At 69.0% G+C, this 44,180-nt stretch carries 36 protein-coding genes and 6 pseudogenes; 14 read left to right on the forward strand and 28 right to left on the reverse strand.

Going from position 1 to position 44,180, the window contains the following annotated elements; all coding sequences use genetic code 11:
- The first annotated feature begins 490 nt into the window (after nt 1-490).
- From ABZZ38_RS26660 to ABZZ38_RS26670, 3 genes are all read left to right on the forward strand, one after another.
- A complete protein-coding gene (locus ABZZ38_RS26660) occupies nt 491-1,012 on the forward strand; it encodes a hypothetical protein (protein ID WP_356744437.1) in 522 nt (173 codons plus the stop codon).
- A gap of 87 nt (nt 1,013-1,099) precedes the next feature.
- Nucleotides 1,100-1,567 (forward strand): hypothetical protein, encoded by a 468-nt coding sequence (locus ABZZ38_RS26665; RefSeq protein WP_356744439.1) that lies wholly within the window; start codon nt 1,100-1,102, stop codon nt 1,565-1,567.
- Nucleotides 1,516-4,236, forward strand: a complete 2,721-nt coding sequence (locus ABZZ38_RS26670; RefSeq protein ID WP_356744441.1) for a Helicase associated domain protein — start codon at nt 1,516-1,518, stop codon at nt 4,234-4,236. Before ABZZ38_RS26665 ends, ABZZ38_RS26670 begins: the two co-directional genes overlap by 52 nt.
- Nucleotides 4,237-4,283: 47 nt before the next feature.
- On the opposite strand, the gene ABZZ38_RS26675 is transcribed toward ABZZ38_RS26670, so the two are convergent.
- From ABZZ38_RS26675 to ABZZ38_RS26725, 11 genes are all read right to left on the reverse strand, one after another.
- Nucleotides 4,284-4,862, reverse strand: a complete 579-nt coding sequence (locus ABZZ38_RS26675; RefSeq protein ID WP_356744443.1) for a DUF6262 family protein — start codon at nt 4,860-4,862, stop codon at nt 4,284-4,286.
- Nucleotides 4,859-7,453 carry a site-specific integrase gene (locus ABZZ38_RS26680; protein ID WP_356744445.1) on the reverse strand — a complete coding sequence of 865 codons (2,595 nt, stop codon included), beginning with the start codon at nt 7,451-7,453 and terminating at the stop codon, nt 4,859-4,861. Before ABZZ38_RS26680 ends, ABZZ38_RS26675 begins: the two co-directional genes overlap by 4 nt.
- Nucleotides 7,450-8,592, reverse strand: a complete 1,143-nt coding sequence (locus ABZZ38_RS26685) for a tyrosine-type recombinase/integrase (RefSeq protein ID WP_356744447.1) — start codon at nt 8,590-8,592, stop codon at nt 7,450-7,452. Before ABZZ38_RS26685 ends, ABZZ38_RS26680 begins: the two co-directional genes overlap by 4 nt.
- A 220-nt stretch (nt 8,593-8,812) precedes the next feature.
- Nucleotides 8,813-9,508: a DUF6308 family protein gene (locus ABZZ38_RS26690; protein ID WP_356744449.1), complete on the reverse strand. Its 696-nt coding sequence runs from the start codon at nt 9,506-9,508 to the stop codon at nt 8,813-8,815.
- Nucleotides 9,509-9,616: 108 nt separating this feature from the next.
- The gene (locus ABZZ38_RS26695) at nt 9,617-11,521 is read right to left on the reverse strand and encodes a hypothetical protein (protein ID WP_356744450.1); all 1,905 of its coding nucleotides are present in this window, start codon (nt 11,519-11,521) and stop codon (nt 9,617-9,619) included.
- Between the two features lie 144 nt (nt 11,522-11,665).
- On the reverse strand, nt 11,666-13,159 hold the full coding sequence (locus tag ABZZ38_RS26700; protein WP_356744452.1) for a ThiF family adenylyltransferase: 1,494 nt from the start codon (nt 13,157-13,159) through the stop codon (nt 11,666-11,668).
- The gene (locus ABZZ38_RS26705; RefSeq protein ID WP_194038077.1) at nt 13,156-13,527 is read right to left on the reverse strand and encodes a hypothetical protein; all 372 of its coding nucleotides are present in this window, start codon (nt 13,525-13,527) and stop codon (nt 13,156-13,158) included. The genes ABZZ38_RS26700 and ABZZ38_RS26705 overlap by 4 nt, the downstream gene beginning before the upstream one ends.
- On the reverse strand, nt 13,524-13,787 hold the full coding sequence (locus ABZZ38_RS26710) for a hypothetical protein (protein ID WP_194038078.1): 264 nt from the start codon (nt 13,785-13,787) through the stop codon (nt 13,524-13,526). The genes ABZZ38_RS26705 and ABZZ38_RS26710 overlap by 4 nt, the downstream gene beginning before the upstream one ends.
- A 386-nt stretch (nt 13,788-14,173) precedes the next feature.
- Complete coding sequence (locus tag ABZZ38_RS26715; RefSeq protein ID WP_356744454.1) at nt 14,174-14,692, reverse strand: ImmA/IrrE family metallo-endopeptidase; 519 nt, start codon at nt 14,690-14,692, stop codon at nt 14,174-14,176.
- A complete protein-coding gene (locus ABZZ38_RS26720; RefSeq protein WP_356744456.1) occupies nt 14,679-15,005 on the reverse strand; it encodes a helix-turn-helix transcriptional regulator in 327 nt (108 codons plus the stop codon). Before ABZZ38_RS26720 ends, ABZZ38_RS26715 begins: the two co-directional genes overlap by 14 nt.
- A 415-nt stretch (nt 15,006-15,420) precedes the next feature.
- A complete protein-coding gene (locus tag ABZZ38_RS26725) occupies nt 15,421-18,477 on the reverse strand; it encodes a CHAT domain-containing protein (protein ID WP_356744458.1) in 3,057 nt (1,018 codons plus the stop codon).
- Nucleotides 18,478-18,507: 30 nt separating this feature from the next.
- Here ABZZ38_RS26725 and ABZZ38_RS26730 point away from each other — a divergent pair, with 30 nt between their 5' ends.
- Nucleotides 18,508-18,825, forward strand: coding sequence for a hypothetical protein (locus ABZZ38_RS26730; RefSeq protein WP_356744460.1), 318 nt, complete (start codon nt 18,508-18,510; stop codon nt 18,823-18,825).
- Nucleotides 18,826-18,904: 79 nt separating this feature from the next.
- On the opposite strand, the gene ABZZ38_RS26735 is transcribed toward ABZZ38_RS26730, so the two are convergent.
- Both ABZZ38_RS26735 and ABZZ38_RS26740 read right to left on the reverse strand, forming a co-directional pair.
- On the reverse strand, nt 18,905-19,225 hold the full coding sequence (locus ABZZ38_RS26735) for a hypothetical protein (protein ID WP_356744462.1): 321 nt from the start codon (nt 19,223-19,225) through the stop codon (nt 18,905-18,907).
- Complete coding sequence (locus ABZZ38_RS26740; protein WP_356744464.1) at nt 19,222-20,028, reverse strand: sigma-70 family RNA polymerase sigma factor; 807 nt, start codon at nt 20,026-20,028, stop codon at nt 19,222-19,224. Before ABZZ38_RS26740 ends, ABZZ38_RS26735 begins: the two co-directional genes overlap by 4 nt.
- Nucleotides 20,029-20,450: 422 nt before the next feature.
- On the opposite strand from ABZZ38_RS26740, the gene ABZZ38_RS26745 reads away from it, so the two are divergent.
- The 4 genes from ABZZ38_RS26745 to ABZZ38_RS26760 all read left to right on the forward strand — a co-directional run bounded on the left by ABZZ38_RS26745 (nt 20,451) and on the right by ABZZ38_RS26760 (nt 30,871).
- On the forward strand, nt 20,451-21,485 hold the full coding sequence (locus tag ABZZ38_RS26745; protein WP_356744466.1) for a helicase-related protein: 1,035 nt from the start codon (nt 20,451-20,453) through the stop codon (nt 21,483-21,485).
- A complete protein-coding gene (locus ABZZ38_RS26750) occupies nt 21,475-24,195 on the forward strand; it encodes a TerD family protein (protein ID WP_356744468.1) in 2,721 nt (906 codons plus the stop codon). The genes ABZZ38_RS26745 and ABZZ38_RS26750 overlap by 11 nt, the downstream gene beginning before the upstream one ends.
- 239 nt (nt 24,196-24,434) lie before the next feature.
- Nucleotides 24,435-29,699, forward strand: a complete 5,265-nt coding sequence (locus ABZZ38_RS26755) for an AAA family ATPase (protein ID WP_356744470.1) — start codon at nt 24,435-24,437, stop codon at nt 29,697-29,699.
- The gene (locus ABZZ38_RS26760) at nt 29,696-30,871 is read left to right on the forward strand and encodes a hypothetical protein (protein WP_356744472.1); all 1,176 of its coding nucleotides are present in this window, start codon (nt 29,696-29,698) and stop codon (nt 30,869-30,871) included. The genes ABZZ38_RS26755 and ABZZ38_RS26760 overlap by 4 nt, the downstream gene beginning before the upstream one ends.
- Nucleotides 30,872-30,934: 63 nt before the next feature.
- Here ABZZ38_RS26760 and ABZZ38_RS26765 read toward each other — a convergent pair whose 3' ends face one another.
- From ABZZ38_RS26765 to ABZZ38_RS26785, 5 genes and pseudogenes are all read right to left on the reverse strand, one after another.
- Entirely contained in the window at nt 30,935-31,108 is a 174-nt protein-coding gene (locus tag ABZZ38_RS26765; protein ID WP_356744498.1) for a hypothetical protein, read from the reverse strand.
- 51 nt (nt 31,109-31,159) lie between these two features.
- Nucleotides 31,160-31,522 (reverse strand): annotated as a pseudogene (locus ABZZ38_RS26770) (helicase); the annotation flags it as partial.
- Nucleotides 31,408-32,298, reverse strand: a complete 891-nt coding sequence (locus ABZZ38_RS26775) for a hypothetical protein (RefSeq protein WP_356744500.1) — start codon at nt 32,296-32,298, stop codon at nt 31,408-31,410. The gene ABZZ38_RS26775 and the pseudogene ABZZ38_RS26770, both read right to left, overlap by 115 nt.
- On the reverse strand, nt 32,295-33,797 hold the full coding sequence (locus ABZZ38_RS26780; RefSeq protein WP_356744474.1) for a hypothetical protein: 1,503 nt from the start codon (nt 33,795-33,797) through the stop codon (nt 32,295-32,297). Before ABZZ38_RS26780 ends, ABZZ38_RS26775 begins: the two co-directional genes overlap by 4 nt.
- Complete coding sequence (locus ABZZ38_RS26785) at nt 33,794-34,051, reverse strand: hypothetical protein (RefSeq protein WP_356744476.1); 258 nt, start codon at nt 34,049-34,051, stop codon at nt 33,794-33,796. Before ABZZ38_RS26785 ends, ABZZ38_RS26780 begins: the two co-directional genes overlap by 4 nt.
- A gap of 618 nt (nt 34,052-34,669) precedes the next feature.
- Here ABZZ38_RS26785 and ABZZ38_RS26790 point away from each other — a divergent pair.
- Nucleotides 34,670-34,978, forward strand: coding sequence for a hypothetical protein (locus ABZZ38_RS26790; protein WP_356744478.1), 309 nt, complete (start codon nt 34,670-34,672; stop codon nt 34,976-34,978).
- Nucleotides 34,979-35,170: 192 nt separating this feature from the next.
- Here the strand turns inward: ABZZ38_RS26790 and ABZZ38_RS26795 are convergent, their stop codons facing one another.
- From ABZZ38_RS26795 to ABZZ38_RS26805, 3 genes are read right to left on the reverse strand one after another with little or no spacing between them, the layout of a single operon-like run.
- Nucleotides 35,171-35,485, reverse strand: coding sequence for a hypothetical protein (locus ABZZ38_RS26795; protein ID WP_356744480.1), 315 nt, complete (start codon nt 35,483-35,485; stop codon nt 35,171-35,173).
- On the reverse strand, nt 35,482-36,876 hold the full coding sequence (locus ABZZ38_RS26800) for a hypothetical protein (RefSeq protein ID WP_356744482.1): 1,395 nt from the start codon (nt 36,874-36,876) through the stop codon (nt 35,482-35,484). The genes ABZZ38_RS26795 and ABZZ38_RS26800 overlap by 4 nt, the downstream gene beginning before the upstream one ends.
- A complete protein-coding gene (locus tag ABZZ38_RS26805) occupies nt 36,873-37,193 on the reverse strand; it encodes a hypothetical protein (RefSeq protein WP_356744484.1) in 321 nt (106 codons plus the stop codon). The genes ABZZ38_RS26800 and ABZZ38_RS26805 overlap by 4 nt, the downstream gene beginning before the upstream one ends.
- A gap of 168 nt (nt 37,194-37,361) precedes the next feature.
- Between ABZZ38_RS26805 and ABZZ38_RS26810 the strand changes: the two genes are divergently transcribed.
- The gene (locus tag ABZZ38_RS26810; RefSeq protein WP_356744486.1) at nt 37,362-37,676 is read left to right on the forward strand and encodes a hypothetical protein; all 315 of its coding nucleotides are present in this window, start codon (nt 37,362-37,364) and stop codon (nt 37,674-37,676) included.
- Here ABZZ38_RS26810 and ABZZ38_RS26815 read toward each other — a convergent pair.
- Entirely contained in the window at nt 37,633-37,884 is a 252-nt protein-coding gene (locus tag ABZZ38_RS26815) for a hypothetical protein (RefSeq protein WP_356744488.1), read from the reverse strand. The two genes, ABZZ38_RS26810 and ABZZ38_RS26815, sit on opposite strands and share 44 nt — an antisense overlap.
- Before the next feature lie 45 nt (nt 37,885-37,929).
- Here ABZZ38_RS26815 and ABZZ38_RS26820 point away from each other — a divergent pair, with 45 nt between their 5' ends.
- Nucleotides 37,930-38,286 (forward strand): hypothetical protein, encoded by a 357-nt coding sequence (locus ABZZ38_RS26820; RefSeq protein ID WP_356744490.1) that lies wholly within the window; start codon nt 37,930-37,932, stop codon nt 38,284-38,286.
- A 107-nt stretch (nt 38,287-38,393) separates the two neighbouring features.
- On the opposite strand, the pseudogene ABZZ38_RS26825 reads toward ABZZ38_RS26820, so the two are convergent.
- Nucleotides 38,394-38,607: pseudogene (locus ABZZ38_RS26825) on the reverse strand (cold-shock protein).
- 240 nt (nt 38,608-38,847) lie between these two features.
- On the opposite strand from ABZZ38_RS26825, the gene ABZZ38_RS26830 reads away from it, so the two are divergent.
- Nucleotides 38,848-39,576, forward strand: coding sequence for a DUF2625 domain-containing protein (locus tag ABZZ38_RS26830; protein WP_356744492.1), 729 nt, complete (start codon nt 38,848-38,850; stop codon nt 39,574-39,576).
- Here ABZZ38_RS26830 and ABZZ38_RS26835 read toward each other — a convergent pair.
- Together ABZZ38_RS26835 and ABZZ38_RS26840 are read right to left on the reverse strand one after the other, a co-directional pair.
- Nucleotides 39,526-40,377, reverse strand: a pseudogene (locus tag ABZZ38_RS26835) (IS5 family transposase). The gene ABZZ38_RS26830 and the pseudogene ABZZ38_RS26835 sit on opposite strands and share 51 nt — an antisense overlap.
- 38 nt (nt 40,378-40,415) lie before the next feature.
- Nucleotides 40,416-41,260, reverse strand: a pseudogene (locus tag ABZZ38_RS26840) (IS5 family transposase).
- Between the two features lie 37 nt (nt 41,261-41,297).
- Between ABZZ38_RS26840 and ABZZ38_RS26845 the strand changes: the two are divergent.
- Nucleotides 41,298-41,640 (forward strand): annotated as a pseudogene (locus ABZZ38_RS26845) (ATP-binding protein); the annotation flags it as partial.
- A 14-nt stretch (nt 41,641-41,654) separates the two neighbouring features.
- Here the strand turns inward: ABZZ38_RS26845 and ABZZ38_RS26850 are convergent.
- From ABZZ38_RS26850 to ABZZ38_RS26860, 3 genes are all read right to left on the reverse strand, one after another.
- Entirely contained in the window at nt 41,655-42,311 is a 657-nt protein-coding gene (locus tag ABZZ38_RS26850; RefSeq protein WP_356744494.1) for a class I SAM-dependent methyltransferase, read from the reverse strand.
- A gap of 510 nt (nt 42,312-42,821) precedes the next feature.
- Nucleotides 42,822-42,980 carry a hypothetical protein gene (locus tag ABZZ38_RS26855; protein WP_356744495.1) on the reverse strand — a complete coding sequence of 53 codons (159 nt, stop codon included), beginning with the start codon at nt 42,978-42,980 and terminating at the stop codon, nt 42,822-42,824.
- A 33-nt stretch (nt 42,981-43,013) separates the two neighbouring features.
- Nucleotides 43,014-43,190: a hypothetical protein gene (locus ABZZ38_RS26860; protein WP_356744497.1), complete on the reverse strand. Its 177-nt coding sequence runs from the start codon at nt 43,188-43,190 to the stop codon at nt 43,014-43,016.
- 410 nt (nt 43,191-43,600) lie between these two features.
- Here ABZZ38_RS26860 and ABZZ38_RS26865 point away from each other — a divergent pair.
- A pseudogene (locus ABZZ38_RS26865) lies at nt 43,601-43,939 on the forward strand (glycosyltransferase); the annotation flags it as partial.
- Between the last annotated feature and the right edge of the window lie 241 nt (nt 43,940-44,180).

Consider the following 44,180-nt stretch of genomic DNA (forward strand, 5'->3'; position numbering starts at 1 on the left):
GCTCTTCCGATCTTGGTACCCGCTCCGCGGGTACCACATCGCTGCGCGATGTGCAAGCGAACCACCGCGCTGCGCGCGGTGGTTGCGCTCCTGCTCCGCAGGAGCGCTGGAGGGCCGCTGTGCGGCCCACTCACCCCCCTTGCTTCGCAAGGGGGGTGACGCTTCGTCCGCTGCGCTCCCCGAAGCTGGAGGATTGCGTCCTGCGCCTGGGCCTTCGCTTCGCTCTGGCCCAGGCTGGCGGGTCCGCTGCGCTCCCCCGCCTCAAAGGTCCTTCCGGCTGCGCCTCCGGGACGGTCTGGGCCCGCTGGTGCGGGCCTGGCTGGCTGGAGGGTGGTGTTGGGCTCTGGTTTGCGGGAGCTGTTTCGGAGTGATGCAGAATGTACAGTTGGCAGAAGGTAGGGATACCCCTTCTGGTGTCCTGTGTGGAAGGTAAGGGGTCTGTGTGGGTAATGCGAGGGCTTATCCGGTCTGCCGGAGCGAGGGCGGGGATGTGGCAGCGGTGATCGCCGTGGCCGTGTCTCTGGTCGAGTGCGGGGAGCTGTGGGAGGGGGCGAGTGTCGACCTGGATGCCGAGTTGCTTCGGGTCAAAGACATCGTGAGGGCGCGCGGCGTGTTCCCGCAGGGTTGGTTCTCGGGAGGCGGTGAGCATTTCCGTGGCGTCGACCTTCCAGATGACGCCACGGTGCTGGCTCGTCTGCTGCCGATGATGCTCTCGGTCGTGGAGCCGGTAGAGGGTGCTCTGCTGGAGAAAGCGCCGGAGGTGCTGCGTCAGGCGGGTTGGGGGCAGATCGCGTGGATGGCGCTCAGCTGGCCGGCGGTGCCTGAACTCGACCTCGGCCCTGAGCACTCGCGAACCGGGGTGCAGGCCTGTTTCGGAATCGACGCCAACCACGAGCCGGCCCCGGGCCACACCGTGTACGTTCACGTCCGGCCCGGGGAGGACGAACGGGCGCAGCACCTCGCCCGGCAGATTGGACACGACGTCATAGGCCCCGCCGAACACGGCTGGTGAAGAGCGGCTGATGAAGGACCGGGGTCTGCGCGGTAGGGCGGCCCGTTCGCAGTGTGCTGAGGACGGTCTGGAGAGGGGTTGGTGTCGGTGACGGAGAACACCGGAGTTTCGTACGAGGACTGCTCGGTCTATGTGGATGCCGCGGACAGCTCGACGGTCATCGCCTGGCTGAAGGAGCGTCTCGGCCCCGGTGAGGAGGGCCGCGGCCTGGTGGTGGGGTCGCTGCGGGTGAGCGGCGTCTGCAATGACTACTCCACGGGCAGGAAGGCGCATCCTTTCGAGTTCCTCGAGTGGCCGACCGTGCTGGAGTGCGAAGCGCCCGCGGGAGTGGAGCCCGGTGCGATGGTGGCCGCGGTCACGGCTGTGCTGGAGACGCTGTGGTGTGGGGGGTGGAAGGCTGTGGCGGCGTGTGACTTCGAGGACGAACTGCCGGCCCGTGGGGGCGGGGAGCGCTACCCCTTGCCGTCCGCGTCGGGGGGCCTGCCGTATGCAAGAACGGGCCGATGGCGAAGCCTGCTGGTGCGGAGTGGGAAAAGGAAAAGGAAATCGGTGTGATTCAGCTCCGAGAACACCAAGTGGACCAAAAGTCGGCTTTTAGAAGATGGGTGGGATTCCCTGCAAGATCATTCGTGCCTCCAGAGGGGGCACGTGCCATGGGGGTGTCCGCGACCGGGTCCGGGAAGACGATCACGGCCGCCGCGAGCGCTCTGGAGTGCTTCCCGGGCGGGCGGATCCTCGTCATGGTGCCCACCTTGGATCTGATCGTGCAGAGCGCGCAGTCCTGGCGCCGGGTCGGGCACCGCGCGCCCATGGTCGCGGTCTGCTCGGTGGACAAGGACGAGGTCCTGGAGCAGCTCGGGGTTCGTACGACGACCAACCCGATCCAGCTCGTGTTGTGGGCGGGGTCCGGGCCGGTGGTCGTGTTCGCCACGTACGCATCGCTGGTGGACCGCGAGGACCCCGCCGACGTCACTGGTCGCCGGACTGTCCCTGGGCCGTTGGAATCGGCTCTGGCGGGCGGGGAGCGGCTGTACGGGCAGCGGATGGCTCCGTTTGACCTGGCCATTCTGGACGAGGGGCACATGACGGCCGGAGACATAGGGCGACCGTGGGCGGCGATCCACGACAACAGCCGGATCCCTGTCGACTTCCGGCTCTACCTGACCGCCACCCCGCGGATCCTCGCCGCGCCCCGGCCGCAGCGCGGGCGGGACGGGCGGGAGGTGGTCATCGCGTCGATGGAGGACGACTCCCACACCTACGGCACCCGGATTTTCGATCTTGGGTTGGCGGAGGCGGTGGAGCGGTCGATCCTTGCAGGGTTCGAGATCGACGTGCTGGAGATCCGCGACCCCGACCCGATCCTGGGGCTGTCCGAGGACGCGCTGCGCGGCCGGCGCGTGGCCCTGCTCCAGGCCGCGCTGCTGGAGCACGCGGCGCAGCAGAATCTGCACACCACCATGGTGTTCCACCAGCGGGTGGAGGAGGCGGCAGCGTTCGCCGAGCAGATGCCGGCGACGGCCGCCGAGCTGTACACCGCTGAGGCCTCCGCGGCGGCGCTGGCCGGGGCGGAGGAACTGCCCGCGTCATCGATCGACGCCGAGCTGTACGAGCTGGAGGAGGGCCGCCACGTACCCCCGGACCGGGTATGGGCCGACTGGCTGTGCGGGGACCACCCCATCGCCCATCGGCGTGAGGTGATCCACCGGTTCGCCAACGGCATCGACACCCAGAACCGGCGGGTGCACCGGGCGTTCCTCTCCTCCGTACGCGCCCTCGGGGTCGGGGTCGACATCACCGGGCTACGCGGGGTCGAGGCCGTGTGCATCGTCGGGTCGCGCAGCTCCCAGGTCGACGTCGTCCAAAACATCGGACGTGCCCTGCGCCCCAACCCCGACGGCACGACCAAGACCGCGCGGATCATCATCCCCGTCTTCCTCCAGCCCGGGGAGGACCCCAAGGACATGATCGCCTCCGCCAGCTACCAGCCCCTCGTCGACATCCTCCAAGCCCTGCGCTCACACTCCGAGCGCATGGTCGACCAGCTCGCCTCCCGCGCCCTGACCCGCGGCACCGAACGCCGACGCCTCCACGTCCGCCCCACCCCCTCCCCCGCGACCGCGGCCGGGCCGGAAAACGGGGACATGCCCGAGGAGACCAGCCAGACGCAGCAGGAGGTCGACCGGGTCACCTCGATCGTGGTCAACTTCGCCCACCCCCGCGACGCCGCCGACATCGCCGCCCTCACACGCTGCCGCGTCATCCGCCCCCAGTCCCTCATCTGGCTCGAGGGCTACCAAGCCCTCACCCGCTGGCGTGCCGAGAACGGGATCACCGGCCTGCACGCCGTCCCCTACGACACCGAGGCGGAAGTCGGCGTGACGAAGGGCTATCCCCTGGGCCGGTGGGTCCACCAGCAACGCCGTGCGCACCGCGCAGGCGAACTCGACCCCCACCGCAAAGAACTCCTCGACGACGCCGGGATGGTGTGGGAGCCCGGCGACGAAGCGTGGGAGAACAAACTCGCCGCCCTCCGCTCCTATCGGCGCGCGCACGGGCACCTCGCACCCCGGCAAGACGCGGTGTGGGGCGAGGGCGAGGCGATGGTGCCCATCGGGCAGCACCTGGCCAATCTCAGGCGCAAAGGCGCGAAGAACGGCCTGGGAAAAGACCCGGAACGGGCCGCAGAGCGCGCGGCACAGCTGGCCGCGATCGACCCGGACTGGAACTGCCCCTGGCCGCTCGACTGGCAACGCCACTACAAGGTGCTCGCGGACCTGGTCGACGCCGACGGCGTGCTGCCCCACATCGCACCGGGCGTCGTCTTCGACGGCGACGACATCGGACGTTGGCTCACGCGGCAGAAGAACCCCGGCACCTGGGCGCAGCTCTCCACCGAACAGCAGGAACGACTGACCACACTGGGGGTGCAGCCTCTTGAGGCGCCATCTCCCGCCCCGCCGGCCAAGCGCACGACGAAGGGCCCGAACAAGGCACAGCAGGCATTCCAGCGGGGCCTGGCGGCACTCGCGCAGTGGGTGGAACGAGAAGGCGCCCACCGGCCGGTACCAAGAAGCCACAGTGAGCAGATCGCGGTCGAAGGCGAGCTGGAGCCGGTGGCTGTGAAACTCGGCATCTGGGTCTCCAACACCAAGTCGAGGCGAGACAAGCTCGCCCGGGATCAGCTCGACGCATTGCGGGAGCTGGGCATCGACTGGATCTGACGGTCGTCGACAGGGTCCGTCCCGTTTGGCAGTGATCCGAGGCTGGGTCAGGGGCGCGGGGTTGGGATGGTGAGGTACGGAGCGAGTTGGGCTTCGAGGTCGGCGATGCGTTTGTCCATGAAGCGGTTGTTCTGGCGGGCGCTGGTCAGGCGCTCTTGAATCTGCTGGTTGTCCTGGGTGAGCTGTCGTACGTGCTGCTTCAGCGTGGTGTTCTCGGTGACGATGCGCTGGAGGGAGCCCTCGGGGAGGTCGTGTTCGAGGTCGCGGATCTTGCCGAGGAGTTCTGCGATGTGGGTGCGCTGGGTGCGGATTTCGCGCTGGGCGTGGGTGAGTGCGTCTTCGGCGTTGAGTGCACGTTCCTTCCAGGCGGGCTGGGCGCGGCTGCCGCTGTTGGAGACTGCGGGATGTGGTCTGCTTGCGCGGGTGGCCTGCTCGATCAGGGCTCTGGCCTGCTGGTTTTGATAAAGGAAGGTGCGTGAGACGCGGGCGGTACGGGCGAGGGCGGCAACGGTGACAGGCGTATGGTCGCGTGCTGCGGCCGTCAGGACGGTCTGGAGGCGTTCGAGCATCTCTTGGGTGGCTTGGCGGCGGGCTTGGGCGGCTGCGTCGGTGCGGGACGTGCTCATGGCTGTCCTGTGGCGTCGTCGGGGGCCTGCAGTGCTGCGAGGTCTCGGGCGCGGAAGGCAGTGCTCCAGGTGCGGTGGAAGTAGTCCTGGGGGCGCCGAAGGTCCAGGGTGAGGGCTTCGTCCAGGATGCCGAGGGCGGCCAGGGCCTGCTCGAGTCCTTTGATGGCCTGGGCGGTGGGTTCGAAGACGGCGTGGAGGTAGTCGGCGGTGGCGTCGTCGGGGGCGTTCTCGGCGATGGAGCGCCACTGTTCGGCTTTGCGTCGCCAGTAGAGGAGGTCTGCGCCGGAGAGGACGAAGTTGTCGCAGTTCTCGCAGTCGAGTTTCCAGGGGCAGGCTCCGCCGTCGACGACGGGTTGGTAGGTGCAGAAGCCCCCGTCGGCGGGGGTGCTGCGGCGGGAGAGATCCAGGGCCAGGGCGAGGGCTGTCTCGCGGTCAATGGGGGTGGTGTCGCCGGAGAGGAGTTCGCCTGGGCGGGGTGCGCCGGGCCCGGCTACCCAGACGGTGTTCAGGACGTCTTCGAGGTCGCTGTTGGTGATCTTCACGTAGTGCTCGGCCATGCGCTCGGAGAGCTGGCCGAGGTAGCGGCGGATGTGAGTGAGCGTGGCGCCGGCGCGCAGCAGGTTGGTGGCCAGGGTGTGGCGGGCCTGGTGGGCGACGTACGCGCCACCGAGGTCCAGGCCGGCGATCCAGGTCTTGAAGCGCTGGTTGAAGTGGCCGTAGGAGATCGGCTGTCGGCCGTTGGGGTTGCGGATGCGGGAAGGGAACAGGGCCAGGCCGGGGCGTTCAGCGGCTGCTGGGGTGCGGCCGTAGCGCTTTTCGAAGAGCTGGAGTGTTTTGGTGCGGCGGGCATCGAGGCACTGGTAGACGGGCTCGGGGATGCGAATGCCCTCGTTGTAGTTGCCGACCTTGGTCTGGTCGTGCCACAGCATGGCCAGGCCGCGGTAGCGGCCGATGCAGTCCAGGCGCAGTCCGACGACCTCGCTGCAGCGGCGCCCGGTGGCGACGATGGTCTCCCAGATGTCCCGCAGGCCCCGGTCGTTGAGGTCGAGTTCCTCCAGGCGGCGCAGGTTGGTCTCGTCGGTCAGCGCGCGGGCGACGTCGTCGCTGAAGGGGTTGCGGGAGCGCTGCTTGAGGCCGGTACCGCCGAAGGGGATGGCGGTCAGGAAGCCGGTGTCGATGCCGAGGCGTTCGGCGTGGCCGGCGGGGATGGCGCTGTAGAGCAGCTTGCGTGCCCCGTTGAAGACGAATTGGCAGCTCAGATCGGTGACGGTGGGGGATCGTCCGTCGACCAGGACCATCCCCAGGGACGGCAGGCCGTGGCGGGCGCGGTGGCGCTGGTCGGCGACGAACCGCTCGGCGTGTTCACGGCGCAGCACGGTGGGGTCGTGGCCGGCGTCGGGGGCGTCGGCTTGGAGGAAGACGCCCAGCTCGACGGCGGCGCGGCGCATCTGCTCGAAGGGGCCGCGGGTGCGAGGGCACTGCGGGGATCTGAGCCACTCGGCGAGATGATCCCAGAGCAGGTCGCGCAGCCACCGCTGAGGGACGGTGGTGATGTCGAAGTGGCTCTGGGCGTTCTTGAAGCGTCGTCCGAAGTGATCGGTCTCCAGGAAGCCGGCGTCCTTGGTGTCCGAGGGGCTGTAGTAGACGCAGCGCAGACCGTTGACGACTTCCCGGATGATCTTGCGAACCTCGGAGTCCATCTGCTTGCGCGTCAGGTCTTTGAAGTCAGCGTCGTGCAGGTCCATCAGGGACGTGATGCTGCCTCGCCAGCAGTATCTGACGAGATTCCTGATGCCGTTGGTGGTCCACTCGGAGTGCTGTGCGGCCTGGGCATGGGCGTGCAGGCCCCACTGGATCTCGGCCCGCAGCAGCGCGGGCAGGTAGTGGAGGTTGACCAGTCCTGGCTGCGTGACCGGCTCCGCAGTGGCGCACCAGGCGCTGAACGCCTCCTCGTCGCCGTAGGTCACCGGGAGCGGCCGGCCGTCCTTGAGGGGACCGCGTGAGTTTTGCGACCGGGCCGCTCCCGGACGGTTGTCGATCTTGTACCGGTTCAGATGCTGCAGGCACAGCCCCAGTGAGGTACAGGCCAAAAACGGGCAACGGGCCGTGCACAGGCCATAGCCGGGAAGCGGGTGCTGTGTACGGGACCAGGACTCGAACCGGGTGCGGTCCATGCCGGCGGCCTCGCCGTACTGCCACCTGGTCTGGTGCTGCAGGCACAGCCGGGTGGTGGGGCTGATCGCCGGGCGGTCGGGGCAGATCAGGCACCGGCCGTAGTCCACTCCCCGCGCGGCGGGCAGAGCGGTGGCCGCGTCCATGAAGGCGCGCTTGGTCTGTCCCGTCCGCTCGGCCTGCTCCCACTCCAGGTTGTGCGTGTTGCACAGGTTGTGGCTGACCCGGCGGATGCGAAGGCAGCCGTCAACGGCGCACTGCCAGGCGTAGACCGGGTGGTGAGGCGGGATGAAGATCAGCGCGTCGCGGAAGAGCGGGTCGAATGCGGGAGCAGTGATGAGGGCCGTGAGCAGTTCGAGCCGGTCGCGGCCGATGCGGGTGGTGTCGGTGCGGCCGGGCAGCAGCGTCAGCGGGATCACGGCTGTGTCCCCCAGACCTGCTCCAGCGCTGCAGTGAAGAGCGGGTCGTGGACGTCCACGTGGCCGTAGACCTGCTCGACGGTCGCGGCCGAGGCCCAGCCACCGGCGTCCCGCGCGATCACAGCGTTGCCCCGTGCGGCGTCCAGCACCGCGGTGGCGAAGCTGTGCCGGAAAGCGTGCGGGACCACCCGGCCGATCTCCAGACGGGATGCGGACCGGCGCAGCATGCCGCGGGCCGCGGCCGTGCTCCACGGCTGCCCCCGGGTGGGGCCGTGCAGGCTGACCAGGAGCATGCCGTGAGCGGTCTGGGCGGGGTACTGGGTAGTGATGTACTCGAAGTAGGTGTGGATCATCGCCGGACTCACCCGGCGGACCGTACCCCCGCACACGGCGTTGTCCTGCCAGGTCCAGGGCGTCTTGGTCTTGACCCGGGCACGGTTGGCGTTGGTCTCGCGGTGACAGATGTGCACGTGCGGCCCCCTGCACTGACCGCACGCGGCCTGCTCGCGCAGGTGCAGGTCGACCAGACGCAGCCCGCACAGCTCACCGATCCGGAAACCGCCGTCGGCCAGCCACGTGACCACCATCCGGTCCCGCGCGCACGAGACCGCCCCCAGCAGCAGATCCCGGGCGCCTTCCGGCAGCATCTTCGGATGCCGGCGAACCCGCTCCGCCGGAGCCAGAGGGTTCGCGGGCATGCTGTGCAGGACGTGCCCGAGCATCGCACGCCGCCGATCCGCCCGCGTCGGCAAACGGGTCACGCGCAATGCCTCCGCCAGTGCCGGGTTCACGCCGTGGGTGCCCAGGCGGAGGTAGAAGCCCTTCAGGCAGGCCGCCGCGGTCTTCAACGCGCTGTGCCCATAGGGGCGCTTCCCCTCCCGCCACGGCAAACCGAACGGCCCCGGATAATCCGCCCCGAGGGCCGCCATGTAGTGCCGCAGATCCTCAAGCGACACCGAACCTGTGTCCAGGCCCGCGAACCGCAGCCACCGCAGATGATCAACCAGCACATACGCGTACGTACGGTCCGTGCCCGCCCGGCAGGAACGCAGGAACCCGTCCGCCTCCGCCACAAGCGTGCAGTCCGTGTCCACGATCGTGTAGGACACCCGGCCGTCCCCGCGGACGATCTCCTGCACGCGTAAGTCGCCCACCACCAACCGGCCATCCATCATGTGCCGTCCCCTCCGAACCGGGAACCGCCCCGGTGGCAGCACTCCCGGCCCCGAGTCCACACCCCTCCCCCGCCCCGGCGGACCACTCCACGCAAACGTCACACACACCCCAGCGACGGTTGGTAAAGTCCGTCACCCTCACACGCCAGAACGCCCCCTCGGGTCACGTTGACGGCAGACATCCTCAGGGGCAGGCATGGCCGACGGCCCGATGGTTCATCCATACCGCCACATCGCACACCCGCAGCGCACTCACCGTCTCGGGTAGCCCCGCGACCTGGCGCAACTCCAGCAGTTGGCGGTGCACAGCGCCGTCGTCCTCACGCAGCGCGGCATGGAGAGCGAGCCAGAAGGACGGCGGCCGACCGACGGCACAGCGGACGACTCGGTCGTAGACCGGGAGCAAGCGGGGACGCTTGCGGGCCAGAACCTTCCCGGCGATGACCCAGTTGACCCCATACTGCTCGCAGAGCAGACCCCAGGCCTGATCCGCCGGCGAGCCATCGGCCACGACGACCGCGTCGGCATCAACCATGTCGATGTCCCTGGGAATGGCGTGCAACAGACCGGACAGCCGCGCGCCGAGGCGGCCCTCCAGAATGTCCAGCGCAACAGGCGCCGGAACGGTCACCGACAAGGTCTGCACCGCGACCAGATCCTCCGCCGTGATCCTGTCCGCGACCTCCAGCCGGTCTCCCCCACCCGCCAGATGCTCGAACCGGCTCCCGGTGAACGGCATCCCGCCGGGCCGCAGACCGATACCGAAGTAACGCCGCAGGTCACTGATGACGCGCTCGGAACTCAGCAAGACGCGCAACCGCTGCCCCAACGGCGACAACGCTCCACCGGGAACACCGAACGCTGGGAGGGAAGTGGCCATGAGAACTCCGTCCTTCATCGAGATCGTGAGCGGGTGAGCGGCGCCAGAGGGTCCTGCCCGAGAAGCATGCGGCGAGCTGGTCGGTGGGGCGCGCAGGGACACCGGCCATCAGCTGGTGGCGGAGTTCGGATGCGGCTGCGGCAGGGCGTCGACGAGTGGCCTGAGGGCAGAGTCCAGCAGCCCAGCGTGTCGGGCTGGTGCATCGGGCTGTACTCGTATGACGTGCAGGATGTGGTCGCGTACGGCGGCGTTGCGCAAGCTGCCGGACTGCTTGCCGCGCAGGATGTCGAGGAGGCTGGGGCCGGAGACTTCCTGCAAGGCCTCGATCATCTCCAGTTCTTCGATGTCGACGATCTCCACCGGGTCCGTGTCCGGCCTCGTCAGCAGCCCTTTCCTCCGGGCGCGTTCACGGATCACGGTCAGGGTGATGGGGTTGACGGGGAAGCCTTCCGGCAGCACGAGCAGCGGCAGGAAGCGACGGTCGCCGGCAGCAGCAGGTGCGCCGGTGAGGGCGGCCTCGTCGCCGCGCAGCGCGGTGATGGTCGCGTCGATCTGTTCGAGTTCCTCGACGAGTTTGTCAATGTCCTGGATCTGTGATTCGCCGGGTACGGCGGTGCGGGCTTCGCGGCGTAGCTGGGTGGTGGTGACCTCGATGACGATCCAGGTGCCGGGATAGTCGATCGCGGCGTCGGCGATGCGCTGGCCTGGGGCGGTGTAGGCGGCCTTGAGTTCGGCGTCGTCGTAGACCCGGCGTGTGGTGCCTTCGTCGCGGGTGATCGTGTGCAGGACCTCGCTGACGTAGACCTCGCTGCAGTGGCGCAGGGTCTGTTTGGCCCGGGCGGCCATCTTGCGGTGGCCGGTGGGCTTGGTACGCCCCGGCGGCGGGCACTCGATGTCGAAGATCGGCAGCCACCCGAAGGCCCGGCTGATCAGGTGGCGGGGATCGAGGATCAGCAGCCGGTCCTCGGGCAGGCGGATCACGGGCCACTGCTGGAAGGGGTCGAAGGACCATTCGGTGCGCTGTTCTGGGCGTTCACCGTGTACGGCCTCCCGCATGCCGGGCAGGTCGTTGGTGATCAGCATCAGGACCGACTCGACGCGCTGCGCGGGCAGGGTCAGGCCAGCCAGTTCGCCCGGCTCGATGACGAACCGTCCCATCGTGGTGCGCAGCCACAGGTAGCCGGCGACGGCCGCCAGGTCCTCCAGGCGGGCGCCGGTGCAGTCCTGGTAGGTCTGGCTGAGGTCGACGATTCCCGGCTCGCCGTGATGTTCGGCGGGCAGTTGCAGCCAGCGCCGTGCGTAGCGGGCGAGGACGCCGGGGACGGACCAGCTGCGGTGGAAGTGCTGGTTGGCGATGAGCTCGCGGCCCAGTGTGCCGGGCCGGTCCGTGATGACGCTCGGGCCGGGATCGGGATGGTGGCCCAGCACCTGGGTGAGACTAAACAGAGCGCCGACGATGTCGCCGTCGGGTAGGTCGTCCGGCACGGTGTCCGGCGATACCTCCATGGCCCTGCGGGCCAGCAGCATGAGGGCCTGGGGCACGAGCAGTCTGCGGGTCTCGTCCCGGAGCAGGTTCCGGACACGGCTGCGGACCGGCTCATCCAGCCACTCGCCGGCGAAGTGCGTCTCGACGGCCTGCACGGACACGCCCGGCAGCTCCAGGGCGTTGAGCACCTGGGCGCAGAACCGTATGACGCCTTCAAGAGGAAGGCGCTCCAGTTGGCGCACGGCGTAGTCGGCGGGCAGCTCGAACCCGAAGATCTCATCGGGCGTGAGATACGCCGCGCCCAGGTCGATGGGCGCGGGCGGCACGGAGGTGGCGGGCACCAGCAGGCCGCTGGGGTGCTCGTTCCAACTGGGCACGAGAGCCGTCGCGGTGGATCCCTGCAGCACCGGGTGCCCGGCCGAAGGGTTGGTGGCCAGGTAGCCGGTACGCAATGACGCGGGCTCGGCATCCGTGAACATCCTGCTCAGCGTTTCGATCTTCTGGGCGAGGCGCTCTGCGGCGTCCATCGGCACTCCCGTCGTGCGTGTGACCACTTGCCGTGAACTACCGGCTGCCGGTGTCACGTTGTTGCGGATTTCAGTGTTGGTCTCGTGGGCCGGGCGGGCCAAGCGCGAATGCGTGGTCCCCCTGGATGCTTCTGGCCGGGGGTTTCATCGGAATCGGTGCAGGAGGTCATCGATAGCGCGCCGGGCGCGGATCGGCCAGCGGCGTACCGCACGGGCACGAGCAGTACGAGCCTGTTCAGCGGCCGGGTGCTGTCCCGTGACGGCGACGGGAGCGTCGTCACCGAGCGCCCGCAGCATGCCGTCGTATGGGCAGCCCTTCTCGCAGCCGTCCTCGCGGTGGTCGAGGGTGGCGGTGGTCAGGTGGTACAGGTGGGCGCCGGTGTCGGCGATCCCGCCCGGCGCGGTCGTCATGGTGACGAACTGGTTCAGCTGCGCGGCCGCGGCACTGGCCGAGAAGACGAAGACGTTCTCCTTGCGGCGCAGCGGATGGTCGGCGGGCAGGCCGGTGATGTAGGCGGGGTCGTCGAGGGAGCCGTCGCGTTCGGCTTGGACGTGGGCGGGGTCGTACTGGCCCAGGCATTCCATGCAGGCGCGTCCGGGGGCGGCGATGTGGGCGCGCCATTCGGCGCCGCGCAGGCGTCCGCCGCGGGCGTCGACCGCGATGCCGCCGTCGACGACGGGGATGAGGTGGGCGTAGGCGAGGAGGTTGAGGACGGCGCGGGGCCAGGGCCGGTCGACGCAGGAGAAGATCACGTCGCAGTCGGCCGCGGCGGCGAACCCGTCCGGCTCGACCACGCTCAGCTCGTACGGCGACGCACGGAAGCTCGTGGCGGTGGCCGCGCGGCGGGCACTACGGGCGGCGAGGCGGGCCTTGGCCCGGTGCAGGCGCACATCACGGAGGGTGGTGTGCAGCAGCCGGTCGAGGTTGACCTCTTCGACGGTGTCGAAGTCGAGCAGGCTCAGGCGCTGGACGCCGGTGCGGGCCAGGGCTTCGACGACGAGCATGCCGACGCTGCCGCATCCGACGACACCGACGTGCAGGCGGGCCAGGTCGTCCTGGGTTGTCTGTCCCCAGGCGGAGACGGTGCGCAGCTGCCGGTTCGTGGCCGGCGGTGCGGAAAGGAGGCGGTTGTTGAAGGTGACCGTCAGGCGGCCGCCGACCACGCGGACGCTCTCCGCCTCGGTGGGCGCGTAGCGGCGGGATGCCTGCTGCTGCCAGATGCGGGCACCGAATCCGGCATCCGCGCCCGCGAAGGTCAGACCGACCAGCGGGCGGCTGGTCATCACCTGGGTCTGCGCGGCGAAGGACGCCTCAGCCTCGTGATCGATGGTGTTCAGTCGCTGCCATCCCCGGCCTGCCGGGTGGGCGTGGATGAAGCCGAGCCCGCAGCCGTGCTCGGCCGCGAGGGCTGCGGCGCGCAGAAAGTAGGCGCTGGTGAAGTCCACCGTGCCGTGCACGATCCGCTCGCCCTCCCTCGGCAGCACCACCCCGGTGAGCAGCGCGGTGGTGCGGCTGGTGCCGGTACTCGGCCGCCACAGCACGAAGGCGCAGTCCTCCTGCCCGTCCCCACGGCGCAGGTGATCCGTCAGCTGCTGGGCGGTGTCGCTGGTCATCGCGACCGAGAAGCGGGTGATCACGCGGAGGGTCCGTTCTCCAGCTGCGTGAACAGGGTGCGCAGGTGCCGCAGATAGCCGCGGAGCGTACGGTCCTGCGCCCAGTCGGCGGGCGGCCGGCTCCAGTGCTCCCACTCCTGCCCGAGCGGAGAGTTGTGCACCGCGCCGTGCGGATGTCCCAGGCGCGGGCTGATGTGCGGGCCGTGCGGGGCCGACAGCGGCCAGTCCGGCACCAGTTCCAGACCGATGCGTACCGTCGTCCCGGCCTGCGGGCCGACCTCGATGAGGTAGTCGAAGACGGCGAAGTTGCCGGTCTGCTCCACGGTGTAGCCGGCGCGGCGCAGGCCCGCGAGCATTCCCGCGGGCCCCGCCTCCGGCATCACCGCGGTCATGCGGTCGGGGTCGGGCCGGTGGAGACCGACACGAACGTCTCACGCTCGTGCACAGTTATCTCCTCCTCCCCACGGTCGGCGAACGAGTGCTGATGCCGCCCGGTGATCCGAACCAGGTAGTGCGTGGCCGCGTCGATACCGGCCAGGCCCAAGACCGCGTTCGGCGTCGTACGCTTCGGCACCTCCACCGGCTCACCGTCCACCGTGACCGTCACCGGCTTGCCGCCGGTCTCCTGCTGCTGAATGTCTGCCGTCGTCATGACGACCACCTCTCCCCCGACCCGCCGCAGCGGGCCGGGATATGCGAAAGGCGGGCTCGAAGCCCGCCTACTTGCTCTTCTTCGAGCCGCGCGACGCGCGCTCGTTCACCGTCGTCGGCGGGTGCCTGCGCACCGTCGACTGCTTCACGAACCGACCCGTGACCGCGCTCCGACCACGCTTCCCACCAGACCCACTCGCCTTACTGGCCTTGCCGGGCATGGCGCACCTCCTGTTCCCAGAGGCCACATCGGCCCCTGCTGACGCACCCAGGACAGCAGGCACAGCACCCTCTCGGCAACATTTTTTGAGTGACAGTTTCACTGTCGTACTTTTACACAAGAAAGGCCGCCCGGGATGCCGGGCGGCCTCTCGGTGCGGGAAAGCGTTACGCCGTGGGATCCGCGATGACGCCGAGATTGATCAGCCGGTAGTTCATGGCCATCTCGCTCATCTCGAAGCGCCTGGCCATGATGAGCACCAACTCCTGGGCCGTACGGAACTCGGCCTCGCGTGCTGCGCGACGCACCATAGGCTCAGGAGCCAGCAGAGCCGCTGCGAAGCGGTTGGCTTCCATCTCCTCACGATCCGTGGCCATGCTTGAGACCGTGTCACGGAAGTTGACACGGGTATCGGTGTCCAGGATCAGCGGACGGCCGCGATGCAGCCGCAGGTGCCCGAGTTCATGAGCCACCGTGAAACGCCGCCGGTTCTCGTGGTGCTTCTGGTTCACACCGATGACCTGCTCGTCTCCCCGGCGCAGCAGCATGCCCGAGACGTCGTCCGGCATGTCCTGCGGGAGGACAAGCACACCCAGCTTCTCCGCGATCAGCACCGGGTCGATGGGAGCCTCGTCGATACCGAACTGCGTCAACAGCGTCTTGGCCGCCGCGTCAGACCTGGCCATCGCGCGCCCTCCGTTCAAACGCTGCCGACGCCACAGACGCCACCGTGTCCGCAAGATAGTCCGGCAGCTCGTTCACTCGGCCAGACTCCGGCAGCCCCGGCAGCAGGTCGGCCGGCTCCACCCCGAGTGCTGAGGCAAGGCGCACCAGCCGGTACGGCGGGGGAGCCTGCGCACCGGACTCGATGTTCGTGATCGACCCGCGCGTCAGACCCGCCTTCCGGGCCAGCAACTCCTGCGTCAGCTTCGCTCGCGCCCTCGCCACGCGCACCCGCCGACCGATCTCGGCATTGAAAACCCGCTCAACATCGTCCACGCCACTCCCCGCGATGACAGCCACACTGACATCCCAACTTAGCCCACCCTCACCAAGACCACCACGCGCCGCACGTGCTCTTTTGTCGCCCGCCTGCCTGGAAGCGCTGCGAAGCAGGGCTCTTCCAGCGAACGCGGATGCCTTCACCGTGCTTGTCACAGTGACGTCCGAGCGAAAGGAAGCGTCGATGCTGGCAATGGCACTGGCCCGCGCCGCGGTGCGCCCCCTTACGGGGGCGTGTGGTGGGATGTGGCAAACAGTACGCAGCTGGGTTGAGGGTCGGCAGGCCCGGCTGTTCGAGCGTGAGCGCCGCACCACCCTTCAGAGCGTGCCAGCTGCGGTCCCGCAGGGCGCGTGGATCGTTGACCGCCGCGCGGACGGGAGCAGCCTGGAGCTGCTCATCCCTTCGGGCGGATCACACTCCGATGTGCATGAAGGGCGCCCACAGTCCGGGGCGGCCGGGATACTGCTCCCGTAGCCGCCGGGTGGCCACGTGCAAGGCGATCGCGGTGAGCCCGGTGCGCGGAGGCAGGGTGCCCGCGGCGGTCAGGTGCGTGTACAGGGTCGTCGCGGTGCGGGCGGCGACCTGGTCCTCGACCGCCCACAGCGTCCCGACGACGTGCGCGGCGCCTGCGGCGAGGAAGGACGAGGCCAGGTGCACGGCTTCGTCGGGCAGCCCCTCGCTGGCCTCGCCCGAACTGCACGCGGACAGCATCACCAGTCGCATTCCGTCGAGCCGGTGGTGCAGCAGGTCGCGAACCGACAGGTCCCCGTCCGCGAGCACCAGTCGGTTCTCGGACGGGTCCTGCCAGTCCGTCACACCGTGGCATGCGAAGTGCGCGATGGAGTGCTGGCCAAGCTCGGAGAGCACGGTGGCGCGGCTCGCCTCACCGTCGGCCAACAGCGTAGCCTGCGGCATCATCTGGGCCACGGCTTCCGCCTCTTGGTGTGCATACGGCAGCGGAGGTGCGCCCGGCGTATTGGGCATCGCGACAACCAAAGCACGGCCGTATCGTCCTGCGGGGTGCGGCAACTCGCGGCGTGCCCGGCGGCGGCTCGCGGCGAGAGCCTGGACGGTTGGCGTGTAGGAGGAGACCACTCGGTCCAGGGCCGAGTCCCCGCCGTCCTGGTGGTGGCCTGCGGCGTGCAGCGGCAGGCGCGCCAGCAGCCCGACTGGGCACCACCACACGCGCGGCCAGGGTCCGTCGTTTGCGGGCGTCGCGGTGACGCCCAGGTTCTCGAGCACCGGCCCGACCGCGGTATCCCACAGCCACGCGAGTGTCTGCGCAACCTGCGACTGCGAGGACCACACCTCCCTGTGGAAGTTGTTCACGTGCGTAGCCACCCCATCTGGGGTGAGGCTCGGCAGGGGTATGACATGCAGTGTGTCCCCTGGCTCCGCGCCCAATACGAGTGCGTCGCTGCGGTGTCCGGCGACGTTCACGACGATGACTGGGCCGTCATCGGGGTCCGGTCTAAGGTCGTCGAGAGTAGGCGGGAGGAGGAAGCGACTGAAGCCGGGCAATGCGCGGATCCGCGCGATCGTCTCTTCGAGGCGCATGCCGTCCGACAACCTCGTGTCCGCGTCGGCCTCGGGCGCCGACAGGGCGTCTCGCAGCCGCTGGAACTCGGCGTGCAAGGTCGGCTCGCGTTCAGCCAGTTTCTCCAGCTCACCGCGCGCGGTGAGGACCTCACCGAGCAGGATGCCCCGGGCCTGCTCCAGCAGTTCCAGGCCAAGCCCTGGACGGCCCGCGTCGAGCGCGGCGGCGGCGGCCTCGGAGCCGAGTCCGGCTAGCCGCCCGAGCCTGTGCTCGCGGTCGTCCCGGCTTAGCGAGGGCGGTGCAATGCGCGGCAGCAGTTCCACGGCCAGCTCAAAGCCCTTGATGGCCTCGACAAAGTCGCCGTCCCGGCGGGCCGCATCCGCGTAGGCCCACGCGGCCCGCATCCGGATCAGCGGGGGTGCGTCCGGCGGCTCCGCAGCCGCCCACAGCGTCATGCGGCCTTCTACGGCGGCCTGTGAGTCAGGGGCGTGGTCGTGGCGCAGGCGCAGAGCATTGCCGAGATTGGCGAGCTGGGCCGCCCGGCCGGGATGCTTATGCGGAAGGGCCGCGACCGCCATCCGCAGCAGCCCGATCGTTTTATCCAGGTCATCAAGAGCGCCTGCGCCGCGCTCAAAGCGCGTACGTAGGATCGCGCCAAGGTTGCCGAGGCGGGCAGGCCACGCCGGGTGATCACCGGGCGTGGCCTCGACCGCCGTGTGGGCGGCTTCCACCGCTTCCGCCAGCGCTGAGGGGTCGCTGGTCAGTTCATGGCGGCTGCGCAGGGCGTTGGCCAGATTGCTGAGCTGCGCGGCGCGCTCGGGGTGCCCGGGCTCCAGCAGGGAGATGGCCGCGCGCAGCAACCTGACCGCCTGATCGAGATCCTCACGGGCGCCACCGTTTAGGAAACGGGCCCGCAGCATCGCCGCGAGGTTACTCATCCAGCCGGCCTGCACCTGGTGGTTCTCGGGCATCGACTCGACTGCCGTCCGGGCGTACGCAATTGCCTCAGTGAGAGCAGCTGAGTCACCGGTGTGCTGGTGGAGCAGCCACAGTGCCGTGCTGATGTGTGCGGCGGCTGCCGGGTGGCGTGGATCTGTGGACGGGAGGCCAGCCAGGATCGAGCGCCGTAGGCGGACAGCCTCGAGCAGGTCCTCTTGGTCGCCAGCGTGGCGGAAGCGTTCCTGGAGTGCGGCGGCCAGGCCGGCGAGCACGTCGCCCCGGTGCGCGTGATCCCCAGGGATCAGCGTGGCGGCCTCCCCGGCGGCGCGCACCGCTTCCGCCAGGGCCGCGGGGTCGCCGGTGCGGTTGTGCCAGCCGAGCAGGGCCTGGCCGAGGGCGTGCAGCCGTGCCGGGTGCTCCGGTGCGCCCGGAGGCGTCTGCATGAGTGCCTCACGCAGGAAACTCAGCGCCTCGGAAAGCGCTCGCTCGTCGCCGGTCCGGGAGAAGGTCCCATACAGGGCGTTCCCGAGGCCTCCGGACGTATGGGCGCGGCCGGCGCCGTCCGATGCGGCCTCCACCGCCCGCCACGCGGCGCGCACGGCCTCTTCAAACCCTTCGGGATCCCTTTTGCGGCCGAAGCGGACGAGCAGCGCGACCGACAGGGCGGTCCAGGCCATGCTCCCGTTCACCGTGCGGTTGAGCCGTGTCTCGGCGCGCGCGGTATCGAGGCAGACTGTCAGAGCCTCCTCGTCGCCGGTGTCCTCGTACAGGGACAGCAGCGCTTCGGTGAACTGCAGCAGGATCAGAGGGCGCTCTGGCGATTCCTCGGGTGCGCCGTCGAGTGCCGCCGACAGCAGTTGCACGGCTGTTCGCAGGTCGGCGGGATCGCGGGTGCTGCCGTACCGGTCAAGGTACGGCTGTGCCATGCCGCTCCAGGTGACCGAGCTCTCCTGCTGTCCCGGATCAGCAGAGGTGTCGATCAGCGGCAGCAAGGGGTCAGGGACCGCCAGGGGGTCGCGGCGGTGAATGCGGGAGAAGAGCGCGACCGCAGCCGCGAGGTCATCGTCTTCGCCCTCATCCCCAGAGTCTTCTCCGCGCAGGCAGTAGCGGTTCCAGTGCACGAGGGCCGCGATGCGGAGCACCTCCAGAGCCGCCGGGTCCGCATCGGGGTCCCCACACTCCGGCGGAAGGGCGGCTACAAGGGCGCGGGCCTGCCGGGCGGCCATGTCGTCCAGAAGCGGTACAGCGTCGCCGCACTCGGCCAGGGCGGCAAGCCGGGCCTGCAGGGCGGCAAGCAGAGTGGCCGTCACCGGGGGCCTGCCGGGGCACCGAGCGAATGATCAGCCGACGCCGGAGGGATGTCGCACGAGCGCGAGCTGGCGGTCATACGGCATCGCGCCTGCGCACGCTGTGAAGGAATCAATCGCGGCCTGTCCGTCCGGTTGCAGGTGCGCCGGAGTCGTCGGCGCGCAGTTCGCCACTCTCCGGGCTCTCGGGAACACCCCAGGTGCGGGCAGGTCCGGCGATTTCCTCCCATACCAGGGCCCCGATGAAGTCGTTGCGGGCGGCACGGCGTTCGGCGACGCCGCGTGCGGCCTCGTCGAGCAGTTCGTCCTCACTCAGCGCGGAGACATCACGGACGGCCTGTCGGCGGGCAGCCTCCGCCTTGATCCCGGCGAGCCAGGGGTTCGCGGCACCGGACCCGGGAGCGGCCTGGCCGGAGTCCTTCGCGTATGTCATGACTGTGCCTCCGGACGTTCATCGAGAAGCGCCGAAAGTGCCCTGCGTGCCCGGAACAGGCGGGTACGTGCGGTCGGCACCGGGATACCGAGGAGCGGGGCGATGTCCTGCGGGTCCAGGTCGGACATCGACAGCGATAGCACTTCCTGGTGCGCGGGGCTCAGACGCAGGAAGGCACGTGCCAGGTCGACGCGCGCGATGACGGCCTCGGCCGCGGCGGCGCCATCGGCGACCGGCACGGGAAGCGCGGCGTCGAGTGTCCGCGTGCGATTCCGGGCCCGCAGCCACCTGAGGGCGAGCCGCCAGGCAACCTTGATGGTGTAGGCGAGAGGGTTGTCCATCCTGGACACCCGCTCCCAGCGTTCGTAGACGATCACGAACGCCTCCTGTGTGATGTCCTCGGCCTGGGTGGGATCGTCGCGCAACAGAACTCCGATCGCGCGCCGGGTCCGCTCAAAATTCTCGCGGACGAAGAAGGCCTCGAGGCCGGGCGCGGCAGTATTTGTGCGCGGCGCCTCGGACGCGGGGGCCTGTGGCGCGGAGACTGCGATGAAGGTGATCCGCTCGGCGTCGCTGCCTGAGGGCAGCAGGTGGTCCTCGTCCAGCGCGTCGGTGGGCGGCCCGCCTCGGTGGGCGGTAGGCCGAACTGAGGGCGCCGGGGCCAGGGCCAGGTCGCGGAACCGTAACCCCGTGTCGTCGGAAGTCGGCTCGGAACATGGCTCAAGGTGCGGCTCGGTCTCTGGTGGCGGCTGGGCTGGGGGCGCTTTGGCCAGGAGCGGGTCCTGCTCGTCGGATCCGTTCACAGATGCGTCCTTCCCTCCGCAACGGACGGTCAGTCAGCGCGGACGGTCCCGAGGAAACTCCGAGCGACCGATCGCACGTAATACCCGGACAAGGAACGAGGAGGGTGCCGCGTTCCCCGCACGAGCCAGATTTTTTCTAGCGGCTCCCAAGGAGACTGCATGAGCCGCAGCCGCTCGAAGATCCTTCCGCTCAGCAAGGCGGAGACTTCGCTTATGTCCGGGAGAGCTGCCCACCCTCGAGCGCAATCGACCGCTCCGGGCGCCATGGAAGCCATACATCACGAACATGTGCATGATGAAGAGCCCAGGTCAGCTCCAACCCGTACACATCTCCGCTCGGTAAAACGGACGAGGCGCACATCGCGGCCAGCGCCTCCTACCAGCGGCTGTTCGCCCACTTCCAGGGTGCGCGCACACTGCTGATGTCGGCGTGCTTCCAGCGTTTGGACGGCAAGCCGATCGACGCCGATGTCATCTACCGCTACCGGCTGGTCGACTCCGTCGCGGACGGGTCGGCGAAGAACCTGCGGGTGCACCGGTTCGCTCCCGAGGTGGCGTCGACGGTGTATGAGGCGGTGTGGCCGGACGGGCGGCGCGAGCAGATCGTGGGCCGTGATGCTTTGCTGGCCACGCTGGGCGACGAGCGGAAGATGGCACGCATCACCGCACAGTCCGAAGCACCGATCCGCCAGGTGATGGCCGTGACGCGGGCGTGTCTGGATGCGCAGGCCAAGCTGCTGGCGCCAGTCAAGCCGAGGGTGCTGTTCGCGGCAATGGGCCAGGCGCATGCTGAACAGATCGCGCGGATCGCCGAGGAATACGGGATCCCCAGTGCCACGCTGCACCACAGCATGCCCGCCTCCGCGATCGCCTCCATCCGGCGGCGCTTCGAGTCCGACGCCGGGGATCTGCAGGGCATCGTGCAGCTGCGGATGCTCGGCCAGGGCTACGACTTCCCGCCCATCACCGTGGTCGTGCCGCTGCGCCCCTATGGCAGCTTCGGCGAGTTCTACCAGTTCGTCGGCCGCGGTGTCCGCGTCCTGCGCCAGACCGCGGTGGCTGCCGACCAGCAGTACCTGGACGTGGTCTGCCATGCCGAACTCGGCCTGGAGGAGCATCTGGAGGCCATGTGCGCGGACAACGACATGGATCCCGCTGTGCTCCTGGATGTCCCGCTGATCGACGCCACCACCATGGAAGGGGATCTCCCCGGCCCCGGCGGCGCCGCGGAGGGGGCCGGCGGGGGTCTGGGCGGGGTGGACGCGTTCGTGCTGTACGAGCGGGGACGCGTCGAGCAGCGCGTGGTGCACGAGCTGGACCGGGTGGAGGCCCGAAGAAGGGAGCGGGAGATGCAGCTGATGGCCCAGCGCTACGCCGTCTATGCGCAGAACACCGCTGCCCCGGTGCCGTTTGAGCAGTTCGTCGAAACCATGCGGAGGCTGACCGGTGGCCAGTGACCCGACACGCTGGTGGCAGCCTGCTCTGGAATGCAGTCCCGAGCAGGCGCTCGCCCTGGAGCGGGCGGCCGGGCAGCAGCAACGGTTCGCCGAAATCGACGCCCTGGCGGCCAGACTGCTGGCCGCAGGGCTCGCCGGACGGCCGGTGGCCACCGTCGTCCCCGGCCGAGGACGCCACACGCCGGACGCCGCCAAGGTGACGGCCCTCACCCGGGAAGACGAAGTGCTCTGCGCCAACGCCTTCGGGGTCCAAGAGCAGCAGCGGCTCGGCGCGTGGTACCTGCCCCAGAAACTCTCGGTCAAGGCAGGAGCAGTCAATCTGCCGTATCTGCTGCGGGAACGCCCTGGCCACGCTCTGACGCTGGCCGCCGATGACACCGCCCGTCACACCGCGGTGGAGGACTGGGACGCGGTGTTGCTGTGGGCGCTGCTGGTGCCGCTGTTCGAGACACTGCTTCAGCCCATCCGGCTGCGGGCGGCAGGAGAGATCTTCCCGCGCACGGAACAGCAGCGGTTCTGGACAGCCATCGAGGAGCGTTACCGGCTGCTGGGCATCGACGAGAGCGCGCTGGAAGCCTTCCGCTTCGGCGGCGGCTGGCACCAGCTGGACCGTGCGGGGCAGCAGCAGGCCCGCCTTCGTTTGCTGGACACCCTTGCCGCCGCCGACCTCGTGCAGCTTGCCGCACGTCACCGGATCCAGCGGTTGCAAGGGCTGATGGCTGGTTTCGCCAAGAAGGCCAGGACGGGAACAGCCCTGGCGCGCCGGGTGCTCACCAAAGAGCTGCAGCCGGTCGTCTCCGCGTACTTCGGGGGTGACTGGCTGGCTGTGCTGGATTACCTTCAGGCTCCCCCGCACCCGGATGAGGAGATCATCACCGCTCTGCCCGAGCCTCGTCTGTACGTCGGCATGGCCACGCAGACGGCTGGCATGGCTGCCGAGGCGGGCATCGCGGAGGACGAGGTCCATGCGATGCTCGCGGCCTTCCTCGGCGGCGGCAGTTCTCTGTCTCCGGTGGAGGAGCGGGCTGCGGCCCTGCGCGGCTGGTGGGCGGGCTTCGACCAGGCGCATGCCGGCCAGTCACGGGGAATGCCGTCGTTGTGGGGGCTGGTCGATCAGGATCTGATGAGTCTGAACCGGACCGAGCAGGGGTACACCCCTCAGTTGTACCGGCAGCGTCTGCCCGCCGATGTCCTGGAACGGGTGGGGCGGCTGTGGGAGACGGTGACGCTTGCGCGGTATCCCGGCAGCATCGTCAGCAACCCGCGCCCGCACCAGACCATGGCCGAAGCCCTCGGTCCCGCGGCCGAGTTCTGGCACGGCGTGGGCCTGACCGCCTGGTTCGTGTGCGAAGGCCCCTACTCCCGCACCACCTTGGACCGTGTCGACCGCTATTACAGCAAGCCGCTGGCCGCCCTGCGCGCGGCCGGATGCCCGGTCGACACCGCCTTCTTCCGCGAACTGCAAGCCGCCGAACAAGTCCTGGGGCCGGAGCAGGAGATCACGGACAGCGAGGACAGTACGGTCGAGACCCCGTACGGGCAGATGACGTTCACCTCCAGCATGAGTCACGGCGCCCGCCGGGACGGCTTCGAGCGGGTACGGGACCTCATCACACGGCACCGGCGGGCCTGGGCCGAGCAGTATCTCGGTGCCTTCGTGGGGGGCCGCTGGCGCTCCGAGTTGGAGGAGGTCGCCCACCAGCATCACCGCTTCGTCGCCGCCAAGGGGCGTCCCCCCACACTGCCTCAGTTCGCCCGGTTCGCGACCACGGCAGCCAACCACTGGACGGGCGGCGACCTGGGGGTGCTGTACACGGCCATCGGCGAGCCGACGCCATCCCAACAGGAGCGGCCTACCCGCCCACTGACTGAGGACGGCTACGACTTCGCCCGCCGGGTGTACCAGGAGCTGGGCGGCAAGCCCGTCGACCACGACACCTGGGTGAACAACCCGGAAGAAACCCAACGGCAGTGGCAGCTCAGCCGCCTGGCCACCGAGAGCCTGCGCCACCTCCAGCTACAGGAAGCACTCGGGCAGCCGCCGACCGCCAAGGAGTTCGGCGCCCAGCGTCTGACCTGGCCCTGGCCAGGCCAGGAAACCGAAGGCTGGCCCATCCTCGAGCGCGTCCTTGCCACGCTGACCCGTGCCAGCCTGGCCCCGGCCACTACCCGCTCCCCCACCAGCCCGCTACCCGGCGAGGAGAGCGGCACCCTGCAACTGCGGACGAGGGGAGCCAACGCAGCCATCCGCACCGAGCCGACGACGGTCCGCATCACCTGCACCGGCGCACCCGTTGACGTGTCCGCTGTACTCCTCACCCGCAACGGCAAGGTACGCAGCGACCACGACCTCGTCTTCTGCAACCACCCCAGTCACGACGGGGTCAGCGTCGGCGGGGACACCGTCACCGCCGACCTGGGCCTCATCCCTGACGACATCGCAACCATCGCCGTCATCGTCAGCATCGACCTCGAGGCCCAACCCGCCGCAGTCTTCGACCAGCACACCCAGTGGCAAGCAGACATCACCCAGCCCTCCCGCACCCAACTGGCCTTCACAACTGACCCCTTCTCCTCGGGTGAGACCGTCACCATCGCGGTGGAGCTCTATCGCCACACGACCGGATGGAAGGCCCGTGCCGTCGGGCAGGGCTACGACACCGGGCTGGCGGGCCTGGCCACCGACTACGGCATCGACGTCGAAGCCTGACGCCCCCTGTCTGGTACGCGAAGCCGTCGACGACCAGGCAAGTGCGGCCGCCGCCGTCGATCTCGCGTGCGAGAGCCGCTGCTGGTGCCCAACCTTCCAGGTGTTCCTGGGCCAGCTGGATCTTGCGCACACGATCTCTCCTTGGGTTTCCGTTCCGTCCCGGTACGTCAGGGAGGTTAGAGTGACCGCGACGCGCACCATGGGGGGTGCCAAGTGAGCAAGGCACGCTGGAGGTGAGCATGGGGCTGCGCCCGACACACCTTGGCTACGCTTACCAGGACCTGCTCACCGCGCTGCGACTGGTGGACCTGGCGGTGGGACGTGCGAATTCCCTGCTGGTCGACACAAAGATGTTCACCGGCGACCGATTCGATGACATCACGTGCGAGTGGAGCACCGGCAGCCGCGAGCGGCTGCAGATTAAGCACACGGATTATGACCGCGCGTTGTCGCTGGAGAGTTTTACAAAGGACAAGCGAGGCCTACGCCTGGATCTGCTCTTCTCCTCCATGGACCACGACTTCACCTCGGATCCGGGTTCCTCGCACCGCCTCGTGGTGCGCGACATGCAGCCGGAGGATCCCGAGCTGACCCGGGTGCTGCGCCCGGTCCACGCCAGCACCGATCCCGGGCCTGCACTGCACGGCCTGAGCAGCAAACGGTTCCGTTTCGACGCCGCTGCGCTGCGTGCACACGCTCCGTGGAAGGAGATGCTCGCCCAGGTCAGTGATGACCTGCTCAACCGCGCTTGCGCATCCCTGGTCGTCGACACGGATCTTCCGGCGTGTTCGCTCAACATCCGCGAGCCCGGGCCAGCCGAGGCGGCCTTGCTGCACCGCATCACCGAAGAACTCGGTGCCGGACGGCCGCCGAACCGGCATCGCACACCCGAGGAGGTGGCGCTGGCCCTGATCGAGGCGGCCAAAGCGGCGCGCAGCCGGGCGGGGACCGTGATGGTCGAGGACCTGCTTCCTCGTCTGAGTCTGGAAGTCGACTTCGGAGCGGTCCGTGAGGGGCACCCCGTGGACCGTGCCACCGAGGTGAGACGTCCTACGGTGCTCACGGGCGTGGTCGCGGCCGTGAAGGACGCTGCGCAGCAGGGGGGTGTCGTGGTGGTCACCGGCGCTCCCGGCATCGGCAAGTCGTGGTTGTGTGAGCAGCTCGGGGATGCGCTGCGGGAGACATGGCTGGCGGTGAGGCATCACTGCTGGCTCGGTGCCGCGGACATCGACCGTGAGCAGCGTGTGCTGACCGAGGTCGTGATCGGCAGCCTGCTGAAGCAGCTGGGGACGGCCGTTCCAGAGGCGCTGGCGCAGGTCAGGCCACGCTACGCGGCCACGCCGGAGACCCTCACGGCCGCGGTCACTGCCGCGCGCGGCCTGGCACCGGACCGGCCGATCGCGCTGATCGTGGACGGTATCGACCATGTCAGCCGGGTTCTTGGATCCACCACCGGCAGCGCCTTTCGTCCGCAGGTGGACCCGGCGGCCTCTCTGGTCACGGACCTCTCCGCCCTGGAACTGCCGCCCGGTGTCGTGCTCGTCCTGGCCAGTCAGCCCGGCCCTCACCTCGAGGCCGTCGACGCCGGTGCCTCCCGTCTCACCGTTGCCCCGCTCAACCGCGCCGAACTGCATGCTCTGGCGGACCGCCTGGGCGTGCTGACGGCCCTGGCGTCCTCCCCTGCCGGTGAGGGGCTCGATCCCGCTGCGCGGGCGAGGACCGCGGTCGCACTGATCGAGGAGCGCTCTCGAGGCAACGCCCTGTACGCCACGTATTTGTGCCGGCAGGCCATTGGTCCTGCCCCGGGCCTGGGAGCGGCGCCGGCGCCGGATGGTGCCGGCGATCCTCTGGAAAGGTTGCGGACGGTGCCGTCGTCGGCGCACGACCTCGACGACTACTACGCCTATCTGCTGGCCGGTCTGACCCCCGGACAGCGCTCTGCTGTCAGCATGCTCGCAGTCTGCGACTTCGCTGTGAGTACATCGGAGCTCGAGGAAATTTTCCCGCTGCCCGGAATGCAACTCGGTGCCGCGCTGAACAGCGTGGCACCAATCGTCGCGCAACAGCCGGGCATCGGCGGACTGAAGATCCATCATGAGAGCTTCAGCCGCTTCATCCGCCGGGTCGATGGCGACGACAGGTGGGTCGATCAGGTCCGGTCCCAGGCCGCCGACTGGTTGTCCCAACGGGGCTTCTTCACCGATCCCCGCGCGTTCCGGCACCTGCCCGAACTGCTGGCCGCACTGGGGCGCGATGACGAACTCGCTCTGCTAATCGAACCCGATTTCCTCACCCGCGCGATTGCCGGGCTGCAGCCGCCTCAGGCCATCGTCCACACTCTGACCGTTGCCGCGCGGCGTGCGGCGGTCCGCAACGACTGGCCCACACTGGTGCGCTGCATCGAACTGAGCCGGGCGCGGGCGACGTATGAGGACGAAGGCCTGCCAGGTTCCCTGGTGCCGTATGCGGATGTGCTGGTGGCGCTGGTGGGAGCCGACCGCGTGGCGGCAAGCCTGATGTACGAGGGTGTGACCACGATGGCGGCGCGGTGGGGCCTGCAGCTGTGTGCGGCGGTCGACCGGGCCGGCTGTGCCGCCCCGTGGGAGGCGTACCTCACGGCCTGGGACAAGGCACGCAAGGATGAGCGTGTCCACTACGGATCCGAGAGCGATGAGTCGGTGTTCCTGGCGGAGTTGCGCGGACGGATCCGGTTGCCAGCCCGGGCTGCTGACGATGTCGAGCTCGGGCAGGCCCCGCGTACGCTCGCGCAGCGGGTCGCCCGGTTCCTCGACCAGGAGGCTCTGACCTCGCCTGAGGATGCGCTGGGTGTGCTGTTGGACTGTCTGGGTCCAGACCCGTTGCTCGAGAGCGCGGAGCTCATCGAGCAGCCCGACCGGCGCGCGGCCCTTTTGCTGCACCTTGCGGACGCCCATGGCACGGCGGGCGGCGCGCTGCCGTCTGCCCGCACGCTGGCCACCGCGGCCTGGGCCAGCGGGCCGTGCGACCCGCGGCGCCTGCTCCGCCATGGTGTGGCAGTGTCGGACCTTGCCGAGGAGCTCTTTTCCGGGGACATCGCCGCGGTTCTCGCGAAAGCAACACAGGATGTACTGACCGATCGTGCCAGTGGCCTGTCCGGCCCGGTGAACAGGTGGCTGACACTGCTGGCCGTGGCCCATGCAGCCGATCCGCAGGCGCCCGCCCGACTGCTCCCCCTCCTGGACGGCGATGGCTTCTACCGTGCCTGGCTGCGCTTCACCCTTGCCACCGTCGGCCTGCACCGCGACGTCGAGGCGGGCATCCTCACAGCCGAAACCGCGTCCGCCACCGTGCGTGTCGCGCTCGAACAACTTGCCCAGCATGCATACGCGTTCACGGGCAGCCCCCGGGCTTGCGATCTTGCGGACATCCACCGGCAGGTGCGGCAGGTGTTGCACGACGCCGTCGCCCTGCTGCGCGGCGATGATGTCGCTGTGGGCATCGCCTTCCTGCAAGCCGTCAGCGAGGGCACCACCACCTCTCTCATGGGCATGGCCGGAACCGGCCCGCTGATCACCACGGAGCTGGTGTCCCTGCTCGCCGGGAGCGTCGGTCAGGCAGGGGCCGACGTCGTGCACGAGCTCATGCGCACGTTGCGCGGAGCGCAAGCCGAGCGCCGTGCTCTGTATGCGGAGGACGCCGACTTCGAGCTTGAGATGGCCCGTGTGAGTCTCGCCTGCGACGACCCGCACGAGGCGCAGCGGTGCTGGGAGCGTGCCGCCCGCTACATGGGGGCCTATGGCGGTCACAAGGACATCACCATCGAGGAGCTGCTGGATCCGCTGCCTCAGCTCATGCAGGCCGATCCCGTCCAGGCGCAGGTGCGTCTGGCGCGTACGCAGCCTCTTGTCCATCTCGTCGCGGACTGCACCGACGGGCGGGGCACGGCGGGAACGCCGCAGGAGTGGTGGCGTTCCCTTGCGCGCCTGGATCCGCGGGGTGCCGCGCAGTTAGGCGCCCAGGTGCTGCTGGCCGAGTCCGGGCTGCCCGATGGCCGGGTAAGCGCGGCCCACCGGCAGCTGCTGGCCACGCAGGCTGACACGGCCGACCCCGTCGTCCTGGCCGCGCTCCGCATCGCCGCTGGACCCGATGGCCGCAGTATCCGGCAGGACGTTGCTCTGCTCACCAGGCTTGCTGACCTGCCCGGCGACGACGCGGCCCGCGCCTCGCGTCTCCTGCCGGTGCTGGCCAATGCAATCACCTCCACCTACGACGACCAGACACTGATCGCCGCATCGCAGGCTGCCGGGGACGAGCCCACTTCTGCGCTGCGCACAGCAGCACAGCGTTGTGGCGGTGAGGGCGGCTTGCCCTGGGCGCCCCGCCCCGTGCCCAACAACACCTCACGTGACTGGTTCGGCCCCGAGAAGCACCCCACCACAGACGCGTATCTGCACGCCCAGCAGCGCCCGACGCTGCCCGCAGGTGCTGCTGGCGCGCTTGCTGCGGTCCGTGACCGCACCAGCAAGGCATACGATGCCCCCTCGGGCCCACGCTGGTCGAGGGATGCCCTGGCCAATGCGGTCGGGTGGCGGCTCTTGGAGGTCATCGACGGTCAGGGAGCAGACGCAGCCGCCCAGTTCCTGCACCGGATCGCCGACGAGATGAACGCCTCCAACCCTCTTGAGCTGCTGGCCGACCTCGCCTCGGGGCTCCGCTTGCGCCAGGACAGCGATCCTGGTGTTTTCGGCCCTCTCGCCGCCACGGCGGGCATGCTCGCCTACACCAAGATGCGAGGCGGCGGCGGATGGCGTTCCTTCGGCGGCAATGACCGGCTGGATCTGTGGCAGCAGGCGCACTACGCGGACCCGGCCACCGCAGCCCGCAACCTCGCAGACCAGGTGGCCCAGGCCGTCGCCGAGGCGTCCTACAGCCGCACTATCGGTGTCAGCCTGGCCCTGGTCTCGGCGTTCGCTGTTCAGCCCCCGCTCGCTTCACCCCCGGCTGTCAGCGCTTTCGCCTGCTGGGATGCGGCGTATGGCGTCATCGCCCACCGTCTGCCGGGCCGTGCCCGTCTCGGCCAGGGTGCCTACCACCCGGTGCCGGAGCAGGCGACCCAGCACGACATCGACACCGCACTGTGCGAACTTGCGTTGGCCACGATTGCCCTGCCCGAACGCGGCGACAAGCGCCGCGCCCTGATCGCAGCGACGGTTCTGCTGGCCAGCCGTTCCGGCCAGGCGCAGGCAGCCCTGGCACGCGTCCTCTCCTTCGACCTCGGAGCTGGCCCCCTGACCTGGCTCCTGACCGTCCTACAAGGACACCTGCCCGACGGACCTCTGGATGCCGCCCTTCTCGAACAGCTCGTCACGCTGTGCGGCAGTGACGTGCTGTCCGTCCGTGCCGATGCGTCCGCCATCCTGGCCCGCGCTGGCCACCAGGCGCCCGCCCCTGCGGCAACGGCAGCTCATCCGACACTCGCACGCGCCATCGCCGCCGCCCTCTCCCCCAGCGAGGACAGCGCATGAACAACCCTCGGGAGTTCGCAACCCACCTCGTCGACCACTACCTGGGCGACCGCCTAAACGCCGCCGGCAGTCCGGCCGGGCTCCGCGAGACCGTCATCGATCTCGTGATCGATGCTCTTCCGGACGTCGAGACGCTCATGCGCATGCAGCTGGACCTTCTGACCAATGGACGCCGCAGCCAGCTTCCCGACGCCTATCTCGCCGACCAGGCCGCCGCCGAAGAGGCCCTGCAACGCGCTGCCGCCGGCCTGCGTGCCGCGCTTGCCCAAGCGGGACATCTCGGCAACGCCCAGAATTTCGAACGCGGCGCGGCCGCGCGACTGCGCGATGACCCCCGCGCGGCCCTGCGTGCCGAATTCGCCCGCATTCCCCGCCCTCTGACTCGTCCCGAGGCCCTGGCGTGGTCGCTTGATCCAGCACCGTGGTTCAGTGAGAGCCATCAAGCGGACAAGCCCTGGCCGCCTTCCGGCTTCGCTTCGGTCGCGGGCCTGCGGTCCCTGCCGGGAAGCGCCATGGCCTTTGCTCGCGTGGATGAAGGTCCGCACGAGGGCTGGGTGCAGATCGGCTTGTTCGAGCGGCAGCGCACTCCTGCACGCCGATACCCGGATCAGCCCGCCCGCCAACTGCAGATCGCCGTCGGCCTGGAGGCCCTCGACGACGACCCGCCGCCCGGCACACTACCCGCCTGCCAGGCCCCCTGGCAGCTGTGGACCAGCCCGTGGCGGCGCCTGGGACTCGGCCTTACAACCGAGTCAGCAGCCGAGCACATCAGTGCCGCAGACCAGGCCTTGACGGCCCTCACTGACGCTGGAACCGCTGGCCTGATCGATACGCCTCGCCCTCGCACCCTGAGCGGCCTCGGCCTGCCCGTCTACGTACTCGCACCCGCAGCCAGCGTCGTGGCCGCACTCGGCCTTGAACCCACAGAGGGAATCTGCGGGTTCAGCCTCAGCGACGCCACCGGTGAGGCAATGATCTGCCGCCAGTGGCACGGCCGCCTCGTCCACGACGGAAACTACGAACCACTCCTGCCCGCGGTCGCGGGAGCTGATCTACTCATCCGGCCCGACCTGTTCGCCCGGCTGCACGACACGATCGGCGCCGCGCGCTGCCGAGCCGGCGTCAACGTCCACCACGAGTCAGCCGACGACACCCTCGACGACGAGGACTGAGGGCGCCCCAGCGACGACGCTCCCATCAACCCGCCTTCATGTGGCAGGCGTGCGGCGACCTATTCATCCGCGCCAGCGACGGGGCTGTGCCTGAGCGTAGATGGTGTGCTGGGTCAGGTGGGCGAGGACTGCGTGATTAGCCTCCCAGCCGTCGGCGACCTTGGAGGCGGCTCCGGGGTGTGCGGGATCGTTGGAGGGGTGGGCGTCGAGGAGTTCGGCGATGCCGGCGCGGGCCACGACGATGCAGGCGTGGCGGTGGCGTGAGGTGAGGACGCACAGGCGGCCGGCTTCCAGGTGGAAGGTGGAGGCGTCGCCGCGGCCGGAGAGGGGGTGCAGGACGATGGTGACGCGGAATTCGCAGCCTTGGAGCCGGTTGGCGGTGTCGACGGTGACGCCGTGCAGTTGGGGGTAGTGGCGGGCCAGGAGCGCGCGGATGTCGTGAGCCTGGCTGCGGTGGGCGGTGCCGATGGCGATGTCACCGGGCTGCAGGGCGTGCCCTTGGGGGGTTTCCTCGCAGGTGGTGATGGCGCGTCGGGTCAGCAGCCGGTCGGCGATGCCGAGGGTGCTCTGGAAGGCTTCGATGTCGCGCTGGCCGGTGATGCGGGCCGGTAGTTCGAACAGTGCCCATCCGGTTCGGGCGGCGTGCTCGATGACCTCGTCGGTGGGGGTGCGGATGTCGAGAGGGGAGAACGTGAGGGTTCGGTCGGCTTCACTGCTTCCGGCGTGGAAGGTCGTGGAGGGGTAGAAGGCGTTGCTGATCGGGGGGACGGCTGAGGCGGCAGGCGCCAGGACACGGGCAGTGAGTGGACGGGCAGGTCGCGGTTGTTGGCGAGCAGGACGGCGACCGCGCTGTTCATGGGGTCGTGGGACAGGCCTTGGAAGCGGTCGGTTGCGACCTCGGAAAAGGGGTCGAGTTGGCCGGGGTCTCCGACGAAGAGGGCCCGTTCGAAGATGCCGGCGGTCCACAAAAGCGTGTCGGAGCGCATCTGGTAGGCCTCGTCGATGATCGCCCATGGCCATCGGCGGTCGGTGACCGTGGCCCATTTCATGGCGGTTCCCACGATGACGTCGGCCGTCTTTTCGAGGGCTTCGATGCGGGTGCCGATGCGGATGCCGGGATGTGCCTGCAGGTCGTGCGGGACTGTGTAATCCGTTGCGGTGAGCCGGGCGGTTCTCAGGTGCGGGTGGTGCCGGGCGAATCGCCGCACGAGGTGGTCGACCTGGCTGTTGGTCTGGGCGATGACGGGGCAGGGGGTGCTGGATTGCGCGAGGGTGTCGGCGGCTCGGGCGACCAGGGTGGATTTGCCAGCGCCGGGCGGGGAGTCCACGACGAGTCCGCGGTGGGTGAGCGTGGGCAGTTGCTCCAGGACGGCGCGGGCGGCCTGGTCCATCTGCTGCTGCGGCGACGGCCGGTGAGGCGGTGTCACTGTTCTTCCTCGCCCTCGCCCTCGTTGCTGTGGTCCGGCTGGTCGGCGGGAGGCCCGCCGTGGGTCCAGGGTGTCTGCTCTCGTGCGGGGAATTCGGGCATCCGGTAGGGGGCGGGTGCGATGGTGAATACGAGGAAGGCGCCGGCGTCGGGCAGGACGGCGTGGTTGGGGCGGTCCATGGTGCCCATGCCGGCGGTGATCTCAAGTTCGACGAGAGTGTCGCCGTCGGCCGGGGTGACCTCGCAGATCTTGTAGCGGGCGCTGCGGTAGGTGTGGCAGGCCAGGAGCTGACCGGTTTCCATCGGCACGGGGTCCGGGGTGGACACGGTGAGCCGGGGCCGCCATTGGGTACGTCCACTGGGGCCGCGCAGGGTGTGTTCCGCGTCGATGGTGGTGACGGTGCCGCCGAAGGCTTTGCCGGTGGTGCGCAGTTCTGCCCGTACGAAGGGGTCGTCGGCGGTGCGTTCGGCGGCGAAGGCGACGGCTGCGTGTTCCATGCGGGCCAGGCGGACGGCGGCGGCAACGGCATTGTCGCGGGCCGGACGGGGGCGTCCGTCCTGGGTCAGGTAGGTGCATTCGTCGGTGAATACGGTGCGTTCGTGGTCCCAGCGGCGTGCAGTGCTCTTGGCTTCGGGGAGGGCCTGCAGGAGCGTGTAGGCCTGCCACATCAAATCCCAGGTGGGCTGCAGGTAGGTGGCCAGCAGACGGTCGAGTTCTTGCAGGGTGCGGGTCTGCTCCTGGTCCAGGGCCCGGCGCCGGGCGCGGGCATAGGCGTCGAACAGGGGCGCCAGGTGGTCGTTGTCGAAGGGGGCGTCGGTGGCTGGTCCCGCCGGGCGGTGGGTGGCCGGGTCTTCTGCCTCCAGTGCGGCGTCGCGTCCCGAGGCTGCGTGGCGGGGCGGGTCGATCCAGGCCAGCAGGGTGGCCAGGTCCTCGTCCTCGAGAGGGCTTTGGCCGCTGATCCAGTGCATGCCGAGGAAACTGGTCATGGGGATGAGGGCGGCTGAGCCGGGGAGGTCGGCGCGGTCGGTGAGATAGGTGAGCCAGTGTCCCAGGCACTGGACGGCCCGGGAGCCGGGAGCCTGGTCGTCGACGCTGCGGAACCTCAGGTCGTCTCCGAGGTCTTTCAGGTGCTGCACGGTCTGGGGGTTGGGGACGAGGATCTGGGGGGCGTCGGTGTAGCGCCAGCGTGCCGGCTTGTTGTTGGTGGCGGGCAGGTGTTCGCGGTGCCGCTGGCAGGCGTTGATGTAGGCGGTGACCGTGTCTGCCAGGGCGGCGAGCATGGGGCCGGTGCTGCCCGAGGGCGGCGCGACCAGGAGCTGGGGGCGGTGCGGGTCGGTGCCCAGCATGACGGCCAGCGGTCGTGCGGCGGGGCCGGTTTGCTTCAGCGCCAGCAGCATCAGCGGCTGGTCGCTGAGGTGGAGGTGGCGCAGTTGGCTGGCGCGTTGGGCGTTGCCGGTGTGGGCGGCGCGCATCCGAAGGAGGGAGGTGAGCTGGATCATGCGGTGTCCGTGTGGAGGTCTGCGTGGATGCGCTGTGCGTGGCGCAGGGCCTGGGTGATGTCTTGCTGGTCCCGTGAGGGGTGCATGCGTCCGTCAGTGAGGTCCAGGGCTTTGGCGATGGTGTCGATTCCCGCGAGGTCGTCGCGGACTGCGGTGCCCAGGGCAGCGGTCCTGCCCTGGTTGAGGGCCTCGGTGCGGCAGTGAAAGGCCAGGTCGCAGTGGTGGCGGCAGCCAGGGGTGTAGTGCGGCCGCACGGTGACGAGTGCGGCAACGAGTTCACCGCGGGGCCGGGTCGGTCTCTGGTCGGGGCCGGGCGCCAGGTCGAAGGTGGTGCCCGGGGGAAGGTTGTCCAGCAGTTCGGGCAGGCGCCTCAGCCTGCCGAGGTGGCGGCTCAGGTTCTTGATCTGCTTGTGCGCGCTGAAGGGCGTGGCGGTGGGGTGGCGGGTGAAGTTGCGCGGGTTGACTCCCGGGCTGGCTGAACGACCTCGCAGACAGCGGCCTGGCCCCTCTTGTCGGTCTCGCCGGAGCCCTTCGCGAAGACCGGCATGCCGTCACCCAGGGGATCACCACCCCTTACAACTCAGGGGTCAACGAAGGCCGCATCACCGACGTCAAGCTGCAGAAACGCCTGATGGCCGGTCGCGCTGGCGTCCCTCTCCTCCGCCATCGCGTCGTTCTGATCGCCCACCTCCGCCGCCGCTACGCGGACCGGCCGACCGTGTCACCGAGATGATCTCCAGCTACGAAAATCTTGCCAGAGCCCTCTGAGTGCTCCGCCAAGTACAGCAAATGTGCACCGCTTGATGGTCGGGCGTGATGGTTGGCCGTGGGCAGTGTCGGGGGTCTCTCCGTGGGCTGTCATGATCTCGGCCATGGACGAGATCACCGAGGTTCTGAGGCGGGAGTTCGACGCAGAGGAGGGGAGCTTTCTGCTGCGGCTGCGTGGGGATCTGGAGTGGGACCGGGCGGCTTTCACCCGCCTGGAACGGGCAATGCGGGCCGCGTGCGAGCGATCCCAGTCCGACGAGAAGCTCGATCGCTGGGTCGCTGAGGGGTTCTACGAGGTCGCGACCTGGGTCCCGTCGTGGACGTCACACCCGAACTTCCCCAAGCCGGTGCCCGACTCCTACTTCGCTGACTGCATCGAGCGAATCGGGGATCTTGCCAACTGGTACTTCTAGCGGGCGCAGGAGAATCATTGCCGAGGCAGGCCATTGACCGCCGGCCCATGCTGGCTCAACTGTCGGTGCGACGCTGTAGCTGTCTGTCAACCTGTTGGGAGTGGCCCGTGACCTTCGGTGCAAGAAACCCAGTGCAGGATGGCCCTCCGGTCCTGACCCGGGTAGCGGTAACCGCCGAGGTCACGACGGGCATCAGACGGTCGCCCAGCGCAGGGCAGCGAGCAGGATCATGGCCGCGGGCGGGACGAGCCACCAGGATCCCAGGGAGCGGCGGGCCGAGGGGGTGAGGGTGATGGCGAGCGCGCAGGCGCTGAGGAGGATGGTCATGACCGACAGCAGCACGATCGCGTCGACTGCGGCTGTGTCCACGGCGTTGCCCGGGCGGGTAGCCAGTGCGTAGTAGCAGCAGCCCGCCGACAGAACGTGAAGGATCACCAGGGGAACGGCGAGGACCCAGCGCAGGGCCTTTCGGTCCTGGTCCGGGTGGTACGGCTGGTCCGATGTCACTCCAGGGCGCTCCTTGCGTCGGCGAGGTCCCGGTCGAAGAGGCGACCATATCGCTGCGCTTTGTCCGACTCCCAATAGGGGCCTCCGTTGTAACGGGCGGCGAGCTCCTGGTAGTGGGCGCTGGTCATACGGTTGGCCGGAAGGTCGGCGAACTCGCTCTCCGCCTTCAGCTGTGCGAGGTACTCGGAGGCGATGAAGATGTTCTGCGCCGGATCCTGCAGGGACTCCTCGATCATGTCCCGCTGTTGCTGTGTGAGGTTCGCCGGGTCGTAGCCCAGCACTTCGGCGCCGCGCCTCACCTGGATGGCGATCGGCCCGAACGACGTCTCGTCGGGCATGCCGCCCGCTCGCCACGGCAGGTTCGTCGGTGCAATGGGCGAAAGGCCCCACAGGGCGGCTGCCTGTTCGCGGGCGGCGTCGACCACATCGTCCGCGATCCCCGGCTGGCCTCCGATCTCCTGCCAGGCGATGCCCGCGACCATGTCCGCGGGCAGGCCTGAGCGCTGCGCGGCGGCCTGGATGATCTCCTTGTTGGCCGCGATCCACTCGCGACGGCCCTCCGCGGTGCTGGGTGGGTCCCAGTAGTTGTCGTCCGCCTCTGGGAGGCCCGCCACACGCATCCGGATGTCCTTCAGAGCGGGCGACAGGGCGTCGTCCCCGACGGGTGGGGTGAAGTCGCGCTTGGGGCCGCTGCCGGGGAGGTGGGTGAGCGGGTTGCCGCGTGCCTCCTGCGCCTCTCGCCGCACGGCGGCCATGGCCGAATAGACGTCGACGCGCTCGACGCCGGCTCCGAGGCGGAACTCGGGCAGCAGTTCGTAGGCAGCCTTAAGGGTGTGGACGCAGACGTCACGGGCTTCCTTCTCCGTGGTCTTGGCCAGGTGGAAGCTGGAGCCTGCGGCGTCGTGCAGGCGGTTCGCCTCGTCTTTGATGTCGTCGACTTCCATCGTGGTCTCGGCCAACCAGTCGAGGAAGCCGGTCGTGCCGCGCATGTCCTCCCACTGGCGCATGGGCTCCGCCTCCTGGGCCTCGCGGGTGATCGCGGTCCCCTTGGTGGCGATGAGGGAGGCGAGGGCTTGCTCCCACTCCTTGCCCTGGGAGAAGTAGGACTTGGCGGTTCGCAGGGCGTACGCGTAGGTGCGCAGGGCGCTGGCGGCCTTGTCGTATCCCTCGGTGAGGTGGTCGACCAGCGCGCGCGCCTCCGTCAGGCGTCCCGTGTAGCTGTCGCTGCCGTCGCTGTGCCATTCCGTACGGGTCGCCGCGCGCCGCGCCGGTTCCCCGACCTCCACGAGCAGGTCTCGGATGCGCTGGAATTCGTCCGCGTTGCGCTCGACGAGCGCGGGGTTGCACTCGGCCAGGAACTCGACGTCGCTGCGGTGGCTGAGCTCGCTCACCGTGCCTCCGGTGCCACGTACCGACCGTTTCGCAGGACACTGTCGAGGAACCTGCGGGCGTTGTCGTCCTCCACAGTCGCGAAGTCACTGCCCGCGGCTTTGAGTTTGGTGGCGAGCGCGGCGAACAGGGTGACGGTGTCCAGGAACTGATCGGTGGCGAACCGGGCGAACCGGTCGACCTGCGCGGAGACATCGGCATGTGCCCGCGGCGCGCGGGCCATGGTGCCCACCTCGGCGTCCGGCTTCCCTTCGTGGAGCAGGGCGGCGATCTCGATCAACAGGTTCGCGTTGCCGTTGATAGACGAGACATCGGCCACCAGCGTTCCCGTCCCGCCGGGCTCCCTGGACACGGAATTGAGCCGCATGGAACTGCTCTGAGCGAGTGCGTCCGCCTTGTGCTGCGCCCACTCTGCGTCAAACGACATATTTGTCCCCCGCTGTGCATGCGTCGTCTCAGCGAACCCTAACCCGGCTGAGGGGACGCAATGCCCCGTGCTCGACTCCGTGGATGGTGTTACGACAAGCCGGCGGGCAAGGACTACATCACCCGCGGGGAGGCGTGCCTGAAGAACATCGGGTCGGCGACGCTGATGTTCGTCGACGCCGACCGGGATGCGGAGATCGGCTTCGCCGAGTTCGACTTCGAGCAGCGGATCAAGGCCTACCCGAACAAGGGTGCATACGGGTCGGACTTCGCGGAGTTCGACCAGCAGATCGTGATCGCTCCGGTCTCCGTCGACGCGGCGCTGCAAGGCGTCACCCCAAGTGGAACGTCGTGTCGACGTGCAGCTCATGTGTGACGTCGAACGTGAAGTGGACGAACGGGATCAACAACGCCCGGCCGACCGCGTACTGGAAGGCAGATGAGGTCCACCAGTACGCCCTGCGGCGGGGCACCGCGCAGACCACCTGGAACGGCACCGGCAAGGAGACCATCGACCTGGGCTGGTCGGTCACCGCGACCGTGGACGCCAGCGACACCGCGACCGCAACGGCGAACTTCGGCACTCGGGGCACGTTGCCGACGCGAACGAGGTCGACCTGGTCAGCCGGGTGCTCACTGATTCGGACCAGACGATGGCCCAGTCCGCCGTGCTGCGGCACCTGGACCGTCGAGCCGCCGGCCTCTACCCCGGTCCCGCCTACGAGGAGTGGGCGCAGACGATGACCCAGGTTACGATCGACTACCCCTTCCTGGCTCAGCGCCTGCGGGAGTGGTCGCTCTTCCGCGCCATCACGCTCAGCCTGCCCTGGCAGGCGGACGACCTGCTCGCGTCATCCAACTGGCTCCAGCTCAAGACCGCCGCCGGGACGAACACCGAGGCCATCGAGATCCTCGCCGACGCCGGCCGCACCAAACGGATCCGCAACACTGCCAGGACCAGCCTCAACCACCGCAGCGAGAACTGAAATCAGCTCACCCACAACTCTTGACTATTGCTCTCCTGCGGCGCGCCTTTGACTGAGTGCCGCAGTGGGCGAGTTTCGCCAACTGCGGCACTCAGCCCGCAAGCGGGTTATTCCGGGCGGACCTGCGCCTCCTGCATGCCCTTCTGCCCACGCTCAGCGACAAACGAGACGGTCTGGCCTTCCTTCAGGGACTTGAAGCCATCGGACTCGATGGCCTTGAAGTGCACGAAGAGGTCGTCGCCGCCCCCTTGCCGGGGTAATGAAGCCGAACCCCTTCTCATCGTTGAACCACTTCACCGTGCCGATTTGCCGGTCGGACATGTCCACTCCAAAGATTGGATGGCGCCCCAGCGCCGCCGATCGGATCTTGGCATGCGGACGCCAGGTCGCGCTCAGGACCTGTCCAAGAGCTATGGCGGCGACGCATCGTCGCTGGCGGCCGGGCATAGCCGCCAGCTATGACGCTCAGCTCCGCCGACTAAGAGGTCGTCTCGATAGGCGATTGGTGCGCCGAAGGGCCCTGTCGGTTGGGGCGCACGGTGCGGGTGCGACGATGCGGGCATGCGCAAGTTGAGCGAGTTGATCGACGTCGAGGAACCGGCTTGGCCGGAACTCCGGGAGATCGTCGGTGCCGGGCCGGTGTCTATTGAGGTACTCCCGCCCGATGGCAGCCTGGGGAAGGCTTCGCTTCTCCAATTGCAGGTCACGGCCAGGTCTTACCTGGGTGCGGTGGTGCTGCACTGCGGCGGTCTGCTGGTGGACGGCGGATGGCTGCGGGTCTTCGGCAGCCCGGCGGACGGGGCGGCGCATGGGGTGCCGAGTCTGGCGCAGGTCAACCAGTTCCCTGGAGCGTTCGACGCTGCGTGGCGAGTGGATTCCGGTTTGGTGGTGGCACGCGATGTGCTGGGCGGGGTCTTCGCGCTCAACGGCGGGTCTCCGGCAGACCACGGGCGTCCTGGGGCTCCAGGAGAGATGGTGTACTTCGCTCCGGATTCGCTTCGCTGGGAGGCTTTGGGGGGCGGTCACTCAGCGTGGATGGCCTGGCTGGCATCAGGGGCGTTTGATGAGTTTTACGCGGATCTTCGCTGGTCTGGCTGGAAGGAAGAAGTCCAAGCACTGCACGGGGACCAGGGCCTGTCGCTGTTTCCGCCGTTGTGGTCTACCGAGGCACGTCAGGACCTCTCCGCGACCAGTCGTCGCTCCGTGCCCATGACAGAGTTGCTCGGCGTCGCCCGGGACTCATGCCGACAGTTCGATGGAGTTGATCCGGGGTTTCTCGGCGCCGTGTGACATGGCCGGCCGGTCCAATCGACGAAAGCAGATCAGAGCGGCTGCGATTCCGGCGAAGGCCAGAAAGTGTTCCGCCTTGCTCGTAGCGACGGTGGAGGCGGCGGCAGCCGGCCAGCCAGGCCACTGTTCGCTCCACGGTCCAACGGTGGCGGCCCAGTCTCTGAGAGGACCCAATGCCCTTGCGGGCGATGCGAGGGGTGATGTTGCGGGACCGGAGCCATCGGCGCAGGTGGTCGTAGTCGTAGCCCTTGTCGGCGTGGAGCTTGGCGGGCCGTCGGCGGCGGGGTCCGCGCCGGGAGCGGATGGGCGGGATGCCCCGGACCAAGGGCTCCAGGCACTGACTGTCATGGGTGTTTGCGGCGGAGATGCCTACCGAGATGGGCAGGCCGGTCCGCTCGGTGATCAAGTGGATCTTTGAGCCTTTCTTGCCGCGATCTACGGGATTCAGGCCCGTCAGGTCCCCCCTTTCAAGGCCCGCATGTTCACCGAGTCGATTGCGCACCGCGACCAGTCCAGTGCGCCGCGGGCGCCGAGCTCGTCCAGAACCAAACGGTGAAGTCTGCCCCACACCCCAGCCCGGCTCCACTCGGTGAAGCGCCGGTGCGCGGTCGGCCCGGACGGGCCGAAGACCGGCGGCAGCTGTCGCCACGTACAGCCCGTCGTGGCCACGAACACGATCGCCGCCAGCACCTGTCGGTCCCCATACCTGCGTCGGCCACCACCCTGCGGCCGCACCGGAGCAGCCGGAACCACCCTTTGAAACAACTCCCACAAACCATCCGGCACCAGCCGTTCCACCATCGCGATCACGACCGTGAGCCTAGGCCGTTTCCTTCGGATCACCTCGCCGACCAGATGAAGATGGCGGCGATGTGGAGTCCGGCGAGGTAGATGGTGGCGGTTTTGTCGTAGCGGGTGGCCAGGCCGCGCCACTGCTTGAGCTTGTTGATGCACCGCTCGACGGTGTTGTGCTGCTTGTATGCCTCGCGGTCGAAGGCAGGCGGGCGGCCGCCGGATCGGCCTCGCTTCTTGCGCTTGGCAACCTGGTTGGAGGGTTGAGGGATCACCGCCCGGATTCCGCGCCGGCGCAGATGGGCCCGGATTGCGCGGGACGAGTAGGCCTTGTCCGCCAGGACCACGCCCGGGGTGGTCCTGGGCCGGCCGATTCGCCGCGGCACCCGGAGGCTGGCCATGACCTCGAGGAAGGCGGGTGCATCACCGGCCTGGCCGGGGGTGAGGACGAAGGCGAGCGGCCGGCAGCGGCTGTCCGCGGCGAGGTGAATCTTGGTGGTCAGCCCGCCGCGGGACCGTCCGAGGGCATGGTCGTCCGGCTCGCCGACAGGGGCCCCTTTTGACGGGCCCCGGCAGCGTGCTGGTGGGCTCGGACGATGGTGGAATCGACCGCGACGATCCAGTCGAGGTCGCCTTCAGCGTCGGCCTGGGCGAGCAGGGCGGTGAAGACCTTCTCCCAGGTGCCGTCGGCGGCCCACTTCCGCAGCCGGTTGTGAGCGCCTTTCCATGAGCCGAAGTGCTCGGGCAGGTCCATCCACGGCGTACCCGTGCGGTACTTGAACGCGATCGCGTCGATCACCTGCCGGTGATCACGCCACCGCCCACCCCGCCGAGGGGTCCGATCCGGCAATAACGGCTCGATCCTCGCCCACTGGGCGTCAGTCAACGACACACATCAACCAACGATCAGATGATCCGAAGGAAACGCCCTAGTCGAAGCCGCCGACGAGAAGCAGCTGACCAAGACCATCGCCCGCTACGGACGCGTTGATCTTTTGTGCATCGACGAGCTCGGCTACATGAAACTCGACCGGCGGGGCGCCGAGCTCCTCTTCCGAGTTCTGACGGAGCGTGAGGAGAAGAACAGCGTGGCCATCGCCTCCAACGAGTCCTTCTCCGGCTGGCCCAAGGTCCTTCAGCGATCCCCGCCTCTGCGCGGCCATCGTCGACCGCCTCACCTTCGGAGGCAACATCATCGAAACCGGCACCGACTCCTACCGACTCGCCACCACCCGCGCCCGCGCCGCCGAAGATGAAGCCGCCGCGGGCTGACCGTTTTCAGCACGTCACGCGTCAGCGATCAGGACATAGCGTTCATCGTCCACTGGGCCACCCCAAAGATCCGGGTTATCACTGAGCGGCTCAACGCGCAGGCCAGAAACAAGGGACCGCACTGCTGCTGCCAGGTCGCTGGCACTGATTCCGCCGTTCCACGGCAGCGATTCGGCGCCGGTCACATACGGCTCACCACTCTGGCCTGCCTCCCTCCATCGACCTTCGACCAGCACCAGCCGGCCGCCCGGACTCAGGCGGGACACCCACTCACGCAACGCGGCCTCCGGGTCAGGCAGCGTCCACACCAGATGCCGCGACAGCACGGCGCCAAAGCGCTGTTCCCCAGTCGGGGGCATCATGGCGTCGCCGACCAGGAAGCGACCTTCGAGGCCAGCGCTGCTGAACTTCGCGCACGCCTGCTCGACCATGCGCGGGGCCAGGTCAATTCCTGTTACGCGATGCCCCGCCTCGGCCAGCAGCGAGGACATCGATCCGGTGCCGCAACCGATGTCGAGCACATCGACGGGATGGGCCGGCATCCAGGAACGCAGGAGTCGAGCCCACGCAGCACGTGTGTGGTCAGCCCGCAGCCCGTGGTCGGGCTCGTCGTCGAAGGCCGCTGCAGCGGCATCCCAGTACGCAGTGATCAGAGCAGTGCGGTCAGTCATGAACTGATGCTCTCAGCAGCCACCGACACTCCCGGCCCCCCACGCGGTGTCAGTTCTCACCGACATTTCCCGACGCAGCGATCGACAACTGTTGCCAAGATTCATCGACAACCGCTCTCCGTGCTCCTTACGCAGCCATGGCCCGCTTCCCGGCCCTGGAGCAGCGGGCGCGGGCTTGTTGCAGCAGGGTCCGATCAGCGTGCAGCAGCTGGCCGTGCTGCACTGGCCGGGGCCGGCCTGCTACCCGTGCAGCACCCGTGTGCCGCCTGGTCCATGCAAATGCTGCGCTGCACCCGCGGCACCGCCCTGCTCCAACCGGGGGACCAAGATCATGACCGCGAGCAGCAGCCCGGCGGCGACCGCTGCTGCCCACCACGGCGTGCAGCACCACCAGGAGCAGCGGGACCTCACGGCCGCAGGCCCGCGGCTCACACCTCACACCCTCATACGCACCTCGCCCACCTGGGGAAACAGGTTGTGTGCCTCACCGGGGCAGCCGGGATGGGAGGTCTACAGGACGGTGCCGTGCAGGGCGCGGCGGTCGCCGGACATCGCGTAGCGGCGGGCGGCGAGGCCGTGTTCGAGGGGTTCGCCGATCAGGTCGCACAACAGCGCCAGGACGTCGGCGGCCTCGATGTTGGAGAGGTAGGCCGGGGCGACTTCGAGCATGAGCTCCCCGATCGCGTGGGTGCTGGCGGCGAGCTAGTCGACGACGGCGCGCAGCGCGGCGACGGTCGGGTCCGCGGGCGGATCGGCGGGCGGCGGAGGCGGTGCGGTACGGACGTCGCGGACGGCCTGGCGGACCACCGCCCGCACCGTGGCCGTGTCGAGGGCCTGGAGGCCGCTGTGGGCGAGCGTGGCGAGGCGGCGGGTGATCAAGCTCCGCGACGTCCACTGCGGCTGAAGACGGCGATCAGGGCGCGCTGGAACAGGCCGTAGTCGAGCGCCACCGCGCGGCCGGGTCGCTGTCTCGCGTGCGAGACGAATCGGCGTGGGCCGCGACGGCGCCGTGGATCGCGGCGAGGAAGCGGGCGACGTCCAGGAGCCGGTACGCCTGCACGCGGCTGATGCCGAACTCCGCGTCGCAGTACGGCTCCTAGCTGCCGTGCCCGAGCGCAGCCAAACGCGGGCGGCGTGCGCGTCGCGGACCCGGGCGGCGAGCACCGCCACGGAGCGGCGGCCGCGCCGGTTCGGCGCCGTGCTCCTAGTGACCTGAGTCAGAGATTCTTCGGTAGATCGTCGGCTGCGGTCCATCCGCTAGATCCGACGGCGCTCACGAACGCCGCTGGTGGCGCTGCCCGACGCCGCCAGGCCGACACGGGGCCGGCGACGTCATGAACTACTGGGCACGGCCGCAGGACATGATCCCGATCGGGCCGACCACGAGCCTCGCCCGCACCGATCTCGTACGAGCAGCACCGATGGGCGGCCTCGTTCAGGGCGAGGACTACATGGCGGCCGTCGGCGTCACGGTCCTCGCCCCGGGGATCCTGCTGCGCCTGCCGGTCTACCGGTACCGCAAGCACCCGGGGCAGATGACGGCCCAGCACGGATACGACCAGTTGGAAGCCGCAGCCCGAGAACACGCCTGGCAGTACGGACGCGCCCTCCGCTCCGCACGCCCATAGCGCTGCTTGTAGGTTCCGCAGTTTCGTGAGAACTTCCGCGTGATCATGAGCACCGATCGAGCTTTTCCACGCGATCATGAGCAGTTGTCACGCTCAGTAACGGCTGGGTGGCGCGGCTGTTCGCACCGCTCAGGTATGCCGACCGAGTGCCCGGCCACCGGCCGCAGCGGGCGACCTCCCCGCGGATTCCGACGTTTTTGCAGGAACCCGCGTACGGCGAGTTGCGGACCCTGGACAGGGT

Source organism: Streptomyces sp. NPDC006368 (assembly GCF_040612535.1).
Lineage (GTDB): Bacteria > Actinomycetota > Actinomycetes > Streptomycetales > Streptomycetaceae > Streptomyces.

Excerpts from the sequence above, each read along its gene's own strand:
- ABZZ38_RS26745 (WP_356744466.1), top strand. The coding sequence starts at position 20,451 with ATGTCGGCGTGCTTCCAGCGTTTGGACGGCAAGCCGATCGACGCCGAT.
- ABZZ38_RS26710 (WP_194038078.1), bottom strand. The coding sequence starts at position 13,787 with ATGACGACGGCAGACATTCAGCAGCAGGAGACCGGCGGCAAGCCGGTG.
- ABZZ38_RS26780 (WP_356744474.1), bottom strand. The coding sequence starts at position 33,797 with ATGATCCAGCTCACCTCCCTCCTTCGGATGCGCGCCGCCCACACCGGC.
- ABZZ38_RS26735 (WP_356744462.1), bottom strand. The coding sequence starts at position 19,225 with ATGACATACGCGAAGGACTCCGGCCAGGCCGCTCCCGGGTCCGGTGCC.
- ABZZ38_RS26675 (WP_356744443.1), bottom strand. The coding sequence starts at position 4,862 with ATGAGCACGTCCCGCACCGACGCAGCCGCCCAAGCCCGCCGCCAAGCC.
- ABZZ38_RS26830 (WP_356744492.1), top strand. The coding sequence starts at position 38,848 with ATGCGCAAGTTGAGCGAGTTGATCGACGTCGAGGAACCGGCTTGGCCG.
- ABZZ38_RS26690 (WP_356744449.1), bottom strand. The coding sequence starts at position 9,508 with ATGGCCACTTCCCTCCCAGCGTTCGGTGTTCCCGGTGGAGCGTTGTCG.
- ABZZ38_RS26755 (WP_356744470.1), top strand. The coding sequence starts at position 24,435 with ATGGGGCTGCGCCCGACACACCTTGGCTACGCTTACCAGGACCTGCTC.
- ABZZ38_RS26850 (WP_356744494.1), bottom strand. The coding sequence starts at position 42,311 with ATGACTGACCGCACTGCTCTGATCACTGCGTACTGGGATGCCGCTGCA.
- ABZZ38_RS26810 (WP_356744486.1), top strand. The coding sequence starts at position 37,362 with ATGCCCCGTGCTCGACTCCGTGGATGGTGTTACGACAAGCCGGCGGGC.
- ABZZ38_RS26715 (WP_356744454.1), bottom strand. The coding sequence starts at position 14,692 with ATGGCCAGGTCTGACGCGGCGGCCAAGACGCTGTTGACGCAGTTCGGT.
- ABZZ38_RS26670 (WP_356744441.1), top strand. The coding sequence starts at position 1,516 with ATGGCGAAGCCTGCTGGTGCGGAGTGGGAAAAGGAAAAGGAAATCGGT.
- ABZZ38_RS26790 (WP_356744478.1), top strand. The coding sequence starts at position 34,670 with ATGGACGAGATCACCGAGGTTCTGAGGCGGGAGTTCGACGCAGAGGAG.
- ABZZ38_RS26855 (WP_356744495.1), bottom strand. The coding sequence starts at position 42,980 with ATGCTCGAAGTCGCCCCGGCCTACCTCTCCAACATCGAGGCCGCCGAC.
- ABZZ38_RS26695 (WP_356744450.1), bottom strand. The coding sequence starts at position 11,521 with ATGGACGCCGCAGAGCGCCTCGCCCAGAAGATCGAAACGCTGAGCAGG.
- ABZZ38_RS26705 (WP_194038077.1), bottom strand. The coding sequence starts at position 13,527 with ATGACCGCGGTGATGCCGGAGGCGGGGCCCGCGGGAATGCTCGCGGGC.
- ABZZ38_RS26760 (WP_356744472.1), top strand. The coding sequence starts at position 29,696 with ATGAACAACCCTCGGGAGTTCGCAACCCACCTCGTCGACCACTACCTG.